The organism is Acidovorax sp. K2F (assembly GCF_025246485.1).
Taxonomy (GTDB): Bacteria; Pseudomonadota; Gammaproteobacteria; order Burkholderiales; family Burkholderiaceae_C; genus Acidovorax; species Acidovorax delafieldii.
This window is the reverse complement of record NZ_JAOBSQ010000050.1, coordinates 1-55,084: the sequence shown is the minus strand read 5'-3', so window position 1 is coordinate 55,084 and position 55,084 is coordinate 1. Positions and strand designations below refer to the sequence as shown.

General features: G+C 66.5%; 53 protein-coding genes, 1 tRNA gene and 1 riboswitch (1 of these 55 cut by a window edge). Of the genes, 20 read left to right on the top strand and 34 right to left on the bottom strand.

Going from position 1 to position 55,084, the window contains the following annotated elements; translation table 11 throughout:
* Positions 1-560 carry the beginning of an aspartate aminotransferase family protein gene (locus N4G42_RS18695; RefSeq protein ID WP_056748311.1) on the bottom strand. It extends 637 nt beyond the left edge of the window, so 560 of the gene's 1,197 nt are visible here — the first part of the coding sequence; its start codon is at positions 558-560; its stop codon lies off the left edge, out of view.
* A gap of 242 nt (positions 561-802) precedes the next feature.
* Here N4G42_RS18695 and N4G42_RS18690 point away from each other — a divergent pair, with 242 nt between their 5' ends.
* A complete protein-coding gene (locus N4G42_RS18690; RefSeq protein ID WP_260668242.1) occupies positions 803-1,129 on the top strand; it encodes a DUF3579 domain-containing protein in 327 nt (108 codons plus the stop codon).
* A 249-nt stretch (positions 1,130-1,378) separates the two neighbouring features.
* Here N4G42_RS18690 and rpsT read toward each other — a convergent pair whose 3' ends face one another.
* The gene (rpsT, locus tag N4G42_RS18685; protein ID WP_056066666.1) at positions 1,379-1,678 is read right to left on the bottom strand and encodes a 30S ribosomal protein S20; all 300 of its coding nucleotides are present in this window, start codon (positions 1,676-1,678) and stop codon (positions 1,379-1,381) included.
* A 275-nt stretch (positions 1,679-1,953) separates the two neighbouring features.
* On the opposite strand from rpsT, the gene murJ reads away from it, so the two are divergent.
* Positions 1,954-3,513, top strand: a complete 1,560-nt coding sequence (gene murJ / locus N4G42_RS18680) for a murein biosynthesis integral membrane protein MurJ (RefSeq protein ID WP_260668241.1) — start codon at positions 1,954-1,956, stop codon at positions 3,511-3,513.
* 91 nt (positions 3,514-3,604) lie between these two features.
* The gene (locus tag N4G42_RS18675; protein WP_056066673.1) at positions 3,605-4,456 is read left to right on the top strand and encodes a SirB1 family protein; all 852 of its coding nucleotides are present in this window, start codon (positions 3,605-3,607) and stop codon (positions 4,454-4,456) included.
* A gap of 27 nt (positions 4,457-4,483) precedes the next feature.
* On the opposite strand, the gene N4G42_RS18670 is transcribed toward N4G42_RS18675, so the two are convergent.
* Entirely contained in the window at positions 4,484-5,329 is an 846-nt protein-coding gene (locus N4G42_RS18670; protein WP_260668239.1) for a plasmid replication/partition related protein, read from the bottom strand.
* Between the two features lie 96 nt (positions 5,330-5,425).
* Positions 5,426-6,466, bottom strand: coding sequence for a transporter (locus N4G42_RS18665; RefSeq protein WP_056067078.1), 1,041 nt, complete (start codon positions 6,464-6,466; stop codon positions 5,426-5,428).
* A gap of 149 nt (positions 6,467-6,615) precedes the next feature.
* On the opposite strand from N4G42_RS18665, the gene ppk2 reads away from it, so the two are divergent.
* A complete protein-coding gene (ppk2, locus tag N4G42_RS18660; RefSeq protein WP_056067080.1) occupies positions 6,616-7,530 on the top strand; it encodes a polyphosphate kinase 2 in 915 nt (304 codons plus the stop codon).
* On the opposite strand, the gene N4G42_RS18655 is transcribed toward ppk2, so the two are convergent.
* The 5 genes from N4G42_RS18655 to N4G42_RS18635 form a co-directional block, all read right to left on the bottom strand.
* Positions 7,524-7,955: a histidine kinase gene (locus N4G42_RS18655; RefSeq protein ID WP_260668238.1), complete on the bottom strand. Its 432-nt coding sequence runs from the start codon at positions 7,953-7,955 to the stop codon at positions 7,524-7,526. The two genes, ppk2 and N4G42_RS18655, sit on opposite strands and share 7 nt — an antisense overlap.
* A complete protein-coding gene (locus N4G42_RS18650; protein WP_260668237.1) occupies positions 7,952-8,458 on the bottom strand; it encodes a GAF domain-containing protein in 507 nt (168 codons plus the stop codon). The genes N4G42_RS18655 and N4G42_RS18650 overlap by 4 nt, the downstream gene beginning before the upstream one ends.
* Positions 8,459-8,550: 92 nt before the next feature.
* Entirely contained in the window at positions 8,551-9,546 is a 996-nt protein-coding gene (locus N4G42_RS18645; RefSeq protein ID WP_056748306.1) for a GlxA family transcriptional regulator, read from the bottom strand.
* A 29-nt stretch (positions 9,547-9,575) separates the two neighbouring features.
* Complete coding sequence (locus N4G42_RS18640; protein WP_260668263.1) at positions 9,576-10,190, bottom strand: DJ-1/PfpI family protein; 615 nt, start codon at positions 10,188-10,190, stop codon at positions 9,576-9,578.
* A 59-nt stretch (positions 10,191-10,249) separates the two neighbouring features.
* Positions 10,250-10,810 (bottom strand): cysteine hydrolase family protein, encoded by a 561-nt coding sequence (locus tag N4G42_RS18635; RefSeq protein ID WP_260668236.1) that lies wholly within the window; start codon positions 10,808-10,810, stop codon positions 10,250-10,252.
* A gap of 324 nt (positions 10,811-11,134) precedes the next feature.
* On the opposite strand from N4G42_RS18635, the gene N4G42_RS18630 reads away from it, so the two are divergent.
* Complete coding sequence (locus N4G42_RS18630) at positions 11,135-12,256, top strand: alpha/beta hydrolase family esterase (protein WP_260668235.1); 1,122 nt, start codon at positions 11,135-11,137, stop codon at positions 12,254-12,256.
* A 114-nt stretch (positions 12,257-12,370) separates the two neighbouring features.
* On the opposite strand, the gene N4G42_RS18625 is transcribed toward N4G42_RS18630, so the two are convergent.
* From N4G42_RS18625 to N4G42_RS18615, 3 genes are all read right to left on the bottom strand, one after another.
* Entirely contained in the window at positions 12,371-13,471 is a 1,101-nt protein-coding gene (locus N4G42_RS18625; RefSeq protein ID WP_056066692.1) for an AI-2E family transporter, read from the bottom strand.
* Positions 13,472-13,504: 33 nt separating this feature from the next.
* Complete coding sequence (gene purM / locus N4G42_RS18620; protein WP_056066695.1) at positions 13,505-14,554, bottom strand: phosphoribosylformylglycinamidine cyclo-ligase; 1,050 nt, start codon at positions 14,552-14,554, stop codon at positions 13,505-13,507.
* A gap of 77 nt (positions 14,555-14,631) precedes the next feature.
* On the bottom strand, positions 14,632-15,849 hold the full coding sequence (locus tag N4G42_RS18615; RefSeq protein WP_260668234.1) for an MFS transporter: 1,218 nt from the start codon (positions 15,847-15,849) through the stop codon (positions 14,632-14,634).
* Between the two features lie 268 nt (positions 15,850-16,117).
* Here N4G42_RS18615 and hda point away from each other — a divergent pair, with 268 nt between their 5' ends.
* From hda to folK, 4 genes are all read left to right on the top strand, one after another.
* The gene (gene hda / locus N4G42_RS18610; RefSeq protein WP_056748298.1) at positions 16,118-16,816 is read left to right on the top strand and encodes a DnaA regulatory inactivator Hda; all 699 of its coding nucleotides are present in this window, start codon (positions 16,118-16,120) and stop codon (positions 16,814-16,816) included.
* Positions 16,817-16,995: 179 nt separating this feature from the next.
* Complete coding sequence (locus N4G42_RS18605; protein WP_260668233.1) at positions 16,996-17,700, top strand: HAD family hydrolase; 705 nt, start codon at positions 16,996-16,998, stop codon at positions 17,698-17,700.
* Between the two features lie 37 nt (positions 17,701-17,737).
* Positions 17,738-19,327 carry a polynucleotide adenylyltransferase PcnB gene (pcnB, locus tag N4G42_RS18600; protein WP_056066705.1) on the top strand — a complete coding sequence of 530 codons (1,590 nt, stop codon included), beginning with the start codon at positions 17,738-17,740 and terminating at the stop codon, positions 19,325-19,327.
* A complete protein-coding gene (gene folK, locus N4G42_RS18595) occupies positions 19,324-19,851 on the top strand; it encodes a 2-amino-4-hydroxy-6-hydroxymethyldihydropteridine diphosphokinase (RefSeq protein ID WP_260668232.1) in 528 nt (175 codons plus the stop codon). Before pcnB ends, folK begins: the two co-directional genes overlap by 4 nt.
* A 277-nt stretch (positions 19,852-20,128) precedes the next feature.
* On the opposite strand, the gene N4G42_RS18590 is transcribed toward folK, so the two are convergent.
* The 4 genes from N4G42_RS18590 to N4G42_RS18575 all read right to left on the bottom strand — a co-directional run bounded on the left by N4G42_RS18590 (position 20,129) and on the right by N4G42_RS18575 (position 25,179).
* Complete coding sequence (locus N4G42_RS18590) at positions 20,129-21,112, bottom strand: Bug family tripartite tricarboxylate transporter substrate binding protein (RefSeq protein ID WP_056748292.1); 984 nt, start codon at positions 21,110-21,112, stop codon at positions 20,129-20,131.
* Positions 21,113-21,184: 72 nt separating this feature from the next.
* On the bottom strand, positions 21,185-21,871 hold the full coding sequence (locus N4G42_RS18585; RefSeq protein WP_260668231.1) for a response regulator transcription factor: 687 nt from the start codon (positions 21,869-21,871) through the stop codon (positions 21,185-21,187).
* A complete protein-coding gene (locus N4G42_RS18580) occupies positions 21,868-24,072 on the bottom strand; it encodes an ATP-binding protein (RefSeq protein ID WP_260668230.1) in 2,205 nt (734 codons plus the stop codon). Before N4G42_RS18580 ends, N4G42_RS18585 begins: the two co-directional genes overlap by 4 nt.
* Before the next feature lie 42 nt (positions 24,073-24,114).
* On the bottom strand, positions 24,115-25,179 hold the full coding sequence (locus tag N4G42_RS18575; RefSeq protein ID WP_260668229.1) for a CDP-6-deoxy-delta-3,4-glucoseen reductase: 1,065 nt from the start codon (positions 25,177-25,179) through the stop codon (positions 24,115-24,117).
* A gap of 48 nt (positions 25,180-25,227) precedes the next feature.
* Between N4G42_RS18575 and N4G42_RS18570 the strand changes: the two genes are divergently transcribed.
* Positions 25,228-26,172: an NAD-dependent epimerase/dehydratase family protein gene (locus tag N4G42_RS18570; RefSeq protein WP_260668228.1), complete on the top strand. Its 945-nt coding sequence runs from the start codon at positions 25,228-25,230 to the stop codon at positions 26,170-26,172.
* A gap of 50 nt (positions 26,173-26,222) precedes the next feature.
* Here N4G42_RS18570 and N4G42_RS18565 read toward each other — a convergent pair whose 3' ends face one another.
* The 7 genes from N4G42_RS18565 to N4G42_RS18535 form a co-directional block, all read right to left on the bottom strand.
* Entirely contained in the window at positions 26,223-26,882 is a 660-nt protein-coding gene (locus tag N4G42_RS18565; RefSeq protein ID WP_056066723.1) for a DUF4124 domain-containing protein, read from the bottom strand.
* Positions 26,883-26,927: 45 nt separating this feature from the next.
* Positions 26,928-27,479, bottom strand: coding sequence for a hypothetical protein (locus tag N4G42_RS18560; RefSeq protein ID WP_056066726.1), 552 nt, complete (start codon positions 27,477-27,479; stop codon positions 26,928-26,930).
* Between the two features lie 339 nt (positions 27,480-27,818).
* A complete protein-coding gene (locus tag N4G42_RS18555) occupies positions 27,819-28,778 on the bottom strand; it encodes a chemotaxis protein (RefSeq protein ID WP_015015359.1) in 960 nt (319 codons plus the stop codon).
* Positions 28,779-28,917: 139 nt separating this feature from the next.
* Positions 28,918-29,220, bottom strand: a complete 303-nt coding sequence (locus tag N4G42_RS18550; protein WP_260668227.1) for an antibiotic biosynthesis monooxygenase family protein — start codon at positions 29,218-29,220, stop codon at positions 28,918-28,920.
* A 32-nt stretch (positions 29,221-29,252) separates the two neighbouring features.
* The gene (locus tag N4G42_RS18545) at positions 29,253-30,131 is read right to left on the bottom strand and encodes a LysR family transcriptional regulator (protein WP_260668225.1); all 879 of its coding nucleotides are present in this window, start codon (positions 30,129-30,131) and stop codon (positions 29,253-29,255) included.
* A gap of 29 nt (positions 30,132-30,160) precedes the next feature.
* Entirely contained in the window at positions 30,161-30,565 is a 405-nt protein-coding gene (locus N4G42_RS18540) for a hypothetical protein (RefSeq protein ID WP_260668224.1), read from the bottom strand.
* A 261-nt stretch (positions 30,566-30,826) separates the two neighbouring features.
* Positions 30,827-31,729: a LysR family transcriptional regulator gene (locus N4G42_RS18535; RefSeq protein WP_056748276.1), complete on the bottom strand. Its 903-nt coding sequence runs from the start codon at positions 31,727-31,729 to the stop codon at positions 30,827-30,829.
* A 113-nt stretch (positions 31,730-31,842) separates the two neighbouring features.
* Here N4G42_RS18535 and N4G42_RS18530 point away from each other — a divergent pair, with 113 nt between their 5' ends.
* Positions 31,843-32,484, top strand: a complete 642-nt coding sequence (locus N4G42_RS18530) for an NAD(P)-dependent oxidoreductase (protein WP_260668223.1) — start codon at positions 31,843-31,845, stop codon at positions 32,482-32,484.
* 92 nt (positions 32,485-32,576) lie between these two features.
* On the opposite strand, the gene N4G42_RS18525 is transcribed toward N4G42_RS18530, so the two are convergent.
* The 5 genes from N4G42_RS18525 to N4G42_RS18505 form a co-directional block, all read right to left on the bottom strand.
* Positions 32,577-33,857, bottom strand: coding sequence for a TRAP transporter large permease subunit (locus tag N4G42_RS18525; RefSeq protein ID WP_260668222.1), 1,281 nt, complete (start codon positions 33,855-33,857; stop codon positions 32,577-32,579).
* 33 nt (positions 33,858-33,890) lie between these two features.
* Entirely contained in the window at positions 33,891-34,460 is a 570-nt protein-coding gene (locus tag N4G42_RS18520; protein ID WP_260668221.1) for a TRAP transporter small permease, read from the bottom strand.
* 26 nt (positions 34,461-34,486) lie between these two features.
* Positions 34,487-35,716 (bottom strand): fumarylacetoacetate hydrolase family protein, encoded by a 1,230-nt coding sequence (locus tag N4G42_RS18515; RefSeq protein ID WP_260668220.1) that lies wholly within the window; start codon positions 35,714-35,716, stop codon positions 34,487-34,489.
* Positions 35,717-35,769: 53 nt separating this feature from the next.
* Positions 35,770-37,551 carry an IlvD/Edd family dehydratase gene (locus tag N4G42_RS18510; protein ID WP_260668219.1) on the bottom strand — a complete coding sequence of 594 codons (1,782 nt, stop codon included), beginning with the start codon at positions 37,549-37,551 and terminating at the stop codon, positions 35,770-35,772.
* Positions 37,552-37,621: 70 nt separating this feature from the next.
* Positions 37,622-38,641: a TRAP transporter substrate-binding protein gene (locus N4G42_RS18505; RefSeq protein ID WP_260668218.1), complete on the bottom strand. Its 1,020-nt coding sequence runs from the start codon at positions 38,639-38,641 to the stop codon at positions 37,622-37,624.
* A 155-nt stretch (positions 38,642-38,796) separates the two neighbouring features.
* Here N4G42_RS18505 and N4G42_RS18500 point away from each other — a divergent pair, with 155 nt between their 5' ends.
* From N4G42_RS18500 to N4G42_RS18490, 3 genes are all read left to right on the top strand, one after another.
* Entirely contained in the window at positions 38,797-39,771 is a 975-nt protein-coding gene (locus tag N4G42_RS18500) for a LysR family transcriptional regulator (protein WP_260668217.1), read from the top strand.
* Between the two features lie 115 nt (positions 39,772-39,886).
* Positions 39,887-40,372, top strand: coding sequence for a hypothetical protein (locus tag N4G42_RS18495; protein ID WP_176888755.1), 486 nt, complete (start codon positions 39,887-39,889; stop codon positions 40,370-40,372).
* Between the two features lie 137 nt (positions 40,373-40,509).
* A riboswitch (FMN riboswitch) is annotated at positions 40,510-40,679 on the top strand.
* Between the two features lie 150 nt (positions 40,680-40,829).
* Positions 40,830-41,378, top strand: coding sequence for a 6,7-dimethyl-8-ribityllumazine synthase (locus tag N4G42_RS18490; RefSeq protein ID WP_260668216.1), 549 nt, complete (start codon positions 40,830-40,832; stop codon positions 41,376-41,378).
* Between the two features lie 89 nt (positions 41,379-41,467).
* Here N4G42_RS18490 and N4G42_RS18485 read toward each other — a convergent pair whose 3' ends face one another.
* From N4G42_RS18485 to N4G42_RS18475, 3 genes are all read right to left on the bottom strand, one after another.
* Positions 41,468-43,069, bottom strand: a complete 1,602-nt coding sequence (locus tag N4G42_RS18485) for a methyl-accepting chemotaxis protein (protein WP_260668215.1) — start codon at positions 43,067-43,069, stop codon at positions 41,468-41,470.
* 335 nt (positions 43,070-43,404) lie between these two features.
* On the bottom strand, positions 43,405-44,679 hold the full coding sequence (locus tag N4G42_RS18480) for a CaiB/BaiF CoA transferase family protein (protein WP_260668214.1): 1,275 nt from the start codon (positions 44,677-44,679) through the stop codon (positions 43,405-43,407).
* A 109-nt stretch (positions 44,680-44,788) separates the two neighbouring features.
* Complete coding sequence (locus N4G42_RS18475) at positions 44,789-45,985, bottom strand: acyl-CoA dehydrogenase (protein ID WP_015015345.1); 1,197 nt, start codon at positions 45,983-45,985, stop codon at positions 44,789-44,791.
* Positions 45,986-46,166: 181 nt separating this feature from the next.
* On the opposite strand from N4G42_RS18475, the gene N4G42_RS18470 reads away from it, so the two are divergent.
* From N4G42_RS18470 to N4G42_RS18460, 3 genes are all read left to right on the top strand, one after another.
* Complete coding sequence (locus N4G42_RS18470; protein ID WP_099730937.1) at positions 46,167-47,111, top strand: LysR family transcriptional regulator; 945 nt, start codon at positions 46,167-46,169, stop codon at positions 47,109-47,111.
* A gap of 87 nt (positions 47,112-47,198) precedes the next feature.
* Complete coding sequence (locus tag N4G42_RS18465) at positions 47,199-47,414, top strand: hypothetical protein (protein WP_015015343.1); 216 nt, start codon at positions 47,199-47,201, stop codon at positions 47,412-47,414.
* Between the two features lie 176 nt (positions 47,415-47,590).
* Positions 47,591-48,469, top strand: a complete 879-nt coding sequence (locus tag N4G42_RS18460) for a DUF6279 family lipoprotein (RefSeq protein ID WP_260668213.1) — start codon at positions 47,591-47,593, stop codon at positions 48,467-48,469.
* A 273-nt stretch (positions 48,470-48,742) separates the two neighbouring features.
* On the opposite strand, the gene N4G42_RS18455 is transcribed toward N4G42_RS18460, so the two are convergent.
* Positions 48,743-48,827, bottom strand: a tRNA-Leu gene (locus N4G42_RS18455).
* Positions 48,828-48,866: 39 nt separating this feature from the next.
* On the opposite strand from N4G42_RS18455, the gene cysM reads away from it, so the two are divergent.
* The 3 genes from cysM to N4G42_RS18440 all read left to right on the top strand — a co-directional run bounded on the left by cysM (position 48,867) and on the right by N4G42_RS18440 (position 50,711).
* A complete protein-coding gene (cysM, locus tag N4G42_RS18450) occupies positions 48,867-49,769 on the top strand; it encodes a cysteine synthase CysM (RefSeq protein WP_108497627.1) in 903 nt (300 codons plus the stop codon).
* Between the two features lie 124 nt (positions 49,770-49,893).
* Positions 49,894-50,478: an NUDIX domain-containing protein gene (locus N4G42_RS18445; RefSeq protein ID WP_056748250.1), complete on the top strand. Its 585-nt coding sequence runs from the start codon at positions 49,894-49,896 to the stop codon at positions 50,476-50,478.
* A gap of 5 nt (positions 50,479-50,483) precedes the next feature.
* On the top strand, positions 50,484-50,711 hold the full coding sequence (locus tag N4G42_RS18440) for a sulfurtransferase TusA family protein (RefSeq protein ID WP_056067086.1): 228 nt from the start codon (positions 50,484-50,486) through the stop codon (positions 50,709-50,711).
* A gap of 83 nt (positions 50,712-50,794) precedes the next feature.
* Here the strand turns inward: N4G42_RS18440 and galU are convergent, their stop codons facing one another.
* Both galU and N4G42_RS18430 read right to left on the bottom strand, forming a co-directional pair.
* A complete protein-coding gene (gene galU / locus N4G42_RS18435) occupies positions 50,795-51,682 on the bottom strand; it encodes a UTP--glucose-1-phosphate uridylyltransferase GalU (RefSeq protein WP_116747721.1) in 888 nt (295 codons plus the stop codon).
* Between the two features lie 133 nt (positions 51,683-51,815).
* Complete coding sequence (locus N4G42_RS18430) at positions 51,816-54,713, bottom strand: valine--tRNA ligase (RefSeq protein WP_260668212.1); 2,898 nt, start codon at positions 54,711-54,713, stop codon at positions 51,816-51,818.
* Positions 54,714-55,084 lie beyond the last annotated feature (371 nt).

Here is a 55,084-nt window from a genome sequence, read left to right as displayed (position 1 = left end):
AACACGGCCACCACATTGGGGTTGCCTTCGGTGGCTTGCTTGATGGCTTCGATGTCGTTGAGCGGCACGCGCACAAAACCCTCGACCAGCGGGCCGAAGCCGCTGTAGATCTTGGGGTTGCCGGTGGCCGACATGGTAGCAATCGAACGGCCGTGGAAGGCCTTTTCGTAAACCACGATCTCGGGCTTGGCGATGCCCTTGTCCACGCCGAACTTGCGGGCAATCTTCAGGGCCGCCTCGTTGGCCTCCAGGCCCGAGTTGCAGAAGAACACGTTGGTCATGCCCGACAGCTCCACCAGCTTGGCGGCCAGCTGCTCCTGCAGGGGCGAGTGGTAGTAGTTGGAGGTGTGGATCAGCTTGGTGATCTGGTCCTGCAGCGCGGGCACCAGCTTGGCATGGTTGTGGCCCAGCGTGTTCACGGCAATGCCGCCCAGGCCGTCCAGGTATTCCTTGCCGTTCACGTCCCACACGCGGCTGCCTTGCCCACGGGCCAGCGCGATGGGTACGCGGCCATAGGTGTTCATCACGTGGGGCGAAGCTGCCGGGATGGAAGCGGTCATGCGGAAATCTCCAGACGGTACGGTGGCGAAAAAGCGAGTCACGATTCTAGGGGGAGCAGGGGTGCGGTCTGTTGACGATTGCGCATCACTGCAATGCCGGGCCCTTACCCTCTTTGGGGTGCCTATGTGTAGCGCGCCGGAGGGATTAGGGAGCTAGCTCTTATATAAGAGTTAGAATGTCGCGTTGCGGTGCAACATGCAGTGATCCTGCGTCTGTGCCCTCACTACCACTCCAATCCCCGATGGTTTCCCCCTCCTCCAAAGAAGTCTTCATCCAGGGCATCACCCATGACGGGAAAACCTTTCGTCCCAGCGACTGGGCCGAGCGGCTGGCCGGGGTGATGAGCAGCTTTCGACCCGGTGGAGCCCGGCCAGGCAGCCATCTGAGCTATTCGCCCTGGTGCATTCCCACCACGCTCAACGGCGTGAAATGTGTGGTCGTACACCGCGACCTGCAGGGGCACGAGCCCATGGCCTGGGACTTCGTGATCAATTTCGCCCGCGACAACAACCTGCAGGTGGCCGAGGCCTGCCTGCTGCCCGACCCGCCTCCTCCCGCCAAGCTCTGACCGGCCACAGCCTGGCTCCCGGCGCTGCCTGCCGTGTCGGGCCCGAGGCGTCACTGCGCAGGGGCATGCCCGCCCGGCAGCCAGCGGGCACTCCCCATCCACCCTTTGATGCGCTTCAGGCTGCCTGGCGCAGTTCTGAACCCCCAACGAAAAAACCGCCCGAAGGCGGTTTGTCCGTTTTTTGCTGGCAGCGCACCCGTTACAAACGGCGAACGGCAGGTGCCGTTCGGGCTGTTTGCCTGAAGTGGGTCAGGCGGCCGTTGCCAGGGCTTTCACCTTGGCAGACAGACGGCTCTTGTCGCGAGCAGCCTTGTTCTTGTGGAAGATGCCCTTGTCAGCCACGGTGTCCACCACGGCTTGCATCTTGGCGAACAGTTCGGTCGCCTTGGTCTTGTCGCCAGCCAGAACAGCCTTTTCGACGTTCTTGACAGCGGTACGGTATTTGGAACGCAGCGAGGTGTTAGCAGCGTTGATCTTGACGTCCTGACGGACGCGCTTGCGGCCCGACGCCAGGCGCGGGTTCTTCTTCTTGGGTTTTGCGGATGCCATTGTTTAGTTCCTTGGGTCTGTGGATGATGCCAGCAAAGCCCGCGATTATAGCCCAGAGCAGTTCCTGTATCCATACCTGTGCCCGAACCGGCGGAACGCCATCGCCACCGCACCGGTGGCACCTGGCGCTGTCAGCGCGACATGTGCATCGCCCTTGACGGCGGAGGGGCACGGCTTCGAGCCCGCCTGCGCAGGCTTGGACGGTCTGAAAAAGCTGCGGCCTGTGGCAGCTGTACCGAGGCGCGAAGCGGCGCAGGGGGAATACACTCCCCGCGGTGTCACTGTTCAAAGCCGCCTCCACCGTCTCCCTCTTGACCCTCGTCTCCCGCATCACCGGGCTGGTGCGCGAGTTGCTCATGGCCTCCGTGTTCGGGGTCAGTGCCATGACCGACGCCTTCAATGTGGCGTTCCGCATTCCCAACCTGTTCCGCCGGGTGCTGGGCGAGGGCGCTTTCAGCCAGGCTTTTGTGCCGGTGCTGGCTGCCACCCGGGCCGAGGACGGCGACGAGGGCGCCCGGGCGCTGATCGACCACGTGGGCACCTTGCTGGCCTGGGCGCTGGTGCTGCTGTGCATCGCGGGCGTGCTGGGTGCGCCCTGGATGGTGTGGGCCATGGCCAGTGGGCTCCAGCCCCAGGGGTTTGACGCCGCAGTCACGATGACCCGCTGGATGTTCCCCTACATCGGCTTCATGTCGCTGGTGGCGCTGGCGGGGGGCATTCTCAACACGTGGAAGAAGTTTGCGGTGCCTGCCGCCTCGCCGGTGCTGCTCAACATTGCGCTCATCCTGTCCATCACGCTGGGCGCGCCCTTGTTTGCGCGCTATGGCATCGAGCCTATCTATGCGCAGGCGGCGGGCGTGATGCTGGGTGGCCTGCTGCAACTGGGCATCCAGGTGCCTGCGCTGCTGCGCCTGGGGCTGCTGCCCCGCATTGGCGTGCGCTGGTCCGCCATCCGCGCTGCGTGGGCGGACCCGACCACCCGCAAGGTGGCGCGCCTGATGCTGCCCGCCTTGCTGGGGGTGAGCGTGGCGCAGGTTTCGCTGCTCATCAATACGCAGATTGCCTCACACCTGGCCACTGGCAGCGTGAGCTGGATCACCTATGCCGACCGCCTGATGGAGCTGCCCACCGCCTTGCTGGGCGTGGCGCTGGGCGTGGTGCTGATGCCGCAGCTGGCCAGTGCCCGCGCCAAGCAGGATGACGAACGCTATTCGGCCATGCTCGACTGGGGGCTGCGGCTGGTGGTGGTGCTGTCGGTGCCCTGCATGGTGGCGCTGCTGGTGTTTGCCAAGCCCCTGGTGGCAGTGCTCTACCACTACGGCGCCTTTGCCGATCGGGACGTGCAGCAGACCACGCTGGCCCTGGCGGGCTACGGGGTTGGCATTGTGGGCATCGTGGCCATCAAAGTGCTGGCGCCGGGCTACTTTGCCAAGCACGACATGCGCACGCCCATGCTGATTGCCGTGGCGGTGCTGGTGCTCACGCAGATGATGAACTTTGTGCTGGTGCCCTATTTGCAGCATGCGGCGCTGACGCTGTCGATTGGCGTGGGGGCGGTCATCAACGCTACCTGGCTGCTGGTAGGGCTGCTGCGGCGCGGCAGCTACCGGCCCTTGCCCGGCTGGGGGCGGTTTGCCTTGCAGGTGGTGGCGGCCAGCGCCTTGCTGGCAGTGCTGCTGGCGTGGGGTGCCCAGCATTTCGACTGGGTGGAGATGAAAGCGCAGCGCCTTCAGCGCATCGGCCTGCTGGCCGCGATGATGGCTGTAGCCGCAGTGCTGTACTTTGGCGCCCTGTGGGCGGCCGGCCTGAAGCTGCGCCAGCTGCTGCGCCGCTGAATATCTGCGGCAGGCCTGGACCCCGAAATACCCCGCAAAGCCCGCTCTTCTGTGGCTTGACGCCATGGCGACGGCCCCGTACAAAGCTGCCATGTCCTTGAGCCTTTCCGTGCCCACCTCGCTGGAGTACTTTGCATCGCTGGTGCAGAGCGACGACCACTTTCCGCTGCTCGAAGCCGCCGCCAGCCTCGCGCAGGATGAATACCCCGAGTTCGACGTGCAGCAACTGCTGGGCGATGTGGACCAGCTGCAGGCCCGTATCAAGCGCCGCCTGCCTGCCGATGCGCCGGCGCTGCAGCGGCTGCGCACGCTCAACCAGTTCTTTTTTGCTGACCTGGGTTTTGGCGGCAACATCAACAACTACTACGACCCAGAGAACAGCTACCTCAACGCCGTGCTGCGCACGCGCCGGGGCATTCCCATCAGCCTGGCTGTGCTGTGGATGGAGCTGGCCCAAGGTCTGGGCTTGCATGCGCGGGGCATTGCGTTCCCGGGGCACTTCATGGTCAAGGTGTTGCTGCCCAAGGGCCAGGTGGTGCTGGACCCGATCTCGGGCCAGTCGCTCAGCCGCGAGGAGCTGGCCGAGCGGCTGGAGCCCTACAAGCGCCGCAATGGTCTGGTGGACGACTACGACGTACCGCTCGGCCTGTATCTGCAGGCCGCCACACCGCGCGACATCATTGCGCGCATGCTGCGCAACCTCAAGGAGGTGCACCGCACCCAGCAGGACTGGCAACGGCTGGTCGCCGTGCTGGACCGGTTGATCGTGTTGTTGCCCGAGGCCTGGGGCGAGCGCCGCGACCGGGGGCTGGCGCACGCCGAGCGTGGCAACACAGCCGAGGCGGTGGCCGACCTGGAGGCCTATCTGGCCCACAGCGAAGACGGGCTGGATCTCGACCTCATCGCCGACCGGCTGAGCGCGCTGCGCAACGCCAACGGCTGATGTCCGGCGCCTGACTCAAAAATAGTTTTAGAACGGCGTGCTGTCTGCAGGCAGCGCTGCCTGCAGCTGCGCCACCTGGCGGCGCAGCTCGGTGTTCTCCGCCGTCAGTTCCGCCACACGGATGCGCAGTGTGTGCAACTCGTCGCTGGCTGGAGCGGAGTCCGTGGGGGTGTCTGCCGGGCTACCTTCTGAAGGAGTCTCCTCGCGCGGCTTGCGCTTGTTGAGTTCGCGCACGCGTTTGGCCGCCTGCTTGAGTTCGTCCTTGCCGGCCACGGCCGCTGCCACCTGTTCCTCGGCGGGCAGGGTGGCGACGGCGGCTGCGGCGTTGATGGAGATGGTGCCGGACTTCACAGCCGCCACCAGCTCGGGGGCCGCCTGTTTCTGGATCTTTTCGATCATCACCACCTGGCTGCTGCTCAGCCGCGCAGCCTTGGCGATGGCCTCGCGGCTGTTCAACGGGTCGGGGGCGGGCAGGGTGGCGGCTGCCTCGGGCACGTCAGCCGTGGGGGTGGCTTCGGCGGTCTCTGTGGAGGTGGCTGCGCGGGCCTTGCGCTCGGCCATGATCTCGCGCTTGCGCAGGGCGAGCACGCCGCGCTGGAAATCCGACACGCTGCGGCGGCCCAGGTGCTGGTCGATCATCCACAGGTGCACGTCTTCCATCGTCTGAAAGCGCGGGTTCTGCACGGTCTGGAACGGCAGGCCATGTTTTTGGCAGATGCCGTAGCGGTTGTGCCCGTCCACCAGCACATCGCCCCACAGCACCAGTGCGTCGCGGCAGCCTTCGGTGAGGATGCTGCGTTCCAGCGCGTCGTGTTCGTCGGGGGTCAGGGGTTCGATGTAGGCTTTGAGTTCTTCGTTGACGACGATGTTCATGGTGGCAGGGGGTCCGGGGAGCTGGGCAAGGGGCGGCATTGTAGTGGGGCTTGCCACCGGGCCTGTCGGGCGATCACACCGGCCGCACGGTCCCACCTACTGATCGCGCGTGCCTCGCAGGGCCAGCCAGCCCGCAACCGCCGTGAAAGCCGCCACCACGGCCACGATGATCCAGAAGCCGTGGCCGTTGTCGGCCAGCGGCACGCCGCCCACATTCATACCAAACAGGCCGGCCAGAATGTTGATGGGCAAGGCCAGCACGGTCACCACCGTCAGCACAAACAGGCTGCGGCTGTTGGCTTCCTGCACGCTGGCGGCGATTTCTTCCTGCAGCAGCTTGATGCGCTCCTGCAGGCCCTGCATGTCGCGCAGCACCACCGAAAACTCCTCGGTCGAATCGCGCAGCTCTTGTGCATCGTCGGCGCCCATCCACGCGGGCGGGTGCTGCAGCAGGCGAAACAGTGCCGCAGGCTCGGGCGCCAGCAGCCGCTGCAGGCGCACCAGCAAGCGTCGCAGCACGCCCAGCCGCGCGCGCTTGTGGTCCAGGCGCCCGGCCAGCAGTGCGTCTTCTACATCGTCGATGCGTTGTGTCACGCCCCGCACGATGTCCACCAGGCCCGAGGCCTGGGTGCGCATCAGCTCGGCCAGCAGCGCCACGCTGGAGCAGGGGGCATTGCCGGTGCGCACGGCAGTGCGCAGCACGTCCACCGACCGCAGCGGGCGCGTGCGGCCGGTCACCATCAGGTGCGGCGCCACGCTGGTCCACAGGGTCGCAATGTCCGAAGGCTCGAACGCAAAATCAAAGTGTGCATCGTTGAGCACGGCAATCAGCGTGTCGTCGTCGCGCTCGATGCGGGTCGATACCGAGCGGTCCTTGAGCGCATCAAAAAAGGCTTCCGGCAGATGGGCATGCCGCTCCATCCAGCGCACCGCCTGCGCGTGGCTCAGGTTGAAGTGCAGCCACAGAAACTGCCCTGACGGCGCGGCGCCTGCCTGCAGGCCGGCCAGCCATTGCGCGGCCTGGGCCGAATCCACCTCCTGCGGCGGGGTGTCGGTACCCAGCAGGTAGCCGCAGATCAGCCCGGCGGCATCTCCGCCGTAGTTCAGGCTGGCGTTGGGGGCGAGGGGATTTGACAAAGCGGCGGGGTGGTCTGCGGGCGGCACGGCCTCGCATGCTGGCCTCTGGGCATGACAGCGTTGTGACAGATCACACCAGTGTCATGGCGCTGTCACTGCAGCGGTCCACCATCGCGCATCTGATTTGCACTACCGCCGGATGCTTGCCCATGTTCTACAACAACGCCCTTGACACGCAGGAGCTGATGCAACGCATCGCCAACGACCTCATCGACAGCTACGACGAAGAGTTGGAACTGGAGATCGAAGACCGCGAGGTCGATGACATCGGCGCCCCCAGCCCTGGCGACAAGCTGGCGCGCCAGCAATACTTCAAGGACCTGTTCCGCCTGCAGGGCGAGCTGGTCAAGCTGCAGGATTGGGTGCAGCACAGCCGCCAGAAGGTGGTGATCCTGTTCGAGGGGCGCGATGCGGCGGGCAAGGGGGGCGTCATCAAGCGCATCACGCAGCGCCTGAACCCCCGTGTGGCCCGTGTGGCGGCACTGCCCGCACCCAACGACCGAGAGCGCACGCAGTGGTACTTTCAGCGCTATGTAGCGCACCTGCCTGCGGCGGGCGAGATGGTGCTGTTTGACCGCAGCTGGTACAACCGCGCGGGCGTTGAGCGGGTGATGGGCTTTTGCACCGACGACGAATACGAAGAGTTCTTCCGCACCGTGCCCGAGTTTGAAAAGATGCTGGTGCGTTCGGGTATCACGCTGGTCAAATACTGGTTCTCCATCACCGATGAAGAGCAGCACCTGCGCTTTCTGGGCCGTATTCACGACCCGCTCAAGCAGTGGAAGCTCAGCCCCATGGACCTGGAAAGCCGCGTGCGCTGGGAGGCCTACACCAAGGCCAAGGAAACGATGCTGGAGCGCACCCACATCCCCGAAGCACCCTGGTGGGTGGTGCAGGCGGTGGACAAGAAAAAGGCGCGCCTGAACTGCATTGCACACCTGCTGTCTCAGCTGCCCTACCAGGAGGTCCCACACCCGCCCGTGGTGCTGCCCGACCGCGTGCGCAACCCTGAGTATTTGCGCCAGCCCGTGCCTGCAAGCATGTACGTGCCGGAGATCTACTGAGACATCTGGCGCGCCCCCTTCGGGGCCGAGGGAGGCTGAGTGTCCTTCAGCAGTGCAATGGTGGCGATCACATCCCGCACCTTGAAGGGCTTGATCAGCACCCGCCGCACCTGCAGGGCCTTCATCTTCACGGCGGTGGAGGCATCGACCTGCGTGGTCGTCACCGCCACCGGCACATTGGCATTGACGGCCAGCGTGTCGTTGCGGACCTGCTCCAGCAGCGCGATAGCCTCTTGTTCTTGCTCGTCAATTGAGACGATCACACCCGCAAAGTCCTGGTGTGTCAGCCGCTGCTGGGCCATGCGCACGCTGTTCACCTGCCGCACGGCGGGCAGGTTCAGTTGACGCGCCGTGGCCACAATGATGCTGCCGGTCAGCGAGCTGGGTTCGATCAGCAGGATGTCCTGGGGGCTGTGGTCACTCATGGGGCCGAGGCTCCCTGCTGGCGCCGGACCAGCTCTTCCACTGCCAGGTCGCGCAGCGAGCCCAGGATGGCCAGATCGATGTCGTCCAGGGTGCGCGGTTTGTTATCGATCAGGCACAGCGTGCCTACGTTCTGCCCGCCCGGCAGCTTGAGCGGGGCGCCGGCATAGAACTGGATGTGGGGCTCGCCGGTGACCAGCGGGTTGCCGATGAAGCGCTCGTCCTGGTTCACATCGGGCACGACCATGATGTCGTCTTGCAGGATGGCGTGGCCGCAGAACGAGATGCCCCGCGAGGTCTCGCACTGGTTCATGCCCAACCGTGACTTGAACCACTGGCGGCCGTCGTCGATGAGTGACAGCAAAACCGTGGGCACATCGAACTCCTGCGCGGCAAAGGCTGTCAGGCGGTCAAACCGCTCCTCGGGGGGCGTATCCAGAATCAGCAGCTGGCGCAGCGCCTGCAGGCGGTCAGGCTCGTTGGCGGGGCGGGGTGGTTCTTGCATGGTGGCGACCCGGCGGGTGGTGCGGCAAAGGGCTTGATTATGGGCGGGTGCCGTGTCGCGTGCATCGCGCGGCATCACACCGGACTGGTCCCTCAGTGGCTGCGCGCACTGCCCTGTGATGGCGTGCCGCCGCGCCCGAACTGGTGCCAGGCCCGGCGCAGCTGCGTGTCGGAGCTGAACCCCGCCATCAGCGCCGCCTGCGTCACGTTCTGGCCGGACCGCAGCGCGGCCTCGGCAGTGGCCAGGCGGATGCGGCGCAGGTATTGCAGCGGTGCGATGCCCGCATGTTCCAGAAACAGCCGCGTCAGATGCCGGGGTGAGGTGTGGGCCACCTCGGCCATCTGCGGCACGCTCCAGTCGGCCTGGGGCTGCTGGCCCACGGCGTCCTGCACGCGGTGCAGGGCCGGGTGCAGGTGGTTGCGGTGGTGCAGAAAGGGCGAGAACTCCGGGTCGTTGGGCCCCCGGCGCAGGGCCACCACCATGGCCTGCGCCACCTGCGCGGCCAGCGCGGGGCCGCAGGTGTCCGAGATGCGGTGCAGCAGCAAGTCGATGCCCGTGGTCACGCCTGCGCTGCTGTACACGGCGCCATCGGCCACAAACACGCGGTTGGCCACCACGTCGCAGCGCGGGTCCACGGCGGCCAGCTCGTCCAGATGCTGGTGGTGGGTGGTGGCGCGGCGCCCCGTCAGCAGGCCGGCATGGGCGGCCAGCACCGAGCCCGCGCACACGGTGATCAGCTCCAGCTGCCCCGCCACGGGCCGCAGCCCGCGCAGCCAGTGCAGCAGCGCGCGGGCTTCGTCACCATCCACCGCGATGTGTTGCCCGGCCAGGCCCACCAGCACCACCCAGGCGGGGCTGGGCAGGGTGGCAGGCAGCGGCTCCAGCTGGGTCAGCACGGCACCTACTGACGAGACAGACTCGGGCGTGGGGCTCACAAAGTGCTGCACAAACCGCTCGGGCTGGCCTTGCTTGGCCAGGGTCTGGTTGGCGATGCGCAGCGCTTCGGCCGGGCCCGCCCAGTCCAGCACCAGGCTGCCCGGCAGCAGGGCGAAATAGACGTGGATGGGGGAGGAGGCCGGGTTCTGCATCGATGGCTTTGGGTGAGGCTAAAAGCGTGTCATGGCTGGGGGTTCCAGGGCGTGTCCATCTGGCGGGCCGTGCGCTCGGACAGCGCCGCGCCCAGCAGCCGGGTGACCAGGTGCAGGCTCATGTCGATGCCAGCGCTGATGCCAGCGGATGTGACCAGCGCGCCCCGGTCCACCCAGCGCACATTCTCCTGCACGTCAAGCGTGGGGTACTGCGTGCGCAGGTCGGCGGTGTCCTCCCAGTGGGTGGTGGCCGGGCCTTCGGTCAGCACACCGGCTGCGGCCAGGATGAAGGCCCCTGTGCACACCGAGGCCGTGATCTGCGCACGGCCTGCCGCCTGGGCGATCCAGGCGCGGGTGGCAGGGCAGGCCGCAGCGGCATCGACCACGCCGCCGGGCACGATCAGCACATCGGGCGCGGTGGCGCTGGCAAAGTCCGCATCGGGCAACACGCGCAAACCCGCCCGGGCGCGCACCGGGTCCAGGCTGCGGGCCACGCACTGCACCACAAACGGTGCAGGCGCGCCGGGATGTTGCCGCTGGTGCATGCGGCTGGCGGTGGTGAAGACCTCATAGGGCCCGCCCAGGTCCAGGGCCTCCACGTCGTCGAACACCAGGATGGCGACCTGCAATGGCTGGGCGCTCACTGTTGTACCTTCGGCTTCGCCTGCGGTGCGAGCTTGCTTGGGGCGGCCCGGCGCGGCGCTCATGCGGCCGCCCGGTCCAGCGCCTGTTGCACGGTGCACAGGGTCGCAAAGCGGCCTTGCAGCACGGTGGCGGTGCGGGTCTTGATGTCGGCCGCCGCCAGCACCTGGCCGTCGGGCTGCAGCATGTCCCAGGTCAGCGTGGCATCGGTCACGTAGTCCACGTCCCAGCCCAGGTCGGACGCGTGGCGGGTGGTGGTTTCGCAGCATTGTTCGGTGCGGATGCCGCTCACGATCAGGCGCTGGATGCCATGGCGTGTCAGCCACACATCAAGGCCCGTGCCCACCAGCGCGCTGTGGCGCGACTTGGTGAAGGTGGCTGCTGCGTCGAAGGTGGCCAATCCTTGCAGCGGCCGCACCTGGCCCGAGGCCTGCGAAAACGGGTTCTCGGCGACTTCGGGGCCGTCGCTGTGGAACACGCGCACCACCGGGATACCCTGGGCGACACACCCGTCGATCAGCGCGTTCTGCGCTTGCAGGTAGGCAGGCAGGTCGCGCTCGGTGAAAAAGGGGCGGTGGCGGAACGATTCCTGGACATCAATCACTATCAGACAGGTTTTCATGGTGTGCTCACAGAGGCAGTGGTTTGGATGTGCTTATGTTCGCTGCCCGGTGGCCGACGGTCCGAACTGACGGAGACAGGATTCGATCAATTTCAGCCATCATTCTGTGGCGAATGACGGGCCTGGCTGGCGCCCCAGCCCATTTCAGGTGCCGCGCTGGCCCTGTGAAGCGGGTTTTGGAGTCATATCAGCGTTGTGCGCCGGTACATATTGCCTTTCAAGCTATCAAAGACATAGCGCTATCCGAGCTATGCGGGAAGCTGTTAAGGTGGCTAGGGTTTCCCCTGATCTTTGAACATCGACCGCCAGACCAACTGCCCGCCTATGCCCCGCCGCTCCCGCCTGTTCTCGCTGCCGTCCCTGACGCGGGCCTACCAGCGCAACCTCAAGGCCTTCGCGCGGGCTGCGCGGGCCAGCACCCGGCCGGTGCGGGCCAAGGCAGCGTCCAAACTGCGGACAGCGCCGCGCAAGGCGGCGGTTGCCAAGATGCCCTCCACGGCCCGCACATCGCGCCCCGCAGGCAAGCAGGTGCCGTCACGGGGCGAGTGGATGTCTGGCGTGGCCCCCGGCCCGGCGGGGGCGCGGCGGTTTCATGCCTATGTGCCTGCCGGGCTGGCCCTGCGCCCGGGCGAAAAGCTGCCGCTGCTGGTCATGCTGCACGGCTGCGGCCAGACGGGGCGGGACATTGCCGCCGTGTCGCGCATGAACCGGCTGGCGGCGCGCCATCGGTTTGTGGTGCTGTACCCCGAGCAGGAGCGCATGGCCAACGCCCACGGCTGCTGGAACTGGTTTGAACGCCGCAATGGCCGGGCCGAGGCCGAAGCCGCCACGCTGCTGGCTGCCGTGGACAAGGTGGCGCGCCGCCTGCCGGTGGACCTGGCGCGGGTGGCGGTGGCTGGGTTGTCGGCAGGCGCCAGCATGGCGGTGCTGATGGCGGCGCTTTACCCCCACCGGTTCTGCGCGGTGGCCATGCATTCCGGTGTGGCGCCCGGCACGGCCGAATCCGCCGCCACGGCCCTGGCGGCCATGCATGGCCGTCGCGAGGCCCATCTGCCGGACCCTCCTGCGGTTGCCGCTGCGGTCACACCGACAGACGCTACCGTGCTGCCCGTCAGCGCCGCTGCGGCCTTGCCCCCGCTGCTGATCGTGCATGGCGATGCCGATGGTGTGGTGTCGGTGCGCAACGCGGCCGCGACCGCCTTGTTGTGGGCCGGTGCGTTGGGGGCGCGGGCGGGTGCCATCCGCACCTTGCAGAGGGGCCAGCGATACCCCATGCGGGTGACCGAGTTCAAGGCCCGGGGCCGTACCGTGGTGGCGCTGCGCGAGGTGGTCGGGCTGGCCCATGCCTGGAGCGGCGGCGCCGCGCAGTTGCCCTACAGCGACCCGTCCGGGCCCGATGCGTCGGCGCTCATCTGGGCCTTTGTGGCCCGTCAATTCGCAAAATGATCGAGAAAATGGCCGCAAGCGCTAGTGCTAGTGCTGATTGTGCTTGCTGCTATCAAAAAGTGACTATCCGTGCGGGTGGCTCCGGGGGGGCCGCAGGCCACTGCCCGGCTGCGGTCACACCAGCCGAGCGGCCACCAGTTCCTTCTTGAGGTAGGCGTAGAACAGCGGCGCCGCCACCAGCCCCGCAGGGCCAAACACGGCCTCGGCCACGAACATCACGCTCAGAAGCTCCCACACGCCCATCTGGGTGCGGCGGCCCACCACCTTGGCGTTGATCACATATTCGGCCTTGTGGATCAGGATCAAAAACCCCAGGCAGGCGGCGGCCGCCAGCGGCGACACCGACAGCCCCACGATGGTGATCACCACGTTGCACACCAGGTTGCCCACGATGGGCACCAGCCCGGCCACGAAGGTGAAGGTGATCAGCACCGGCGTGTAAGGCAGCTGCAGCCCCCACACCGGCAGCACGAACAGCAGGAACAGGGCGGTGAGCAGGGTGTTGAACGCCGCGATCCAGAACTGCGCCGCCACGATCTGGCGGAACGCCTCGCCAAACAGCGTGATGCGCAGCTTGAGCTGCTGGGCCAGCGGGCCGCGCGCCAGCACCGGCGGGCGCACGGCGGCGAGCGCGCCGATGAGCAGGCCCACATAGGCAAACAGCACACCGGCGAGCCAGGCCCGCCCCGCCATGGCCAGCGCACCGGCCTTGGCGCCCAGATAGCTGGCAATGATGCGCTGGATGTCGGCCACGCCCTCGGGCAGGTGGGAGGCCATGTCGGCGGGCAGCTTCAGGCGCAGCTCCAGCACCGTGCGGGCCATGTAGGTGAGCAGTTCCTGGTACTGCTGCGGTGCGCTGACCAGGTAGCCACGCGAATGGGTCAGGCCCAGCGCCAGCAGCGCCAGGGGCAGCAGCATCACCAGACCAGCGGCCGTGACCTGGGCCACGCGCAGGCTGGTGGGGGATGGGGCGGCTTGGCGCTGGATCCGGCCCAGCCCCGCTGCAAACCAGCCCGTGAGCGCCCGGGTGAGCAAAAAGCCCAGGCACACACACAGCAGGCCGGGCAGCAGGCCACGCCACATCACCAGCAGCAGCGCAGCGGCCACCAGCAGATAGCTGGCCACCACAATGCCCTGGTTCAGGGCGCGCGGGGGCAGGGTGGTGGGCGTGGGCTCAGGTTGCGCTGAGGGGGGTGGAGCGGGGCGCTGCGCCATGCGCGGTGAGGGGGCGGTGTTGCTGGCCGGGTATCAGGCCACCACCACGGCGGCGCCTTCGCCACGCGCTGCGATCGTGCCAATCGCGTAGACCTGCTCGCCCGCCGCGCGCAGCGTGGCGGCCGTGGCTTCGGCGTTGGCCGCATCCACCACCACCACCATGCCGATGCCGTTGTTGAAGGTGCGGTTCATCTCGATGTCGTCGATGCCCGCCGTCTTCTGCAGCCAGGCGAACAGCTCGGTCTGGGGCCAGCTGCCCTTCTTCAGGTGCGCGGCGGTGCCGTCGGGCAGCACGCGGGGGATGTTCTCCAGCAAACCACCGCCCGTGATGTGGGCCAGGGCCTTGATGGGGTGAGCGGCCAGCGCGGCCAGCACGTTCTTCACGTACAGGCGGGTGGGCTCCATGATGGCCTGCTTGAAGGGCTTGCCGTCCAGCGTGGCGGGCACGGTGCCCTGGCTTTCAGCGCGGTCAATGCACTTGCGCACCAGCGAGAAGCCATTGGAGTGCACGCCGTGGCTGGCCAGGCCCAGCACCACGTCGCCAGGGGCCACGTCCTTGCCGGTCAGGATCTTGGATTTTTCGACCGCGCCCACGGCAAAGCCGGCCAGGTCGTATTCGCCCGCCGGGTACATGCCGGGCATTTCGGCCGTTTCGCCGCCGATCAGCGCACAACCGGAGAGTTCGCAGCCCTTGGCGATGCCGCCGACCACGGCCGCAGCCGTGTCCACGTCGAGCTTGCCGCAGGCAAAGTAGTCCAGGAAGAACAGGGGCTCGGCGCCCTGCACCAGCACGTCGTTCACGCTCATGGCCACCAGGTCGATGCCCACGGTGTCGTGCATGTTCCATTCAAAAGCCAGCTTGAGCTTGGTGCCCACGCCATCGGTGCCAGAGACCAGCACGGGCTCCTTGTAGCGCTTGGGCACTTCAAACAGCGCGCCAAAGCCGCCGATGCCCGCCAGCACGCCTTCGCGCATGGTCTTCTTGGCCAGCGGCTTGATGCGCTCGACCAGGGCGTCGCCCGCGTCGATGTCAACGCCGGCGTCTTTGTAGGAGATAGGGGTGGAGGGGGCAGAAGAGCTCATGGGTGGTGTGGTGCTGGTAGGCCCGCCGGGCGGGCTGGAATCCGGGGATTTTAAGGGGCACGCCCTGACGCACTTTCTCAGCCCTGTGTGGCAGGGGGCTTTGGGGCGCGGCCGTGCCGGGCAGATTGCACCAGCACACCCGCCAGCGCGAGCGTGGCAAACAGGATTCCGGCGCCAAACGTGGCGCTGGCGCCCAGCCGGTCCCACAGCAGGCCTGCCAGGCCGCTGGCCACCAGCAGCGCCACGCCGCTGACCAGGTTGAACATGCCAAACGCCGTGCCCCGCAGGTCGGCCGGTGCGGTGTCGGCCACCATGGTGGCCAGCAGCCCTTGCGTCATGGCCATGTGCAGGCCCCACAGCGCAATCCCCAGCCAGGCGGCGGCGCCCCGGTCGCTGAGGGCCAGCAGCGCATCGGCAGCGATCAGCGCCACCAGCCCCCAGGCCAGCAGCGTGGTGTGGCGGGTGCTGTCTGCCAGTTTGCCCAGCGGGTAGGCGCCCAGTGCAAACACCACGTTCATCAGCACCAGCACCAGGGGCGTCCAGGCCAGCGGCAGGCCTCCCTGTTGCACGCGCAGCACCAGAAATGCCTCGCTGAAGCGTGCCAGCGTGAACACGGCGCCCAGCGCCACCACCCACCAGTAGGCGCCGCCCAGGCGGCGCAGGTTCTCGCGGCGGATGGGGTTGGTGCGCACGGCGCTGGCGGCGCGCTCGGGCTCGCGCACGCCCACCAGGAGCAGTGCCACGCACAGGGCGGCCGGAATCACGGCCACCCAGAACACGGCGCGGAAGTCATTGGCCCACAGCAGCATCAGCCCCATGGCCAGCAGTGGGCCCAAAAATGCGCCCACGGTGTCCAGGGACTGCCGCAGCCCGAATGCTGCGCCCCGCATGCCGGGCGGCGCAAGGTCGGCTACCAGCGCGTCGCGCGGCGCGCCGCGTATGCCCTTGCCCACCCGGTCGAGCAGGCGCGCCGTGACCACCAGGCCCACGGTGGGAGCGATGGCAAACAGGGGTTTGGACAGTGCACCGAGCCCATAGCCCAGCACCGCCAGCGGCTTGCGCCGCCCCCACCAGTCGCTCAACACCCCCGAAAACACCTTGAGCATCAAAGCCGTGGCCTCGGCTGCCCCTTCAATGAGGCCCACCGTGAGCATGCTCACGCCCAGCGTGGTGACCAGGAACACCGGCAGCAGGCTGTGGATCATCTCGGACGACACGTCCATCAGCAGGCTGACGAAGCCCAGCGCCCAGATGCTGGCGGGCAGGCGCTTTGCAGGGGAGGTGGGAGGTGTCATGGTGCAAGGCAGGGTACGGTGGTGCCGGGCGGCGGCCCAGGGGGCTGGCAGCAGACTAAAATCGCGGCCATTGTCGCCCAGCCCCTGCGAGGGAGCCGGTCGGTGACCACGCGCCGTATGCCACTTTGTCGCCGCGCCTGGCCGCAGTCATCGACGGCCCGGTGCCTTCCCACCCACTTGTGATGCCGCTGCTGACCCTCTTCCTGACCGCCGCTTCCGCACCTTCCGCCACGGTTCAGCCTGTACTGTGCGGGCGCCGCGCATGACGATGAAGCAACTGGCGCTGGACATCGGCCTGGCCACCGGGCCCACCCTCGACCGTTTTTTTGCCGGGCCCAACGAGGCCGCGCTGCAGCACCTGCGCCTGGCCGCCGGGGCGGGCAGCAGTGAAGCCACCCGCTCCCCGGTGCCCACCTACCTCTGGGGCGAACCGGGCAGCGGCAAGACCCATTTGCTCCAGGCCGTGCGCCAGGCCCTGCGCGAGCAGGGCTCCAGCGTGGGCTGGCTCGACCCCTCGGTGGGCGAGCCGCCGGATTTTGATGAACGCTGGGCCGCCGTGGTCATGGACGACGTGCACCTGTACAGCACCGCCCAGCAGGCCACGGCCTTCAACTGGTTCGTCAATGCCATCAGCCCCGCCAGCGGTAGCCAGCGCTGGGTGCTGGCGGCTGGCGATCTGCCCCCCGCCGACTTGCCGCTGCGCGACGACCTGCGCAGCCGTCTGGGCTGGGGCCATGTGTTCCAGCTGCAACTGCTGGGCGAGGCCGAGCGCCGCGCCGTGCTGCGCCAGGAGGCCGATGCGCGCGGCGTGTTCCTGGGCGACGAAGTCATGGACTACATGCTCAACCGCTTTTCGCGCGACCTGGGCAGCCTGATGCAGCTGCTGGACCAGCTCGACGCCTTTGCCTTGCGCACCCAGCGTGCCATCACGATTCCGCTGCTCAAGACAATGCTCGAGTCGGAATAAAAAATGAGGGACAACCCCCTGAGCGGCTGCGCCGCTTCCCCCTTCTCTCGCTGTGCTGAGCACCGCGGGAAGGAGGACGCCGCCAGCGCGGCGGGGCGGCCCTTGCGCGGCGGCCGCTGGGTTTGGGCAGCGACAGTTTTTGCAACCGCTCGCGCAGCGTAACTTATTGAATGATTGAAATGCAAAGAAGCCGCCTTCGCTTGGCGCTGTTTGACCTGGACCACACGCTGCTGCCGCTCGACTCTGACTACGAGTGGGGCGAGTTCACCATCCGCATCGGCTGGAACGACCCGGTGGAGTTCGCGCGCCGCAACGACGAGTTCTATGCCCACTACCAGGCGGGAACGCTCGATGTACACGACTACGTGCGTTTTGCGACCGAGGCCGTGCGCCTGCGCGGGCCCGAGGCCGCAGCGGCGGCGCACCAGCAGTTCATGCGCGAGGTCATCACCCCCGCCATCCAGCCCCAGGCGCTCGACCTGATCCGCCAGCACCAGGCGGCGGGCGACGAGGTGGTGATCGTCACTGCCACCAACGAGTTCGTGACCACCCCCATCGCCCAGGCGCTGGGGGTGCCGCAACTGCTGGCCGTGCAGCTGGTGCGCGACGCCAGCGGCTGGTACACCGGCGAGATTGACGGTATCCCGACCATGCGCGAAGGCAAGGTGCGCCGCATGGAACAATGGCTGGCCGAGCGGCAGCTCAGCTGGGCCGACGTGGAGAGCACCTTCTACAGCGACTCCATGAACGACGTGCCCCTGCTGGATAGGGTGAACCACCCGGTCGCCACCAACCCCGACCCGCGCCTGCGCGCCCTGGCCCAGGAGCGCGGCTGGCGCATACTGGACCTGTTTGCCGAGCCTGCCAGCCAGACGGCCTCCTGACCCCCTGCGCTCGCAGTCCCCTGATACCTCCCTACCCATGATCAAGAAGTTCATCGATAAACTGCTGGGCAAATCGACGCCCGGGACCTCCGGCGGCAAGCCCCATTTCGGCAAGCGCGAAGAGGTGCCCGCCAGCGTGCACGGCATCAACCCCGAGCTGGTGGACCGCCGCGCCGCCGAGGTGGTGCAGACGCTCAAAGACGCCGGCTTCGAGGCCTACATCGTGGGTGGCGCTGTGCGCGACCTGCTGCTGGGCCTGCGCCCCAAGGACTTCGATGTGGCCACCAACGCCACGCCTGAACAGGTCAAGGGCCTGTTTCGCCGCGCCTTCATCATCGGCAAGCGCTTTCGCATCGTGCATGTGGTGCACGGCCGGGGCCGCGAGCACGAGGTGATCGAGGTCTCCACCTTCCGGGCCTACCTCGACAATGCCGCAGCGGGTCAGGTGGCTGGCAACGAAAAGACCAGCAAGGCGCAGCTGTCGGGCATGCAGCATGCCGTGGACGCCAGCGGCCGCGTGCTGCGCGACAACGTCTGGGGCCCGCAGGACGAAGACGCGACGCGCCGCGATTTCACCGTGAACGCCATGTACTACGACCCGGTCAGCCAGATCGTGGTGGACTACCACAAGGGTTTGCAGGACGCGAAGAAGAAGACGCTGCGCATGATTGGCGACCCCGCCACGCGCTACCGCGAAGACCCGGTGCGCATCATCCGCGCCGTGCGTTTTGCGGCCAAGCTCAGCCCGCTGGGCTTCAGCATCGATGCCAAGTCGGCCGCGCCGCTGGTGCAGTCGCAGGCCCTGCTGGCCGAGGTCCCCCAAAGCCGCATGTTTGACGAAATGCTCAAGCTGCTGCAGACCGGGCACGCCATCGCCACCATCGAGCAGCTGCGCAAGCTGGGCATGTCCAAGGGCATCTACCCGCTGCTGGACGTGGCTGTGGAGCGCGCCGACACACCGTTTGTCAAAGCGGCCCTGGTGGACACCGACCGCCGCGTGAACGAAGGCAAGCCCGTGGCCCCCAGCTTCTTGCTGGCCTGCGTGCTGTGGGAAGACGTGCGCAATGGCTGGCAGGAGCGCCTGAACCAGCGCCAACACCCGCTGCCCGCGCTGCAAGAGGCCATCGACGAGGTGTTCGACAAACGCATTGGCGACGTGTCGGGCCGCGGCAAGCTGGCCGCCGACATGCGTGAGATCTGGGTGATGCAGCCGCGGTTTGAAAAGCGCGTGGGCAACACGCCGTTCGGTATGGTCATGCAGCCGCGCTTTCGCGCCGGGTTCGACTTCATGCGCCTGCGCGCCGATGTGGGCGAAGTCGAGGAAGCCCTGGCCGAGTGGTGGCAGGACTTCCAGGCGGCGGACGATGAGCGCCGCGACGACCTGATGGACCAGGCCAAGGAAGAGCAGAAGGCCCGCCAGAAAGCGCAGCCTGTGGTCAAGCGTGTGCCTCGCAGTGCACCTGCTGCGGCACCACGTGCCCCTGGCACCGTCCAAGACACTGACCATGCGGGCGGCGAGACCGAATGGGCCGCCGAAAGCGGCGCGCCCAAGAAGCGCCGCCGTCGTCGCCGCAAGCCCGGTGGTGGTGGCGGCGAAGGTGCAGCACCTGCTGCGGCTGGCGAGTGAGTTGGCCGGACGTGGGGGAGCAGGCTGAGCGGCCCTCTCGGGTCTATGTGGGCCTGGGGGCCAATCTCGGAGAGCGGCAAGCTGCCTTGCGCAAGGCTTTGGCGGCCATGGGTCAATTGCCCGGCACGCGGGTCCTGCGCGTGTCGCCGCTCTATGGCAGCGCACCGGTCGATGCCGGTGGCCCGGACTACCTCAACGCCGTGGCCGAGCTGACAACGACCCTGGCACCTGAGGCCCTGCTGGGTGCCCTGCAAGCCATCGAGCTATCTGCCGGCCGCGAGCGCCCCTACCGCAACGCGCCGCGCACGCTGGACCTCGACATTCTGTGGTTTGGCGACCAGGTGATCGACACCCCCACACTCACCGTGCCCCACCCCCGCATGGCGGAGCGCGCGTTCGTGCTGCGTCCCCTGGCCGATCTGGTGCCTGGGCGGGTGGATGCGTCGGCGTTGCAGGCCGTAGCGTCTCAGGACATCCACCAGCTGGAAGGCCCGGCTTGGGTGGGCACTTTGTCGGGTGAGTAATTTGCTCCTAAATTGGGAGCTTTTTGCGCTTTATAGATAAGCGCTAGGGCCTGAAAAGGCTTAAAAATAATCCCGTCTGCATTGGCTGTGTGTGCGACAGATGAAACGGACGCGGTCCAACGCCAGTGCCGCCGTGGAACCGGCTCCGCCGGGCCTCGGGTGGCGTCTCTCTCGGGGGCTGGGAGGCCGCAGCCGCAAGCCTGCCCGCGCAGGCGTGGACGGCATCGAAGAGGTGCCGCCTCAGGCGGCAGCACCGAGCGGATTGCGTCTCAGAGAGTCAATCGACTTTTGCCCCGGACGCCTTCACCACCTGCTGGTACTTGGCACGCTCGCTGGCCATGAAGCTGTCGAACTGCTGCGGCGTGGTGGCCACGGGCTCCGCCAGCAATGCGGCAAAGCGGGTCTTCGTTTCGGGCGCGTTCAGTGCCGCCACAAAAGCCTTGTTCAGCTTGTCGATGATGGGCTTGGGCGTGGCGGCCGGCGCCACCAGGCCCCACCAGGTGTCGATGGAAAAACCCTTGAAAGTCGCGGACAGCGGTGGCACGCCTGGCAGCGAGGCCGAGGCGTCGAGCGAGGTCACGGCCAGCGCCTTGAGCTTGCCCGCGCGGATGTTGGGCGCTGCGGCGGCCAGATTGTCGATGTTGAAGTCCACCTCGCCCGCCAGCAGTGCCAGCTGGGCCGGGTTGGCGCCCCGGTAGGGGATGTGCAGCGCGTAGATGCCGGCGCGCTGCTTGAACATCTCGCCCGCCAGGTGGCCCGCGCTGCCGTTGCCGCCACTGCCGTAGTTGAGCTTGGCGGGGTTGGCCTTGGCGTAGGCGATGAGGTCGGTCACGGTGTGGATCTTGAGCTGCTCGGCCTTGGCGGCGTTCATGACCAGCACATTGGGCACGCGCACCATCTGCGTGATGCCGGCAAAGTCCTTGCCTGCGTCATAGGGCATGCGGGCATACAGCCAGGGGTTGACTGCGTGGGTGGCGGTGGCCGCGATGCCAATGGTCAGGCCATCGGGTGCTGCCTTGGCAATAGCGTCGGCGCCAATGTTGCCGCCCGCGCCGCCCTTGTTGTCGATGATGACGGTGCCCAGCGATTCGCGCACGCGCTCGGCCAGTGCGCGGGCCGTGACGTCGATGGGGCCGCCCGGGGCATATGGCACGATCAGGCGGATGGGCTGGCCGGCATCCTGAGCCCAGACGGCGGGGGACGAAAAAGCCGTTGCGGTGGCAGCGGCGGTGGCGAGGAGGATGAGGTTTCTGCGGTTCATGGGCGCCATTGTGCAAAAAAATCGTAAGAAAGCTTATGAAGCCCTGAGGGGGTGATGGTCAGGCGGGGACGTTCATGCCGTGCGAGGCGCGCTGAGCGCCACGCCCAGGTCTTCCACCAGCATGCCCAGTTCGTGCGACGAGCGGATGTCCAGCTTCAGGAAGATGGCGGACCGGTGCGTGTCCACGGTGCGCGGGTCGATGGGGCGCTCCGGGTCACGCTGCGCCAGCGCACGGGCCACTTCCTTGCTGCTGAGGCCCGTGCCCAGCAGTTGGGCCACCTCTTGCTGGCGTGGGCTCAGGGCGTTCCAGCGCTCGCGCAGCTGGTGCTGCCGTTGTGTCTGCCGTGCCTGCGTTTGCGACAGCGTGGAGGCCTTTTCGACAGCGGCCAGCAAGGTGGCTTCGTTGCACGGTTTTTCGAGCCAATCCACCGCCCCTTGTTTGACGGCTGCCACGGCGGAGGACAGCTCACCGTGGGCCGATAGGAACACGGTCTTGAGCGCGCTGTGGCGCTGGCCGAGTTCGTGGAATACCTGCAGCCCGCTCAAGCCTTCCATGCGCAGGTCCAGCAGCACGCAGCCGGGGTGGTCCAGTGCAGCCTGCGCCAGAAAGGCCTCGCCGCTGTCGAAGGCCCGCACCGAGTACCCGCGTGCCAGCAGCAGTGCGGCCAGCGATTGGCGCACGCCTTCGTCGTCGTCCACGATGTAGACCACAGTGGGGTCCGGCGAGTCAGCGGCGATGGGGGCAGTGTCGTAGGTCATGGCGCGGTGGCATTCTCGGTGGCGGGGGGGCAGGGCAGGCGTATCTCGAAGACCGCGCCGCCGCCTTCTCGATTGCGGGCCTGTAATTGGCCCCCCATGCTTTCAATGATGGAGCGGCAGATGTTGAGACCCAGGCCGAGACCGTCGGAACGTGTGGTGAAAAAAGGTTCGAAAAGGCGCTCGGCGATGCCGGGCGGCAGGCCTGGGCCCCGGTCCAGCACTTGCACCAGCGCTTGGCCATCGTCTGCGGCTATGCGCAGCCGCAATTCGTGCCCGCCGGGCGGGGGCTGGTGGGTCTGCATGGCCTGCAGGGCGTTCAGGCCCAGGTTGATCACCACCTGCTCCAGCAGCACGCGGTCTGCGTTCACCGGCAAAGGGGCGCCGGCCTGTTCCACACGCACAGGGATCCCCTGGCGGCGGGCCTCGGCGCGCAAGAGCAGCTCCAGCGACTGCTCCACGATGGCAGACAGATCGCAAGGCTCGCGGCTTTCAGGGTGCTGGCGCACCCAGCGGCGGATACGACCCACGATGTCGGCGGCCCGCAGCGCCTGGGTCGACAGGGCCTCCAGGCTGTCGCGGAGGGGGCCGGTCTTGCCCTGGGCGGCCAGCGCCCGTGCGGCAGCCGCATAGTTGACCAGGGCGGCCAGCGGCTGGTTCAGCTCGTGGGCCAGGGTGGATGCCATCTCGCCGACAGTGATCACGCGCTGCACCCGCTGCAGCTGGGTCTCGCGCTGCTGCTGCTGCTCTTCGGCCCGCTTCTGCGCGGTGATGTTGACCACCGAGCTCATCCAGCCGATGTGCTGGCCGCTGCCGTCGATCAGGCGTGTGGTGTAGAACATCGTATAAACGTCCGACCCGTCACGGTGCCTCAGCCGGTTCTCCCGCCCCTGCGGAAACGCGTTGCCGGCCAGCACGGTGTCGCTGTCGTTCCAGTGGCGGTCCAGCTCGTCAGGGTGCCAGTACGGGTAGGGCGGCAGCTGGCCGATGAGTTCGTCGGCCCGGTAGCCCACCATATCGCACATGGCCGCGTTGACATAGACGATGCGCCCTTCGAGGTCGCGGGCGCGCATGCCCACCAGCAGCGAGTCCTCCATGGACTGGCGGAACGCCTGGGCCTGCTGCAGCGCGTGGGTACGCTCCTGCACGCGCTGCTCCAGTTCGATGCGGGCCAGCCGGTTTTCGGCGAGGCGCCGCTCGCGCAACTGCCAGTACAGCGCGCCCAGCACCAGCAGGCCCGACGCCAGCGTGGCCAGCGCCCAGGCCTGTTGCCGCGCCAGGGCCACCACGCGGCTGTCGGCAGTGACGGTAAGGGTCCAGCCCAGGTCGGGCAGCTTCTCTTCGAACGCCAGGTAGCTTTTGCCGCCCGTGCCGTCCAGGCGCAGTTCGGCACCGGGCGGGTCGTCTTGGGGGCGCAGGGTCCAGGGCACGGCGCGCGGGGTCCATCCTGTGCCGTACTGTTCGTTGTGCTGCAGCTGCTGCACGAGTGGAGTGGGCAAGGGCTGGCTGGTGCGGTAGAGCCAGCCGGACACGGAGCCGAGAAAGACGATGCCCCGCTCGTCCGTCACGAACACTGGATCGCGCAGCTGGGCCCATGGGTCCGAGATGGGTTCCATGCGCACCTTGACCGCCACCACGCCGATCACGCGGCCCGCATCGACCACGGGGGCCGAGACAAACAGGCCGGGTTCGCCCGTGGTCTTGCCCACGCCATAAAAGCGGCCCGTCTGGCCCGCCAGGGCATCGCGAAAGTACGGCCGGTTGCCGTAGTTCTGGTGCACAAAGCTGTTGGGGGTGTCCCAGTTGCTGGACGCGAGGGTGAGGCCCTGCGGGTCCATCACGTACAGCATGTCGGAGCCCGCATGCTGGTTCACCGCCTGCAGGTACGCGTTGGCTGCGTCGCGTACGGCCTGCGATGAAGGCTCCTGCAATAACTGGCGCACCAGCGGGTGCTGCGCGGTGGTGAAGGGCAGGTAGTTGTAGCGCGTGGCCACGCCACGCAGCGCCAGGGCTTGCACCTCGCCCAGGCGGCGCAGGTTGTCCCACTGGGCGTCGCGTTCGCTCTGTTCTGCCCATTCGCCCGCGCCCCACACCAGCAGGGCCGCCAGGCACAGCAGCGTGGCAATGAAGCCTCCGCGCCGGACTTGATGCCAGCGGCGGGGCGCGCCCTGCGGGGCTGGCGGGGCGGGCGCTGCACGCACCATGGGTCGTGGTCCAGGTGTCTTTATCGGCCTTGCGGGGGCGTGTCAGCCGCCGTGTTTGTCGGCTTCCGACGTGAATGCGTCGGCAAAAAACTCTTCCGGCGGAAGGCCGCGCTGGGCGCTGTAGGCGTCACGGGCGGACTCGACCACGATGGGCGCGCCACACGCATAGACCTGGTGACCTGAGAGATCCGTAAAGTCGTCCAGCACCGCCTGGTGCACAAAGCCTGTGCGGCCAGTCCAGCCGTCCTCGGGCAGTGCGTTGGAAATGACCGGAACGTAGCACAACCACGGCAATTCGGCCACGCGGGCCTGCACCCAGTCGGCCAGGTACAGATCGCCAGGGCGACGGCCGCCCCAGTACAGCACGGTGGGGCGCCTGATGCCCTTGAACTGCAGGTGCTCGATCAGCGCCTTGATGGGGGCAAAGCCGGTGCCGGATGCCAGCAGCACGATGGGCTTGTCGGAGTCTTCGCGCAGGAAAAAACTGCCAAACGGACCTTCGACACGCAGGATTTCCTTCTCTTTCATCGCCCCAAACACATGGTCGGTGAACTTGCCGCCGGCCATGTGTCGAATGTGCAGCTCCACACCCGGTGCCTCTGCCTGGGTGTGCGGCGCATTGGCCATCGAGTAAGCGCGTCGGGCGCCGTCGCGCAGGATGAACTCGATGTACTGGCCCGCGTGGTATCGGAAGGTGTCTGCGGCAGGCAGCTGCAGGCGCACCTGCATCACGTCGTCTGATTTCTTTTCGAGCGAGGCCACGCGCACCGGCATCTTCTTGACGGGGTAGGCGCTTTCGTCGGTGACCTGGCGCGATTCGAGCACCACGTCAGACAGTGGCTGTGCGCAGCAGGTCAGCACCAGGCCTGCGGCCTCTTCGTCGGCCGTGAGGGCCTTGGATTGGTGGGCGCCGTGCTGCACGGTGCCGCTGAGTTTTTTGCACTTGCACGAGCCACAGGCGCCGTCCTTGCAGCCGTAGGGCAGGCCCACGCCACTGCGGATGGCGGCGGCCAGGATGGCTTCGCCCGCATTGGCACTGAAAGCGCGGCCACTGGGCTGCACGGTGATCTGAAACGCTGCGGTGGTGGCAGCCTCGGCGCTTGTCATGTGTGGGTATCCTTGGAGTCGTCTCTAGCTAAGCAAACGGACCCGATTTTGCCCTCAAACCAGAACCCCCTCGGCGCGCTGCCAGCGCGCTTTCGTCGCGAACGCCTGCTCATCGTGGGCTGTGGTGATGTAGGTCAACGGGTGCTGCGCCATCTGCAGACGGGCCCCGGGGCCGGGCGCATGCAGGTGTTGGCACTGACCTCCAGCGCTGGGCGGGTGGCGGAGCTGCGGGCACAAGGGGCCCGGCCTCTGGTGGGCAATCTGGACGATGCAGGCACCTTGCGCAGGCTGTCCGGCCTGGCGACGCGGGTACTGCATCTGGCGCCCCCGCCGGGGGAGGGCGCAGGGGGCGATGCCTGGTGGCGTGACCCCCGTACCGTGGCGCTGACCCGCGCGCTGCGGCTGCGCACCTTGCCAGTGTCGTTGGCCTACGCGTCCACCAGCGGTGTGTATGGCGACTGCCAGGGGGCCCTGGTGCCAGAGACTCGGGCCGTGGCCCCCGGCACACCTCGCGCCCAGCGCCGTGTGAATGCCGAGCGCGCCGTGCGCCACTTGGGCCGTGCCGGCGTGCGGGCCACCGTGTTGCGCATTCCGGGCATCTACGCCCCCGACCGCGAGGGCGGTACGCCTGAGGCCCGCTTGCGCCGGGGCACGCCTGTGCTGGTGGCCGAGGACGATGTGTTCACCAACCACATCCATGCCGAAGACCTGGCGCGCGCCTGCATGGCGGCTGTGTGGAAGGGGCGTCCGCAGCGCGCCTACAACGTGAGCGACTCCACCCACATGAAGATGGGCGACTACTTTGATCTGGCGGCTGATCTGTATGACCTGCCTCGCCCGCCGCGCGTGCCTCGCAGCACGGCGCAAGAGCAGCTGTCGCTGATGCTGCTGAGTTTCATGAGCGAATCGCGCCGGCTGGACAACCAGCGCATGCTGCGCGAGCTGGGTCTGCGGTTGCGCTACCCCAGTGTGGCCGAGGGGTTGCGAGCCTGAGAGGCTGGAGAAATCCGCACTCTCCTCACCTTGCCCACATGGGCGCCAGATCAGCGGGGGTAGCTATTGCCCTGGGCGTCGTAGCAGCGGAACACGTTGCACTGCGTGAATTTTTTGGGGGTGGGCGCCGGCGGCTGAACGGGCGTAGGCCGCACCGGGTAATGTGGTGGGGGCACGACGACTACAGGCGTCGTGGTGCTAGTTGACCGTGGGCGGGACTTCTCCACCTCCGCATAGCCCTGAGGGCCCAGGCAGTCCAGGTCGACCTGCCGCTGCGCCGCCTCCACCCGCAGGTTTTGTTCGTAGCCGCCGCCGGTGACGCTGCTCAACACCACATCCAGGTTGCGCCGTGAACGGGCGCACTCCGGGGAGCGTGCGTAGTCTGTGGTTTTGGCAGGAGCGGTCTGGTCGCGTTGTGTATTGCGCCGTGATTCGGTCTCGGCGGCGGTCGCCTCGGCCTGCAAGCGCTGCTGTTTGCGCGCCAGCGCCTCGGCGGCTTCTTCGCGCTCCTGCTGGATCTCCTGCGGAGTTTTGCGGGCCTCCACCTCACGCACGGTGGTGCCGCTGGCGCATTTGCCGTCGGTGTAGGTGACCTTGCCCGTGGCAGCGTCGGTGCAGCGCACCACCTGCGCCTGGGCACCCAATGGAGGTAGTGCGCCCAGAAAGACCACGCACAGGCCAGCGATGAGGGTATGGGTACGTGGTTTCATGGTGGCTGGAGAGTTGTGGGGGGTAGCGGGGTCAGCGCCAGGCCATCACGGCTTGTCCGGGCTGTTGGACTGCTGACGGGAGCGCCAGTCGTACGGACTCGGGGTGTAGCTGTCGGGTGCCAGGCGGCCGGGGCGGTTTTCGCGGTTGCGGCGGTCTTCGGCAGCGCGGCGATCCCGTTCGGCCTGCTCCCGGCGGGCCTGGTCCTGTTCTCGGGCTCGGCGATCCAGTTCACGGGCCTGCTGGTCGCGGCGTTCGCGTTCGCGTGCTGCCCGGTCGCGCTCAGCGCGGTCACGGTCACGCTCTCTTTCGCGCCAGTCATTGCGGTTGCGGTCGTTGTCCCACCGGTTGTCGTCGCGGTCACGTCCGCCGTAGTAGATGGCGGGCGGTGGCGGCGGGGCCGAATAGATCACGCCAGGCGCACGGTACACAGGCGGCGCCTGGTACACCGGCGGCGGGGCACTGTAGATGTAGCCTGGCTGTTCGTACACCGGGTAGCGCGGAGAGTCGTAATAAGGGTCGCCCGGCACGGTGGCACACCCCGTCACCAGGGCCCCCAGGACCGTGGCGGAAAGAATGCGGGTGATGGTGTAGGTCATGGTGATCAGACTCCGGCCGGGTGGGCGCGTTCCGCCTTGTCCGTAAAGCCCATGAAAAGCGCTCCGGTGGAGCGTTACAAATTTCAGGGGTCTGGCACAGGGGGCCAATCACTTTAGCGCGCGGGGACGGCTTTTGGTTGACTCGGCGCATGCACAGGTGCCGATGGAGGCTGTAACAACCCGTGAATATGGGGCACGCCTGCTGCTTGATATCGTCAAAAATGATAGCTATCAGAGTGCGTTTGACGGACGCAATCAACTGATTCAACCAAAAAAACGGACCCGCAAAAAACAAACGGCCCCGCAAGGCCGTTGTGTTCTAGCGGATAGGGCGCTGGTTTACTTGGGTAGTACGCGGCGGATGGTCTCCGCCAGGTCTTCCGCCACAAACTTGGCTACATAGCCATCGGCCCCGACGCTGCGCACATGGTCTTCGTTGGCCGAGCCCGACAGCGAGGAGTGGATGACCACCGGCAGCCCATGAAAGCGGGCGTCCTGCTTGATGTTGCGCGTCAGCGTGAAACCGTCCATCTCCGGCATTTCCAGGTCGGTCAACACCATGGCCACGCGGTCAAGCACCGTCTTGCCCTCGGCCTCGGCACTTTTGGCGATGGCATTGAGCCGGTCCCAGGCCTCCTTGCCGGATTTCACCATTTCATATGGCGCGTTGAGCACCTTGAGCTCTTGCTCGATGAGCGAGCGGGCCACGAACGAGTCGTCCGCCGCCAGGATGATGCAACCAGGCTTGAGCTTGAGCTTGGCGCCCACCTTTTCCTCTGTGACCTCGTGACCGTCAGAGGGCGAGATCATCTGCAGGATGGCTTCCACGTCCAGTACCTGCGCGAGGCGGGACTCGTCGGTGTTGCCGTCCAGACGGGCAATGCTGGTCACCAGCTTGCCAGCAGCGCCGCTGGTTTCCGCCGACAGCACCTGTTTCCAGTCCAGGCGCACGATGTCTTCCACCGACTCGACCGCAAACGCCTGGGTGGTGCGCGCGTACTCTGTCACCAGCATGATGTTCAGGCCCGTCTGTGGCTTGCAACCCACGATGGAGGGCAGGTCCAGCACCGGAATCACCTGTCCGCGCAGGTTCACCACCCCGAGCGAATGGGCCGTGGTGCCCGCAATCGGCGTGATGCTGGGCATGGCCACGATCTCGCGGATCTTGAAGACATTGATACCGAACAGCTCGGACTTGCCCAAGGCGCTGTCGATGCCCAGGCGAAACAGCAGCAGCTCGAACTTGTTGGTGCTGGTGAGGTTGGTCCGCTCGTCGATGTCCTGCTGGATGGCTTTCATGTTGGATCCTTCGCGCGGTAATGAAGATACGAAGATACGCGCTTTTACAAATTCTAGGACCCAAACGGCACGCGCAGTGCGCTAAATCTTCAGGCAATACCCGAATAGTGCGCTGCAGCATCCGTGCGTGGCGGCGCCGTCACACCCTGTCCGGCGTGACCGGCTCAAAGTGCACAACGGTGGGGAACGGATCGTAAAAATGGTGCAGCAGCCGTTTCCACTCCTGGTACTGGTCGGATTGGCGGAAACCCACCTCGTGGTCGGCCAGGGTGGCCCAGCGCACCAGCAGCACATAGTCCTGCGGTCGCTCCATGCAATGCCCCAGCTCATGGGACAGGTAGCCAGGCATGCAGGCAATGATGCGCTGCGCCTGGGCAAACGCCTGTTCAAACGCGCTGGTCTGGCCGGGGCGGATGGTGAGGTGGGCAATTTCCAGAATCATGGGGGTGGCCAGAGGGGTGGATGGGGCGGGGATCAGACCACATTACTGCGCTGCACGGGCTCGGGCTGGGCTGCGGTGGCCTTCATGCCGTCCGCCAGGCGGTGCAGCAGACCGAGCAGGGGCGCGTCCGACGCGTCGCAGGCCAGGCCAATGTGGCGCGAAAAGGCCAGGGGCCCGTCCAGCGGGCGGGTGAGCGCGCGGCGCGCCTGGGCTGCATGCGACTGCGGCACCACGGCCAAGCCCATGCCCGCGTCCACCATGTGCAGCAGCAGCTCCTCGCGCGCGGCGCTGGCCTGCACCTGCAGCGCAATCCCCCGCTCGGCCAGCAGCCGGATGAAGGACTGGTGCAGCGGGCAATAGGGCCACTCGATGAGGGGCAGGTTTTCAATGTCTGCCAATCCAAAGCGCCTCTTGAAGCGCAGCGGGTGCTGCTCGGGCACCAGCATCACATAGGGCTCGTGCCACAGCGGCACAAAGGTGTCGCCCGGCGGCTTGCAGTGCTCGGCCACCATGCGCAGCCGCGCCTCTTGCGCGCTGGCGGTGAGCCGCACCATGGTGTGGGGCAGCTCCTGCGCGATGTGTGCGAACAGGGGCGTGGCCTGCTGCACCATCAGGTCGTCCTGCAGGAAGATGCCCAGCGTTTCACGTGGTGCATCGCGAAAGTCGCGCACCATAGCGCTGGACTGGGCCAGCAGGCTGCAGGCGCGGGGGTACAGCCGGTGCGCGGCGGGCGTAGGCGCCAGGCCCTGGCGGCTGCGCTCGAACAGGGTGGTTTCGAGCGCATCCTCCAGCCCCTTGACGGCCATGCTGATGGACGGCTGCGCCACAAAGCAGCGGCGCGAGGCGGCCGTGACCGAGCGCTCTTCATAGGCCGCTACAAAGTAGCCCAGGGCGCGCAGGTCAAACAGCATGGTGGCAGGGCCTTTCTTGGATCAGGTTGTCAGACAGGGGTGATGGTGGTGACGGTCTCGCGGAAATAGTCCACCTGGCCGTTCTGCGAATGGCTGGTGATCCAGGTCACGGATTCCACCTCGCGCTGTTGTACCGCATAAAAGAAGCGCTGGTGAAAGTGCGTGAGCACCCAGTCATTGCCCAGCGGCTGGCTGTGGGTGTGCAGGATCTTCGTGCCGCGCGGGAACACCTCCATCCCCAGGCGCTGCACCACGGCCATCGCCTCGGCCTTGTTGCGGGCGATTTGCCAACGGGTATCGGCGTCATCGCGGTAGTGGTCAATGCGGAAGTCCACATCGTCGGCAATCGTGGCCAGCAGTGTGGGCACGTCCTGCTGCTCGAAGGCGGTCAGCACGCGGTCGATGGGGAAGGTCAGTGGCGGGTTGGTCGTCATGTCGGGTCTCCGGTGGGTGGTGGGGGCAATCCATCAAACAAACCCTGGCCAGGGAGCCGCAACTGTAGGCAGAGCGCGGCGCCCACACAACGATGGAATTTGTGGGTCCGTGCGATAAAAAATCGATGGGTGCCGACGAGCAAGGCTCGGAGCGGCTCACAAAACCCAGCGTAGCGGTTCTGGCTAGGCGCTGCGTCGCAGGCAGTGCGAGCAGTACAACAAGACGCGGCAAAGACGCCAGAAGCGTTTTGTTGGCCGCTCTCAGTCCGAAATACCGGGCACCTGCCGCAGGTAGGCATGTAGTGCCGCAATCGACTGGCGCACCTTGGCGGGCTGGGCATCGCGTTGGGGCGTGACGGCCCAGATGTCCAGCGTGCCAAACGACCAGTCGGGCAGCAGGCGCACCAGCCGCCCGGCCTGCAGTGCTTCGTGCGAGTCCATGCTGCCCACCAGCGCCAGGCCCAGCCCGGCCTCGCACATCTGCTGGATCGAGAGCTGGTTGTTGCTGGCAATGCGCGGCTCCACCCGCAGTGCGCGCGGCTCGCCGCTGGGACTGCGCAGGTCGATGAGCAACCCGCCCCCCTCGCGCGCGAAGCCCAGCCAGCTATGGGACAGCAGCGCATCCGGGTGCTGGGGCACGCCGTGTGCGGCCACCCATTCGGGTGATGCGCACAGGTACCAACTCATGCCCCCCAGGCGCCGGGCCGCCCAGGTCGAATCCGCCAGGCGCCCGTAGCGTACGGCCAGGTCGATGCGGGCGTTGATGAGGTCGATGGTGGAGTCGTCCACCAGCAGCCGCAGGCGCAGCGCCGGGTGCGCGGCCAGCAGTTCACCCAGGGCGGGTGCGATGTGCCGCGCAAACCCCACGGTGGCCGACATCCGCAATTCGCCACTGGGCGCATCGCGGGAGGCTGCCAGCTCGGCGCGCGCTTGCTCCGCCGCCGCCCACATGGCAGCGCAGCGCGCGTGGTAACGCTGGCCCGCCTCGGTGAGCGCCAACTTGCGCGTGGAGCGGTGCAGCAGCGTCACGCCGCCGTCGCTTTCGAGCTTGCGCACCTGCTGGCTCACCGCCGAAGTGCTCATGCCCAGTGCGCGCGCGGCGCCGCTCATCGAGCCGTGCTGCACCACCGAGGCAAAAACAGCCATGCGTTTGAGGTCTTCCATGCGTTCGATTGTGAAGCACAGCTTCAAAGATAAGGCAGTTTTAGCCATCTACCGCCTGTTTTGACAAGCTCCTATTCTCACTACATCACAACTTTGACCCCAAGGACATCGATATGAACATCGCCCTGATTGGCGCCACCGGTTTTGTCGGCTCGGCCGTGCTGAACGAACTGCTGCAACGCGGCCACCGTGTGACCGTGCTGGCCCGCAACCCGGGCAAACTCGCTGCCCGCGAGGCGCTGACGGTGGTCGCCGCAGACGCGCAGGACGCCACCCAGGTGGCCCAGGCTGTTGCGGGCCACGACGCGGTGGTGAGCGCCTACAACCCCGGCTGGACGGTGCCAGACATCCACGACCAGTTCCTCAAGGGCACGCGCGCCATCATCGACGGCACCAAGGCCGCCGGTGTGCGCCGACTGCTGGTGGTGGGCGGCGCAGGCAGCCTGTTCGTGGCGCCCGGCGTGCAGCTGGTGGACACGCCCCAGTTCCCGGCCGAATGGAAGCAGGGCGCCCTGGCAGCCCGCGAGGCGCTGAACTGGATCCGTACCGAAAACACGCTGGACTGGACCTTCCTCTCGCCCCCCATCCTGCTGCAGCCCGGCGAGCGCACCGGCCAGTACCGCCTGGGCGACGAGGCCCCGCTGATGAACGGCGATCAGCCTGGCAGCATCAGCGTGGCCGACCTGGCGGTGGCAATGGCCGACGAACTGGAAACACCACGCCACGTGCAAAAGCGTTTCACGGTGGCCAACTGAACAGCGCTTAGGGGTGAGTAACTCCTGATTTGATAGCTGCAAGCGCAATATCCACTGGCGCTTGCGGCACTTTTTGCTTCAAAACCGCTGGTTCATCCCGTAAACCACCGCATCGGCACCAGCACGAGGGACGGGAACAGCACCATCAGGAACATCACCGCGAACTGGGCCACCATGAACGGGATGACGCCCCGCGTCACGTCATCCATGCGCATCTTGCCCACGCCCGCCACCACATTCAGCACGGTACCGACTGGCGGGGTGATGAGCCCGATGGCGTTGTTGATGATGAACAGCACGCCGAAGTAGACCGGGTCGATGCCTGCCGCCTTCACCACGGGCATCAGCACGGGCGTGAGGATGAGGATGGTGGGCGTCATGTCCATGGCCGTGCCCACGGCCATCACCAGCACCATGATGGCGATGAGCAGCAGCGTGGGGTGTTCCATCAAGGGCTTGAGCAGGCTCACCAGCTGGCGCGGGATATCCGCCACGGTGATGAGCCAGGCGCTGACCATGGCGGCCGCCACCAGGAACATGATCACGGCGGTGGTCTTGGCGGCGCTAATGAATACGTCGGTGAGCTGGCGCCAGTGCAGCTCGCGGTAGACCAGAGTGGCCACCAGCAGCGCATAGACCGCCGCCACCGCCGCCGCTTCGGTGGGGGTGAACACGCCCATCTTCAAGCCCACGATCACGATCACCGGCAGGAACAGTGCCCAGGTCGATTCCCTGAGCGCCTGCAGCTTTTCGGCGGTGGAGGCCTTGGGCGGTGGGGTGACGTTTTCGCGCTGCGAGACCCAGTACCAGGTGATGGCAATCGCCAGCCCCATCAGCAGCCCCGGCACGATGCCGGCCAGGAACAGCTTGCTGATCGACACGTTGGCCGCCACGCCAAACACCACGAAGCCGATGGAGGGCGGAATGACCGGTGCGATGATGCCCGCCGAGGCGATGAGTCCGCCCGCTCGTGCCTTGTCGTGCCCGGCCTTCACCATCATGGGCAGCAGCAGGGCGGCCAATGCTGCGGTGTCGGCCACGGCGGAGCCCGACAGCGCCGCCAGCATGCAGGCCGCCAGGATGGCAACGAACCCCAGCCCGCCCCGCTTGTGCCCCACCAGCGTGAGCGCGAGCTTGACGATGCGCTGCGACAGCCCACCCACGTTCATGATCTCGCCCGCCAGCATGAAGAAGGGCACGGCCAGCAGCGGAAAGCTGTCGGCCCCGTTGATCACGTTCTGCGCCAGGATCTGTGCGTCAAACAGGTCCAGGTGCCACATGAGGGCGACGCCGGAGACCAGGAGCGCATAGGCGATCGGCACGCCGATGGCCATGGCGGCCAGCAGGGAGCCAAGGAAGATAAAAACGGTCATGGGAGAGCGCTCCAGGTCATTGTGGTGTGGGGCTCACTGGCGTGAGGCCGTGGGCGCGGGGGCTGTGTGCGGCAACTGGCTGCCCACGGCGGCCAGTTCTTCGGACTCGGAGATCTGCACCAATTCGCTGTCCGGCATCTGCCCCGACACGATGCGCCACAGGTCCAGCGCCAGCAGCAGCCCAGCCGCCACGGCAAACACCACGCCGGATGCGTAGAAGATGGTCATGGACGCCCCCGTGACCGGTGCATCCACATCCCAGTTGATGCGCGCCTGCGCCAGTGCGCCGCTGAACAGCAGCCAGGTGCACCAGATCATCAGCGCGTAGCTCAGGGCCAAGCAAATGCGCTGGCCCAGCGGCGGCAGACGCGCCAGCAGAAAGTCTGTGCCCAGGTGCCCGCGCTCGCGCACCGCCACGATGGCGCCCAGAAAGGTGATCCACACGAACAGCCAGCGCGAGACCTCCTCGCTGATGGCGATGCCGGAGTTGAAGGCGTAGCGCAGCACCACATTGCCGAACACCATGGCCACCATCACGGCCAGCGCCAAGGCGATGAGCAGGTTGATCCAGCGGCAGCAGCGGTCGATGAAGGCATTGAGCATGGGGTTGTCTCCTGTTTTCTTTTGACTCAGAGCGCTGTGCCCTGCAGCAGCCCGCGCTGCGCCAGGTTGGCCATGAAGGCGCGCAGGCCAAAGCGCCAGGGCGGCGCGGCCTCGCTGTGCGCCACGCGGTTGTGCAGTCCGCCCAGCCAGGCGCTCTGGATGGACACCAGATCGCCCAGGTGGTGGGTGAAGCCGCCGCCTGGCTGGCCGCGGTCTTCGATGGGGGCAAACAGCGTGCCCAGGAACAGCATGAACCCGTCCGGGTACTGGTGCGCGGCCAGCGTCTGCGCCACCAGGTCGGTGGGGTCGCGGCTGATGCTGGCCATGGTGTTGATGCCGCGCAGCTCAAAGCCGTCCGCGCCAGCCACACGCAGGTGCACGGTTTCATTGCGCACCTGCTCCAGCCCGAAGCTGCCGTCAAACAGGCGGAGGAACGGGCCCAGGGCGCACGACGCGTTGTTGTCCTTGGCCTTGCCCAGCAGCAGGGCGCTGCGGCCCTCGATGTCACGCAGGTTCACATCGTTGCCCAGCGTGGCGCCCACGATCTGGCCCCGGCTGTTCACGGCCAGTACCACCTCGGGCTCGGGGTTGTTCCAGGCCGAATCGGAGCGGATCCCGATGTCGTCGCCACAGCCCACCGAGGCCAGCACCGGCGCCTTGGTGAACACCTCGGCATCGGGGCCAATGCCCACCTCCAGGTACTGCGACCACAGGCCTTTGTCTTGCAACAGCGCCTTCAGGCGCATGGCCTCGGGCGAGCCCGGGCGAATGTCCGCCAGGTTCTGGCCGATGAGGCCGATGACCTGGCTGCGCAGGCCCTGCGCGCGGGTGGCGTCGCCGCGCGCCTGCTCTTCGATCACGCGCTCGATGAGGCTGGCCGCAAACGTCACGCCCGCCGCCTTCACCACCTGCAGGTCGCACGGGGCCAGCAGCCAGGGGCGGCTGGTGTCACGTGCGCCGGGCAGGCTGTTGGCCAGCAGGTCGTCCACGCTGCACAGGTATTGGCCGCTGGCTGTACGCACTGCCTCGGCGGGCGCCAGTGTGTCGAGCAGCGTGCTCATGGTGGGGTAGTGCGCGCTGAGGTCGTACACACCTTCGGGCCGCAGTGCCACCACGGCCGGGCCGGGCACAGCACCTTGGGGCACCCACGCCCGGCCCACCAGCGTGCCTTGCAGGCCGTCGTCGGGAAGCACTTGCAATGCGGCCTGGGGCGCACAGGCCCGTTCGGCAACTGCCGCTGCCGTCATGTTGTTCATGGAGAGTCCTTCGAAAAAGTCCGGGAAGGCGCCAGTGGCCTACCCGCTCGTTGTCAGTGGTTGTGGCGTGGCGTCTTTTCGGAGATGCGCTGAAATTCCAGCGCAAAGTCCAGCGTGGCGCCATCGGCCAATTGCCCTGTTTTCTCGCGGTACAGCGCCTCCCAGGGCGACTGGCTCGCGGGCACGGGTGGGGCGGGCAGGTCGCGCTGTCGGCGCGCGATTTCCTCGGGGGCGACCAGCGCATCGCAGCGACCGGTGTTCAGGTCGATGCGGATGGTGTCGCCGCTTTGCAGCCAGGACAGGCCCCCGCCCACGGCGCTCTCGGGCGATGCGTTGAGGATGGAAGGGCTGTCTGCCGTGCCCGACTGGCGTCCGTCGCCCAGCGTGGGCAACGTGTTGATGCCACGCCGGATCAGCGCATCGGGCGGCTGCATGTTCACCACTTCGGCCGAGCCCGGCCAGCCGATGGGGCCCGCGCCGCGCATCACCAGGATGCAGCCTTCGTCGATGTTCAGTGCCGGGTCGTTGATGCGGGTGTGGTAGTCGTCCGCACCTTCAAACACCACAGCACGGGCTTCAAAGATGCCTTCAGCGCCCGGCTGGCTGAGGTAGCGCTGGCGAAAGGCTTCGGAGATCACCGAGGTCTTCATGATCCCGAAGTCGAACAGGTTGCCACTGAGCACCATGAACCCCGCCTTGTGCATGAGCGGGTCGCTGAAGGGTCGAATCACCTCGCGGTCGTGGGTCTCGCGGCCTTGCAGGTTCTCGCCCACCGTCTTGCCGGTCACGCTGGCGCAATCGGCGTGCAGCTTTTCGGCCTGCTGCAGCTCCCACATCAGCGCGGGCACGCCGCCTGCGCGGAAGAAGCGCTCACCCAGAAACTGGCCCGCAGGCTGCATGTTCAGCAACAGCGGCAGGTCGTAGGCGTGGTTGGTCCAGTCTTGCGCGTCCAGCTGCACGCCCGCGTGGCGCGCCATGGCCATGATGTGCACCTGCGCGTTGCTGCTGCCGCCCGCCACGCTCACCACTGACAGCGCGTTCAGAAAGCTCTCGCGCGTCAGGATGCGCGATGGGCGCAGGTCTTCGTACGCCATCTCCACGATGCGCCGCCCGGTCTCGTAGGCCATCTGGCCGCGCTCACGGTACGGTGCCGGAATGGCCGCGCAGCCCGGCAGCGACAGGCCCAGCGCCTCGGCCACGGCGTTCATGGTCGATGCCGTGCCCATGGTGTTGCAGTGCCCGGCCGAGGGCGCGCTGTTGCAGGCGCGCTGCAAGAATTCTTCCTCATCAATCTCGCCCGCCGCGAGCTGGCGGCGGCTGCGCCAGATCACGGTGCCTGAGCCCACCAGCTGCCCTTCGTGCCAGCCGTCCAGCATCGGGCCGCCCGAGAGCACGATGGCCGGGATGTCCACCGTGGACGCCGCCATGATGCCCGCGGGCGTTGTCTTGTCGCAGCCCGTGGTCAGCACCACGGCATCGATGGGGTAGCCGTACAGGATCTCCACCAGCCCCAGATAGGCCAGGTTGCGGTCCAGAGCGGCCGTGGGGCGCCGGCAGTTTTCAAAGATGGGGTGCACGGGGAACTCCATCGGAATTCCGCCCGCATCGCGGATGCCGTCGCGCACGCGGCGCGCCAGGTCCAGGTGGATGCGGTTGCAGGGCGACAGGTCACTGCCCGTCTGCGCAATGCCGATGATGGGCCGGCCCGAGCGCAGCTCTTCGGGCGTGAGCCCGTAGTTCATGAACCGCTCCAGGTACAGCGCGGTCATGTCCGAGCGCTCGGGTGCGGCAAACCATTCGCGGGAGCGGAAGGGGCGGCGGGGTGTTTGGGTCATGGGGTCGGGGCGTCGCAAAAGAGGGGCTGGGCGCAGCCAGAAGCTGCGCCCTGGGGAACGAACCAAGCGCTTACTTGCTGCCCCGCGCCTTGGCCAGCTCACCCATCATTTCGCTGGTGGTTTCTTCACCAAACTCCTTGCCGTACTTGGCCAGCACGGGCTGCAGCTTGGTGCGCAGCTTGGCCTGCTCGGCGGCGGGCAGTTCGGTGATCTGCATGCCGGCCTTCTTCAGCTCGCCAAGGGCGGTTTCGCTGAAGGCGCGGATGGTCTTGCGCTCGAACAGCGTGGCCTCGCGGGCGGCCTCCTGCACGATCTTCTTTTCGTCGGCCGAGAGGCCGTCCCAGGTCTTCTTGGAAATGAGCAGCACCCAGGCGCTGTACATGTGGCGCGACAGCACCAGGTGCTTTTGCACTTCATAGAACTTGCTGGCCAGGATGGTGGCGGGCGGGTTCTCCTGGCCGTCCACGGCCTTTTGTTCCATGGCGGTGTACAGCTCGGTGAACGGCATGGGCGTGGCGTTGGTGCCCAGCGCGTTGAAGGTGTCCAGGAACAGGGGGCTCTGGATCACGCGCAGCTTCAGGCCTGCCAAATCATCGGCCGTGTTGATGGGGCGGCGCGAGTTGGTCACGTGGCGAAAGCCGTTTTCCCAAAAGCCCAGGCCGATCAGGCCCTTGTCGGGCAGCATGGCCAGCAGCTTCTGGCCGAAGGGGCCGTCGAGCAAGGCGTCGGCTTCTGCCTCGGTGTTGAAGGTGAGCGGCAGGTTCAGCACGCCAAAGGGCTTGATCAGCGACATCAGCGTGGACGAGTCCGGAATCGTCATCTCCAGCGTGCCGCCGCGCAGGGCTGAGGTCATGCTCACATCGTTGCCCAGGGCGCCGCTGGCGAACAGCTTGGCGTTCATCTTGCCGCCGCTCTTGGCCTGCAGGCGCTCGGCAAAGTGGCGCACGGCCTGGGCCTGCGGGTGGTCGTCGCTCAGGCCAATGCCGACCTTGAAGGTGTGTTCCTTGACTTGGGCCGAGACGGGGGCGGCGAGGGCGGCCAGCAGCGTGGTGGCAAGTGCCAAGGATTTGGCGAGGGAATTGAATTGCATGGTGTCTTGTCTCCGTTGGAATGGCTGACCCCGTTGGCGAGGCCTTTGGCGCCAGCGGCTTTTTGGGGCCAGCCGTCATGAACGCAAGGCGAAGGTTAGGTTTCACGCCCCGGCCGGTCCACTGAATGTTTTGCGACAATCCATTCCAAACGCTTATGAGTCCAGACGAATTTCCGGGTAAACCCTTGTCTTTGGCGCAGGCCTGTGCGCGGCTGCGCTTTCGGCATTTGCAGTTTCTGGACATCCTAGGCCGCACGCGCAACCTGCGGCTGACGGCCGAGCAGATGCATGTCACGCAACCTGCGGCGACCAAGATCCTGATGGACATCGAGGAGATCCTGGAGGCGCGCTTGTTCGACCGCCTTTCGCGTGGCATGCGGCCCAACGAGCTGGGGCTTTTTACGCTGCGCTACGCCAGCGCGGCGCTCGATGGGCAGCGCAAGTTTGTCGACGAGTTCAACGCCCTCAAGCAGGGCGGCCATGGCCATGTGACGGTGGGCGCCATCACCGGCTCGGCCGCGCATGTGCTGGTGGCCTCGGTGGTGGAGATCCAGCGCCTGCGGCCCCTCTTGGTCATCAAGATCCTGGAGCAGAGCAGCGACCAGCTCATCGCCTGGCTGGCCGAGCGCAAGATCGATCTGATGATCGGCCGCTTCACCACCGAGGACCAGCGCAGCCAGTTCCACTACGAGCACCTGTCCGCCGAGCCGCTGCACGTGGTGGGCGGGCAGCACCACCCGCTGCGCGGCGCCACCGACCTGTCGCTGACCGAGCTGGCGCACTGGCCGTGGATTCTGTACCCCGCCTCCACGGCGGTGCGCAAGGTGTCGGACGACTTGTTCGGCGGCGCGGGCCTGGCGCTCACGGCGGGGGTGGTGGAGACGCCGTCCTTCTTGTTTGCGCTGGAGCTGATGAACACCACCCACATGATGTCGCTGCAGCCCGCTGCGCTGATCCAGAAATATGTGGACCGGGGCCTGCTCTCGCGCATCCCCGTCGAGCTGCCCAACCGCATGCCCAGCTATGGCCTCATCACCCGCCTTGGGGAGTCGCCCACACCCTCGGCACAGGCCTTCATCGAGGTGTTGCGCGACACGGCGGGTGTGGCGCCGGACGTTGTGGGGGAGTGACCAGGCCCGCGCTATGCCTAGCCTCCTTCGATAACCAATGGTTATTGGAAATTGGGGCGGCCAGGCCCTGCCGTTATGCTCTGCGCCCTTTCCCGCAACCCAGGCCTTTTTCTCCATGACCGACGCACCCGACACGCCCGACACCATCCAGGAACCCCGCTGCTGGAGCGATGGGCGCTGGACGGCGCAGGTCATCAAGAACGAAGACGACGATGGCTGGGCCGTGTCCATGACGCTGAAGGGCGAGGCCGAACCCGCACTGGTGGGCCCCTGGACCATGGGCCGCGACAAGAAGAACCCCAAGCCGCTCGATGTGTCGGCCTTCCACACCCTGGTCAAGACCGCGAGCGAGGTAGTGCGCCGCCATGAGCAGCAACTGCATGCGCAGCTGAACAAGAGCGTGCACATCACCACCGCAGACGGCCAGCGCCTGCGCGTGGCGCTGGCCATCGTGCCCGATGAGGAAGGCGCCACGGCCACGCTGAGCGCGCAGGACGAGCTGGGTGAAGAGGTTGCCCGTGCGTCCGCGCCGCCCACCTTCAAGCTCACGCCCGCCAGCGCAGCGGCCTGGGCCGAAGGCGGGTTTCAGCGCGTGCGCTGAGCAGACTTCGGCGTTCAATACAGCCCACAGCCGCAGAAACCGGCACTGCCAGTGCAGGCAATCGCCTGCGCGACGGCGTACTGCGTGCCCGCCGCCTAAAATCCCACCCGTCGGCCCCGGATGACCTTCGGGGCCGACAGCGTTCTCAGGGCGGGGCGGAATTCCCCACCGGCGGTATTTGTTGGCTGAAAAGTCGGCAACAGCCCGCGAGCGCCTGCGGTTCCGTTCTTCGGATCGGCCTGCAGGGTCAGCAGATCTGGTGCGATGCCAGAGCCGACGGTCACAGTCCGGATGAAAGAGATCGCGAAACCCACAGCTCCCGCCATGGGTGGCTGGGCCCTCGGCGTTTGCCTGCGTGCTTTGTTGCGCGCTGGCATGGCGCAGGGCCTGCGCCGCCCTGTGCAGGTGCCGTGCTCGCGCGCGCCCTGATTCTGGCCAACCCTGTTCTGAGGAACCCATGAATCAGTCTTCTTCACCTTCCGTTTCCCCCCTGGCTCCCGTCGCCGCCCACCGTGGCGCCCGCGTGGCCATCATCAGTGCCAGCTGGCACCAGGACATCGTGCACCAGGCCCGCGACGCGGCCCTGGCCGAGTTTGACCGCCACGGCCTGCCCCCCGCGCAGGTGGCGCTGTTCGACGTGCCCGGTGCGTTCGAGATTCCGCTGCTGGCACGCAAGCTCGCGCGCAGCGGGCGCTACGACGCCATCGTGGCCTGTGCGCTGGTGGTCAACGGCGGCATCTACCGCCACGAGTTCGTCACCACCGCCGTCATTGACGGCCTGATGCGCGTGCAGCTCGACACCGAGGTGCCCGTGATGTCGGTCGTGCTCACGCCGCGCGACTTCCACGACCACGAGGACCACGTGCGCTTCTTCCGCGAGCATTTTGTGAAGAAGGGCACCGAGGTGGCCCAGGCCTGCCTGCAGACCATGGCCTACCTGCGCAAGCTGGCCTCGCCCACGCTGGCCACCGTGCAGCAGGCAACCCCTGCGCTGGCTGAAGCCTGAGAAGGCGCCATTTGCTACTATTTATGTAGCTGTTGGCACATGATGCACTAGCGCTTCAAGCCGATTAGGCTTGAAATGGCTGCTCCGCTTCAGCCTGCGGCCAACCGGGGCTGGTGGTGGCCCGGTGCGGGCATGCTGGCCTGCCTGGGGGTGTTGGCGTCGGTGTCTGCCAGCCGGAACACCGCCACTGCCTGCACCAGCTGCTGCGCCTGCACCTTGAGGCTGTCGGCGGCGGCGGCGCTCTGTTCGACCAGCGCGGCGTTCTGCTGCGTGGCCTGGTCCATTTCGGTGATGACGTCCCCTACCTGGGCGACACCTGCGCTTTGCTCGCTGCTCGCGGCGCTGATCTCGCCCACGATGTCGGTCACGCGGCGGATGGCGCTCACCACCTGGTTCATCGTGGCGCCTGCCTTGTCCACCAGCGTGGTGCCCAGTTCCACGCGCTCCACGCTGGCGTGGATCAGGGTCTTGATCTCCTTGGCGGCCTCGGCACTGCGCTGCGCGAGGCTACGCACCTCGCCCGCCACCACGGCAAAGCCCCGGCCTTGTTCGCCGGCGCGGGCGGCTTCCACAGCCGCGTTCAGCGCCAGGATGTTGGTCTGGAAGGCGATCCCATCGATCACGCTGATGATGTCGGCGATCTTGCGGCTGCTGTCGTTGATGCCCTTCATGGTCGTCACCACCTCGGCCACCACATCACCGCCCTGCACGGCCACGGTGCTGGCGCTCACAGCCAACTGGTTGGCGGTGCGCGCGTTCTCGGCGTTGGCCTGCACGGTGGAGCTGAGTTCTTCCATCGATGCCGATGTTTGCTCCAGCGCGCTGGCCTGCTGTTCGGTGCGGGCGCTCAGGTCGTTGTTGCCCTGCGCGATCTCGGTGCTGGCGGCGGCCACGCTGTCGGCGTTGTTGCGCACATTGCTTACCACCTGCGACAGGCTGATCTGCATGTCGTGCAAGGCATTGAGCAGCAGTGCGATCTCGTCCTTGCCCTGCACGTGCCGCGCCACCGTCAGGTCGCCGCTGGCCACGGCCTGCGACACGCGCACCGCGTTGTCCAGCGGGTTCACCACGGTGCGGCTGAAGGCAATGGCGCCTGCGATGCCCAGCGCGCACACCGCCAGCATCACCACCAGGCTGATGGTGGTGGCCCGCTGCGCAGTGGCGGCGGCACGTTCGGCCACGGCGCTGCTGGCCTTGGCGATCAGGTCGCCCGCCTGGTCCAGCAGCTGCGAGGGCTCGCGGTCCATGCCCGCCACGGCCTTGTCGCCCGCTTGCGGGTCGTGGTCGGCCGCCTTGAAGGCTTCAAACCCCTTGCGGTAGGCGGTGCCCATGCGTTCGTGGGCCTGAGCAAACTGCAACACGCGTTCGCGACCCTCCCCCGGGGGCAGTGCGGCTACGAGCTTTTGCGCCTCGTCCTTGATGGCCTGTTCCTGCTTTTCAAACGCGGCCCAGTAGCGCGTGAGCTGGGCCGGGTCCTTGCCGCGCAGCAGCACGTTTTTCCACTCCTGCACCTGCACCTTGAAGTTGTTGAGCATGCCCGCCGCCATGCGCTCGTGCTCGAAGCTTTGGGCCACGGTGGTCTGATAGGTGTAGAGCGCCTGGTTCAGGCGGCTGATGCCAAACAGGGCCGCTGCAAACAGCAATAGCAGCGACACGGTGAATGCCAGGGGGAGCTTGAGGCTGAGCTTCATGAGGAACTCCTTGAGGGTCCAGAAACGCCGCAGTGCTGGGCCATGGGCCCAGCACCCTGGTCCAGCGGCGCGCCGTGCGCGGGGCCGCAGACAGGATGTCTTTGGGATTATGGAGACGGATGTAATTTTTTGTACATGTCTTTTTTGCCGTGGGGCCGAGGCGAGCGGCTCCTTCAGTCCCTCGCTTTGTCATCCGATGGATAGCGGATAGCGCAAGCCAGATAAGCGCCAGGGGCCGATGCAATGCAGACAGCACAAACAAAACGGCCTTGCCGGTGAGGGCAAGGCCGTGCAGTGGTCAGGGCATGGCGCAGGCCGATGCCGCGAGGGTCTGGCTACAAAACCCCGCTGGCCCGCAGTGCCGCGATGCGCGCTGGGTCCAGCCCCATCTCGCGCAGCACCTCGTCGGTGTGCTGGCCCAGTGCCGGCGGCGCATTGCGCAGCACGGGTGGGGTGGCCGACAGGCGCAGCGGGCTGGCCACACCGGTGATCTGCTGCACGTTGTCGGTGGCGGCCTCGCTGTCCTTCCAGCGCGGCAGCGTCACGGCCAGGCCACGGGCCTGCACCTGCGCGTCGTCAAACGCCTGGGCGATGGTGTTGATGGGGCCGCAGGGTACGGCTTTGTCTTCCAGCAGCGCGATCCAGTCGGCCGTGGTGCGCGTGCGGGTCACGGCCTCCATGGCGGGGATCAGCGCGGTGCGGTTTTGCACGCGCAGGGTGTTGGTGGCAAAGCGCGGGTCGCTGGCCCACTGGGGCTGTTCGGCCGCGGCGCAAAAGCGCTGGAACTGGCCGTCGTTGCCAATGGCCAGCAGCATGTTGCCGTCCTGCGTGGGGAAGTCCTGGTAGGGCGCGAGGCTGGGGTGGCTGTTGCCCATGCGGCCGGGCGCCTTGCCGGTGGCGAGGAACCCCGAGGCCTGGTTGGCCAGCACGGCCATGCCCACGTCCAGCAGCGCCATGTCGATGTGCTGGCCCTGGCCGGTGCCATTGGTGGCGTTGTCGCGCACGTGCAGCGCGGCCAGGATGGCGTTGCTGGCATACAGGCCGGTGAACAGGTCGATCACGGCCACGCCCACGCGCATCGGGCCGCCGCCGGGCTGGCTGTCGGCCTGGCCGGTGATGCTCATCAGGCCCGTCATGGCCTGCACCATGAGGTCGTAGCCCGCACGCTCAGCGTAGGGTCCGTCCTGCCCGAAGCCGGTGACGGAGCAGTAGATGAGGCGGGGGTTGAGCGCGCGCAGGCTCTCGTGGTCCAGGCCGTATTGCTTGAGGCCACCAACCTTGAAGTTTTCCACCACGATGTCCGCCTCTTGCGCCATCTGCTTGATGAGCGCCTGGCCCTCGGGCGAGGCCATGTCGATGGTGACGGAGCGCTTGTTGCGGTTGCAGGCGGTGTAGTAGCTGGCCTGGTTGGTGTCGTTGCCCTCGGCGTCTTTCAAGAAGGGCGGGCCCCACTGGCGCGTGTCGTCGCCCACGCCGGGGCGCTCCACTTTCACCACGTCCGCGCCCAGGTCGGCCAGAACCTGCGTGCACCACGGCCCGGCCAGCACGCGGGAGAGGTCGAGCACCTTGATGCCTGCGAGGGCGCCGGGAGAGTTAGGGGGGGTGGTCATGGTGTGGTGTACTATGAAATTGATAGCTGTCAGCGCATGATTGACTAGCGCTACAAGGCAAAAACACCGCAAAGGCGGTGTTTTTGCCGGTTTTCGGAGCGCAGGCCGATCAGTTGGCGAACGCGGCGATGCCCGTCTGGGCGCGGCCCAGAATCAGCGCGTGCACATCGTGCGTGCCTTCGTAGGTGTTCACCACTTCCAGGTTCACCAGGTGGCGGGCCACGCCAAACTCGTCGCTGATGCCGTTGCCGCCCATCATGTCGCGCGCCAGGCGGGCAATGTCCAGCGCCTTGCCGCAGCTGTTGCGCTTGATGATGGAGGTGCCTTCCACGCTGGCCGTGCCCGCGTCCTTCATGCGGCCAAACTGCAGGCAGGCCTGCAGGCCGATGGCGATTTCGGTCTGCATGTCGGCCAGCTTCTTCTGGATGAGCTGGTTGGCGGCCAGGGGGCGGCCAAACTGCTTGCGGTCCAGCGTGTACTGGCGCGCGGTGTGCCAGCAGAACTCGGCCGCACCCAGGGCGCCCCAGGCGATGCCGTAGCGCGCGCTGTTCAGGCAGGTGAAGGGGCCCTTGAGGCCTTGCACTTCAGGGAAGGCGTTTTCTTCGGGCACGAACACGTCGTCCATCACGATCTCGCCGGTGATGGAGGCGCGCAGGCCCACCTTGCCGTGGATGGCGGGGGCTGTCAGGCCCTTCATGCCCTTTTCCAGCACAAAGCCGCGGATGGGGCCCACGGCGCCGCCTTCGGACACTTCCTTGGCCCAGACCACGAACACGTCGGCCACGGGGCTGTTGGTGATCCACATCTTGCTGCCCTTGAGCTTGTAGCCGCCATCGACCTTGTAGGCGCGCGTGGCCATGCTGCCAGGGTCAGAGCCGTGGTCGGGCTCGGTCAGGCCAAAGCAGCCGATCCACTCGCCGCTGGCGAGCTTGGGCAGGTACTTCTGGCGCTGGGCTTCGCTGCCGAATTCATAAATGGGCACCATCACCAGCGACGACTGCACGCTGGCCATCGAGCGGTAGCCCGAATCCACGCGTTCCACCTCGCGGGCGATCAGGCCGTAGGCCACATAGCTCAGGCCGGGGCCTCCGTATTGCTCGGGGATGGTGGGGCCCAAGAGGCCCACTTCGCCCATCTCGCGGAAGATGCTCACGTCCATCTTTTCGTGGCGGAAGGCGTCCAGCACGCGGGGTGCCAGCTTGTCCTGGCAATACGCGGCGGCGGCGTCGCGGATGGCGCGCTCGTCGTCGGTCAGTTGCTGGCTCAGGAGGAAAGGATCATCCCATTGAAAAGCGGCGTGGGCCATGTGTGTCTCCAGGTCGGAAAGGGGGGGGAAGAAAAAAACGAATCTGGAACGCATCGTAGGCCTTGGGGTGGTGGCCTGCAAGCGAGTTCTTTTCATCCAGACATGCGTTTATGGAATGTATGGAATACTGGCGGCCAGCTAAGCCAAGGCGTGGCTGGTCACTTAAAAATTCCTCTTCATCATGCGCCGCAACATTCCATCGACCCAGGCCCTGGCCTGTTTTGAAGTGGCCGCCCGCCACGAGAGCTACACCCGCGCCGCGCAGGAGTTGTCGCTCACCCAAAGCGCCGTCTCGCGCCAGATCCAGGCGCTGGAAGAATTTTTGGGCGTGGCACTGTTTCGCCGCACGCGCCACGGCGTGGTGCTGACGCCTGCGGGCGCGCACTATGGCCGCCAGGTGGCGCGCTGGCTGCAGGGGCTGGAGCGCGATACGCTGGACGTGATGGCCCACCAGGGCGAGGGCGGCACCCTTACGCTGGCCGCGGTGCCCACCTTTGCCACGCGCTGGCTCATCCCCCGCCTGCCGCAGCTGGCGCAGGCGCATCCCGATATCGTGGTGCACATCGACACACAGACGCGGCCCTTCTTGTTTGCCGACACCACCTTCGATGCCGCCTTGTATGCCGGCACGCCCGAGCAGGTCGCCAACTGGCCCGGCGTACAGGCGCAACTGCTGATGCACGAAGACGTGGTGCCCGTGTGCAGCCCGCGCCTGCTCGAATCGGCCGCGCCCCGGGGCCGGGGCCGCGCCCACCAGCCCGTGGCCGCCGAGGCGCTGGCCGAGCTGCCGCTGCTGCAGCAAAGCACACGCCCGTACGGCTGGCGCCAGTGGTTCGATGCCATGGGGGTGGAGGCACCGCACGCGCTGGATGGCCCGCGCTACGAGCTGTTCTCCATGCTGGCCGTGGCCGCCACGCATGGCATGGGCGTGGCGCTGATCCCGCCGCTGCTCATCGAGGCCGAGCTCGCCAGCGGCGAGCTGGTGGTGGCCTGCAACCGCCCGCTGCGCGGCGAGCGGGCGTACTACCTCATCAGCCCCGCACAGGCCCAGCCCCCGGTGCTGGCCACGTTTGCGCGCTGGCTCCAGCACATGGCCGAGGTGGGGAGCCCGCCGGTTGCGGGATGACGCGCTTGCGCCCACGGGGGCTGTGAACTAATCTGGCCGCGCGGAAGTCTGTCTTTCATTCAGCAACCTTGTTGGAGAGCGACCACCATGACCACTTACCACGCTCCGCATTTCGACCCCACCGTGGACGAGATCGAGACCCTCAAGCAACTGGAGATGGGCGAAGTCATCACGCTGCCCCACGCGCTCAAGGACCATGTGTCGGGGCGACTGCTCGAATGGGGCTTCATCACCAAGGGGACGGGGGGTGAGTTGGCCATCACCGCCAGTGGCCGCCAGTTGATCCGGCGACAGGACAACTGAGCCCGCGCGTCAGCCGGCCCCTTGTGCGCATCCGTCGCGCGGTGTGGCGTGGGACCTCCGTGCGGGTTGGGAGCCTTTGGCTAAATCCTGGTGCGCGGGCTGGGGTATCTGGGCCCTGTGCCCGCCGTGTGCAGCGTTGGGCCTATCCTGTGCAATTCCCTTTGTCTGGAGCCGCCGTGCCCGCTTTGTCCCGTCTGCGCACCACCCTGTGCATTGCCGCCCTGGCCCTGGCCGGTGCGTTGCTGGCGGGCTGCAGCACGGTGCGGCTGGCGTACAACCAGGTGCCCCACCTGGCGTACTGGCAACTGAACCGTTACCTTGACCTGTCGGACGCGCAGACGGAGCGCGTGCGGGGCGACCTGGGCGACCTGCACCGCTGGCACCGCGACACCATGCTGCCCCAGCATGCCGAGCTGTTGCAAAAGGTGCAGCAGCAGTTGCCCGCGACCATCACCCCCGAGCAGGCCTGCCGCATCTATGACGAGGCACGTACACAGCTGGACAAGGTGCTAGCCCAGGCCGAGCCCAAGGTGGTGTGGCTCGCATCGCAGCTGACCGAGGCGCAGATCCGCAATCTAGAGCGCAGGCAGGCCGACAGCAACGCTGACTGGAAATCCGAATGGCTGGACCCATCGCTCGACAAGATGCGCGAGCGCCGCTTCAAGGACCTCTCGTCGCGGCTCGAAACCTTTTATGGCGCGCTGGACGAACCCCAGAAGGCCGTGCTGCGCGCCTTTATCGCCCAGTCGGCTTTTGACCCGCAGCGCACCTACGCCGAGCGCGTGCGCCGGCAAAAAGACCTGGTGCAGGTGCTGCGCAGCATCCAGGCCGACCGTGGCAACACCGCCCAGGCCCGCACGCTGATGCTCGGCTTTCTGGACCGCGTGGTGACGTCACCGGACGGCGCCTACCAGCGCTACGCACAAGCGCTGGTGGCCGAGGGCTGCGAGGGGTTTGCGCGCCTGCACAACGCCATGACGCCTGCGCATCGGCTGCGTGCGGCGCAATCGCTCAAGGGTTATGAGCAGGACTTCCTGTTGCTGGCTGCGCGCTGAGGTGCAGCGCGAGGGTGGGGCGAAGCGCAGAGGCCGCTGCCGCGACGCGAAGGTCAGCAGAACATCATCGCCAGCAGGGCTGCATCCTCGGCCATGTTCTGCAGGGCATAACCCGCCAGCCGGTAGGCCAGCACGGTGGCGTGCGCGATCAGATCCTGGGCGGTCATGGCGGTGGCTGGGTGTGGAGGTGTGCAGAAATCACATGCCGCCGCCACAGCGGCTGGCCCAGCAAAAAGGCCGATAGCTCGTGGAAGCTACCGGCCTTGTTGACTGTGGTGCCCGGGGCCGGAATCGAACCGGCACGCCTTGCGGCGGGGGATTTTGAGTCCCCTGCGTCTACCAATTTCACCACCCGGGCGGAATATGTGAAGCCCTGAATTATGGCACAGTAGGGCGTATGAAATATCCGACGATTGAAGACGCGGTAGGCAACACGCCGCTGGTGGCGCTGCAGCGCATTGGGGCCCAGGACAACGCGGCGCGGGGCAATGTGGTGCTTGGCAAGCTGGAAGGCAACAACCCGGCGGGGTCCGTCAAGGACCGGCCTGCACTGTCGATGATCCGCCGCGCCGAAGAGCGTGGCGACATCCGCCCTGGCGACACGCTGATCGAGGCCACGTCGGGCAATACCGGCATCGCTTTGGCGATGGCCGCGGCCATCAAGGGCTACCGCATGGTGCTGGTGATGCCTGAGGACTTGTCCATCGAACGCGCCCAGACCATGAAGGCCTTTGGCGCAGAATTGGTGCTCACGCCCAAGAGCGGCGGCATGGAGCACGCCCGCGACCTGGCCGAGGCCATGCAAAAGCGTGGTGAGGGCAAGGTGCTGGACCAATTTGGCAACCCCGACAACCCCCGCATTCACTACGAAACCACAGGCCCCGAGATCTGGGAGCAGACCGGCGGGCGCATCACCCACTTTGTGAGCGCGATGGGCACCACGGGCACCATCACGGGCGTGTCGCGGTTTCTCAAGGAGAAGAACCCCGGCATTCAGATCATTGGTGCACAGCCCGAAGAAGGCTCGCGCATCCCGGGCATCCGCAAGTGGCCGCAGGAGTACCTGCCCAAGATTTATGACGCCAGCACGGTCGATGAGCTGGTGTATGTGAGCCAGGACAGCGCCGAAGACATGTGCCGCCGCCTCGCGCGCGAAGAGGGCATTTTTGCCGGCATCTCGGCTGCAGGCGCGTGCTGGGTGGCGCAGCAGATCGCTGCGCGCGACAGCAATGCCACCATCGTCTTCATCGTGTGCGATCGGGGCGACCGGTATTTGTCGACCGGGGTGTTTCCTGCGTGACCTGTGAAACGGCCTGCGCAGTGGGCTCCAGGGGCATTGCCGGGTGCCTCTTCGCAGGTTTTTGAATCAGAATGGCTGCTTGTGCTAGTTGAACATGCCTCAGCAGCTACATAAAAGATAGCATATGCCCTACGAAGTTCGTTTTTGCCCCCACTGTGCCACCGAGTTGCAGCCCATCACGCTGGCCGAAGACGGCGGCGACAAGGAGCGGCTGCGCTGCCCCGCCTGCGGCTGGACGCACTGGAACAATCCCACGCCCGTGCTGGCTGCCATTGTGGAGATCGACGGCAAGGTGCTGCTGGCGCGCAATGCGGCGTGGCCGGGCAAGATGTTTGCCCTGATCACCGGCTTCATGGAGGCGGGCGAGTCGCCCCAGGAAGGCATTGCGCGCGAGGTCAAGGAAGAGACCAACCTCGATGTGCAGTCCACCACCCTGGTGGGTGCCTACGAGTTTTTGCGCATGAACCAGGTCATCATTGCCTACCACGTGGTGGCCACCGGGCAGGTGCAACTGTCGCCGGAGCTGGTGGACTACCGGTTGTACGATCTGCCAGACCTCAAATGCTGGCCTGCGGGCACGGGCTACGCGCTGGCCGACTGGCTGCGCACGCGGGGCCACGAGCCCGTGTTTTTCACGGCCGAAGAAAATGCAGAACGCCGCCGTGGGCTGGACGAACAAGCCCCGGCCGCGACGCCGCCAAAGGATTGATGACCATGGACATTCACAAAGAAATCGACACCCGGGGCCTGAATTGCCCCTTGCCCATCCTCAAGGCCAAGAAGGCGCTGTCGGACATGGCCAGCGGCCAGCTGCTCAAGGTGGTGGCGACAGACAACGGATCGCTGCGCGACTTTCAGGCGTTTGCCAAGCAGACCGGCAACGAGCTGGTGGAGCAACAGACCGTGGGCGAGGAGTTCATCCACATCCTGCGCCGCCGTTGAACGTAAAAATAGCTGCCAGCGCTTGTCCAATAAGCACAGGCAGCTATCGATTTTGAAGTTTTAGAGGGTTTGGCCGGCTGCGTTTACAGCGCCAGGTTCTTCAGGTAGTCCCGGAAGTGCGTCCCCACCTGCGGGTGTTGCAGGGCCAGTTCCACCGTCGCTTCCAGAAACCCTTCCTTGCTGCCGCAGTCGTAGCGTTTGCCTTCGTACTGGAAGGCGTACACGGCTTCATTGTTCATCAGGCGCGCAATGCCGTCGGTGAGCTGGATCTCGCCGCCCACGCCCCGTGGCTGGTTGCGGATCTCGTCAAATACGCCGGGCGTGAGGATGTAGCGGCCCGCCACGCCCATGCGCGAGGGGGCATCGGCCGCCTTGGGCTTTTCGACAATGCGCTGGATGCGGATCAACGGGCCACCGGCAGGCTCGCCCGCCACGATGCCGTACTTGTGCACCTGGTCCTCGGGCACCTCTTGCACGGCGATCACCGAGCGGCCTTGCTGGCGGAACGCGGTCGCCATCTGCGCCAGCACGGGCTGACCGCCCTGGGGGCCCACCATCAAATCGTCAGCCAGCAGCACGGCAAAGGGCTCCTTGCCCACCAGGGGCTCCGCGCACAACACCGCGTGGCCCAGCCCCAGCGAGCGCGGCTGGCGCACAAAGGCGCAGTCCATGTCGCTGGGCTGGATGGAGCGCACCAGCTCCAGCAGCTCCTTCTTGCCGGCCGCTTCCAGCTCGGCCTCGAGCTCGTAGGCGGTGTCGAAGTGGTCTTCAATGGCGCGCTTGCTGCGGCCAGTCACAAAAATCATGTGGCGGATGCCGGCGGCGTAGGCCTCTTCCACTGCGTACTGGATCAGTGGCTTGTCCACCACGGGCAGCATCTCCTTGGGGCTGGCCTTGGTGGCGGGCAGAAAACGCGTGCCCAGTCCGGCAACGGGGAAAACGGCTTTGCGAACGGTCGTGGCAACAGTCATGGGGCTCCTCTGGACGGATGGGTGACGGTGTGCCCGGGCTGCACTGCAGTCCGTAACCCACACCGGCAAAACATGAAAACGGGGCGGGCAGCCCCTACGGGACGGGCTGCCATGGCGCAGTATGGCCCGGGTTTTAGCCCAGCCTTGTCAGCTGATCGCGCAATCTGCCCAGCGTGGCGCTGAAGTCGGCAATGCGCTTTTTCTCCTGCTCGATCACCGCCGCAGGGGCCTTGGCCACAAAGGCTTCGTTGGACAGCTTGTTGTTCGCCTTGGTGATCTCGCCGTCGATGCGGGCGATTTCCTTGGACAGGCGCGCCTTCTCAGCCGCCACGTCGATCTCCATGTACAGGCACATGCGGGCGTCACCCACCACGGCCACAGGCGCGGCCTGTGCGGCGGCGGCCCAGGCGGACTCGTCGTCAAACACCTTCACCTCGCTGAGCTTGGCCAGCGCCTGCAGCACCGGGCCCACGCCACGCATGAACTCGGTGTCGCCCACCACGTACAGGGGCAGGCGGGTGGAGGGAGACACGTTCATCTCGCCCCGCAGCGCGCGGCATGCGTCCACCAGGCCCTTCACGCGGCCCATGTGGGCAATCGCGGCCTCGTCGATCTTCTCGGGCTGGGCCTGGGGGTAGCGCGCAATGCTGACCGATTCGCCAGGGATGCCGGCCACAGGTGCCACCACCTGCCACAAGGCCTCGGTGATGAATGGGATGATGGGGTGGGCCAGGCGCAGGATGGCTTCCAGCGTGCGGATCAGCGTGCGGCGCGTGGCGCGTTGCTGCGCTTCGGTGCCGTTCTGGATCTGCACCTTGGCGATCTCCAGGTACCAGTCGCAGTACTCGTTCCAGACAAAGTCGTAGATCGTGTTGGCCACGTTGTCCAGGCGGTATTCCTCAAAGCCTTTGGCGACTTCGGCCTCGGTCTTTTGCAGCAGCGAGCTGATCCAGCGGTCGGCCTGGCTGAACTGCATATAGCCGTGGGCCGGGCCGCCGGGCTGGCACTCTTCCTTGGTGTGCTCTTTCAGGCCACAGTCCTGGCCTTCGCAGTTCATCAGCACAAAGCGGCTGGCGTTCCAGAGCTTGTTGCAGAAGTTGCGGTAGCCCTCGCAGCGCTTGCTGTCGAAGTTGATGCTGCGGCCCAGCGATGCCAGTGCGGCAAACGTGAAGCGCAGCGCATCGGCGCCATAGGCCGGAATGCCCTCGGGGAATTCCTTTTGCGTGTTCTTGCGCACGGTGGGCGCGGTCTCTGGCTTGCGCAGGCCGGTAGTGCGCTTGTCGAGCAGGGGCTCCAGCGCAATGCCGTCGATCAGGTCCACCGGGTCGAGCACGTTGCCTTCGGACTTGGACATCTTCTTGCCCTGCGCGTCGCGCACCAGGCCGTGGATGTACACATGCTTGAACGGCACGCGGCCCGTGAAGTGCGTGGTCATCATGATCATCCGGGCGACCCAGAAGAAGATGATGTCGTAGCCCGTGACCAGCACGGTGCTGGGCAGGTACAGGTTGAAGTCGTCGGTGGCGCTGTCGCCCTGGTTGGGCCAGCCCATGGTGCTGAAGGGCACGAGGGCGGACGAGTACCAGGTGTCCAGCACATCCTCGTCGCGACGCAGCTTCTTGCCGGGCGCCTTGGCCTGGGCTTCGGCTTCGTCGCGGGCCACGATCACGTTGCCTTCTTCGTCGTACCAGGCCGGAATCTGGTGGCCCCACCACAGCTGGCGGCTGATGCACCAGTCCTGGATGTTGTTCATCCACTGGTTGTAGGTGTTCACCCAGTTCTCGGGCACAAAGGTCACTTCGCCGCTGGCCACCGCGTCGATGGCCTTTTGCGCAATGCTCTTGCCCGTGGGGTCCTGGTCGCTCACCTTGCTCATGGCCACGAACCACTGGTCGGTCAGCATGGGCTCGATCACCTGGCCGGTGCGGGTGCAAATGGGCACCATGAGCTTGTGCTTCTTCACCTCGACCAGCGCGCCGATGGCTTCCAGGTCGGCCACCACGGCCTTGCGGGCCACGAAGCGGTCCATGCCCTGGTACTTGGCGGGGGCGTTCTCGTTGATGGTGGCCTGCAGCGTCAGCACCACGATCATGGGCAGCTTGTGGCGCTGGCCCACGGCGTAGTCGTTCTGGTCGTGCGCGGGGGTGACCTTAACCACCCCGGTTCCGAATTCCTTGTCCACGTACTCGTCGGCGATCACCGGGATCTGGCGGTCGCACAGCGGCAGGTTGACCATCTTGCCGATGAGGTGCGTATAGCGTGCATCCTCGGGGTGCACCATCAGCGCCACGTCGCCCAGCATGGTTTCAGGCCGGGTGGTGGCCACCGTCAGGCTGCCCGATCCATCGGCCAGGGGGTAGGCGATGTACCACAGCGATCCGTCTTTTTCTTCGCTCTCGACTTCCAGGTCGGACACGGCGGACTGCAGCTTCGGGTCCCAGTTCACCAGGCGCTTGCCGCGGTAGATCAGGCCCTGCTCGTAGAGCTTCACGAAGGTGTCGGTGACCACCTTGGAGAGCTTGTCGTCCATGGTGAAGTATTCACGGCTCCAGTCCACGCTGTCGCCCATGCGGCGCATCTGCGTGGTGATGGTGTTTCCGGACTTTTCCTTCCACTCCCACACCTTGCTCACAAAGTTCTTGCGCGCCTCGGGCGGGGTGGGGCCCATGTCGTAGCGGCTGATGCCTTGCTCCTGCAACTGGCGCTCCACCACGATCTGCGTGGCGATGCCCGCGTGGTCGGTGCCCGGCACCCACACCGTGTTGAAGCCGCGCATGCGGTGGTAGCGCGTGAGGCTGTCCATGATCGTCTGGTTGAACGCATGGCCCATGTGCAGCGTGCCCGTCACGTTGGGGGGCGGCAGCTGGATGGAAAAGGCGGGTTCGCCCGCCTGGGGCTGGCCCGTGCCACGGTGGCCTGCGGTGCCATACCCGCGCTTTTCCCATTCGGGGCCCCAATGGGCTTCCAGCGCGGCAGGTTCAAACGACTTGGACAGGCTTTCGAGGCCGGGTTGTGGTTGGGGCGTGCTCATGGGGTGTCGCAGTGGGGGCAGTGGGGCGGAGCGGCCGCAGGGAGCGCTCCGACGAACAAGAGGGTGAACCGCACATTTTAAGGGACCGCCACCCCGGCGCTGGCCCCGCGGGGGCTTGGGCCGTTTGACAATCGCGCGCCGTCTGTCGGCCGATTCTTTCCAATGGTTACCTTGAGCCTGGGTGCGCGGGTGAATGCGTCCTGATAATCCCGCCCCACAGAGCGAGGAGGGCGCGGCAACGCGGACCAGGCTCTGAGAGCGGCTAACAAAACTCCCCTGGCGTCGTTGTCTCGCCTTGTCGTACTGCTTGTACTGCCTGCGGCGAAACGCCTAGCCAGGGCCGCTTCGCTGAGTTTTGTTAGCCGCTCTAA

Excerpts from the sequence above, each read along its gene's own strand:
- rpsT (WP_056066666.1), bottom strand. The coding sequence starts at position 1,678 with ATGGCATCCGCAAAACCCAAGAAGAAGAACCCGCGCCTGGCGTCGGGC.
- N4G42_RS18465 (WP_015015343.1), top strand. The coding sequence starts at position 47,199 with ATGACCACTTACCACGCTCCGCATTTCGACCCCACCGTGGACGAGATC.
- N4G42_RS18690 (WP_260668242.1), top strand. The coding sequence starts at position 803 with ATGGTTTCCCCCTCCTCCAAAGAAGTCTTCATCCAGGGCATCACCCAT.
- N4G42_RS18670 (WP_260668239.1), bottom strand. The coding sequence starts at position 5,329 with ATGAACATCGTCGTCAACGAAGAACTCAAAGCCTACATCGAACCCCTG.
- N4G42_RS18535 (WP_056748276.1), bottom strand. The coding sequence starts at position 31,729 with ATGGAAGACCTCAAACGCATGGCTGTTTTTGCCTCGGTGGTGCAGCAC.
- N4G42_RS18430 (WP_260668212.1), bottom strand. The coding sequence starts at position 54,713 with ATGAGCACGCCCCAACCACAACCCGGCCTCGAAAGCCTGTCCAAGTCG.
- N4G42_RS18555 (WP_015015359.1), bottom strand. The coding sequence starts at position 28,778 with ATGAAAGCCATCCAGCAGGACATCGACGAGCGGACCAACCTCACCAGC.
- N4G42_RS18645 (WP_056748306.1), bottom strand. The coding sequence starts at position 9,546 with ATGCAGAACCCGGCCTCCTCCCCCATCCACGTCTATTTCGCCCTGCTG.
- N4G42_RS18630 (WP_260668235.1), top strand. The coding sequence starts at position 11,135 with ATGCCCCGCCGCTCCCGCCTGTTCTCGCTGCCGTCCCTGACGCGGGCC.
- N4G42_RS18475 (WP_015015345.1), bottom strand. The coding sequence starts at position 45,985 with ATGGCCCACGCCGCTTTTCAATGGGATGATCCTTTCCTCCTGAGCCAG.
- N4G42_RS18480 (WP_260668214.1), bottom strand. The coding sequence starts at position 44,679 with ATGACCACCCCCCCTAACTCTCCCGGCGCCCTCGCAGGCATCAAGGTG.
- N4G42_RS18445 (WP_056748250.1), top strand. The coding sequence starts at position 49,894 with ATGCCCTACGAAGTTCGTTTTTGCCCCCACTGTGCCACCGAGTTGCAG.
- galU (WP_116747721.1), bottom strand. The coding sequence starts at position 51,682 with ATGACTGTTGCCACGACCGTTCGCAAAGCCGTTTTCCCCGTTGCCGGA.
- N4G42_RS18545 (WP_260668225.1), bottom strand. The coding sequence starts at position 30,131 with ATGCTGTTTGACCTGCGCGCCCTGGGCTACTTTGTAGCGGCCTATGAA.
- N4G42_RS18615 (WP_260668234.1), bottom strand. The coding sequence starts at position 15,849 with ATGACACCTCCCACCTCCCCTGCAAAGCGCCTGCCCGCCAGCATCTGG.
- hda (WP_056748298.1), top strand. The coding sequence starts at position 16,118 with ATGAAGCAACTGGCGCTGGACATCGGCCTGGCCACCGGGCCCACCCTC.
- N4G42_RS18485 (WP_260668215.1), bottom strand. The coding sequence starts at position 43,069 with ATGAAGCTCAGCCTCAAGCTCCCCCTGGCATTCACCGTGTCGCTGCTA.
- N4G42_RS18470 (WP_099730937.1), top strand. The coding sequence starts at position 46,167 with ATGCGCCGCAACATTCCATCGACCCAGGCCCTGGCCTGTTTTGAAGTG.
- cysM (WP_108497627.1), top strand. The coding sequence starts at position 48,867 with ATGAAATATCCGACGATTGAAGACGCGGTAGGCAACACGCCGCTGGTG.
- purM (WP_056066695.1), bottom strand. The coding sequence starts at position 14,554 with ATGAGCTCTTCTGCCCCCTCCACCCCTATCTCCTACAAAGACGCCGGC.
- N4G42_RS18590 (WP_056748292.1), bottom strand. The coding sequence starts at position 21,112 with ATGAACCGCAGAAACCTCATCCTCCTCGCCACCGCCGCTGCCACCGCA.
- N4G42_RS18675 (WP_056066673.1), top strand. The coding sequence starts at position 3,605 with ATGTCCTTGAGCCTTTCCGTGCCCACCTCGCTGGAGTACTTTGCATCG.
- N4G42_RS18520 (WP_260668221.1), bottom strand. The coding sequence starts at position 34,460 with ATGCTCAATGCCTTCATCGACCGCTGCTGCCGCTGGATCAACCTGCTC.
- N4G42_RS18540 (WP_260668224.1), bottom strand. The coding sequence starts at position 30,565 with ATGACGACCAACCCGCCACTGACCTTCCCCATCGACCGCGTGCTGACC.
- N4G42_RS18495 (WP_176888755.1), top strand. The coding sequence starts at position 39,887 with ATGACCGACGCACCCGACACGCCCGACACCATCCAGGAACCCCGCTGC.
- ppk2 (WP_056067080.1), top strand. The coding sequence starts at position 6,616 with ATGTTCTACAACAACGCCCTTGACACGCAGGAGCTGATGCAACGCATC.
- N4G42_RS18580 (WP_260668230.1), bottom strand. The coding sequence starts at position 24,072 with ATGGTGCGTGCAGCGCCCGCCCCGCCAGCCCCGCAGGGCGCGCCCCGC.
- N4G42_RS18505 (WP_260668218.1), bottom strand. The coding sequence starts at position 38,641 with ATGCAATTCAATTCCCTCGCCAAATCCTTGGCACTTGCCACCACGCTG.
- N4G42_RS18510 (WP_260668219.1), bottom strand. The coding sequence starts at position 37,551 with ATGACCCAAACACCCCGCCGCCCCTTCCGCTCCCGCGAATGGTTTGCC.
- N4G42_RS18650 (WP_260668237.1), bottom strand. The coding sequence starts at position 8,458 with ATGCAAGAACCACCCCGCCCCGCCAACGAGCCTGACCGCCTGCAGGCG.
- N4G42_RS18575 (WP_260668229.1), bottom strand. The coding sequence starts at position 25,179 with ATGACAAGCGCCGAGGCTGCCACCACCGCAGCGTTTCAGATCACCGTG.
- pcnB (WP_056066705.1), top strand. The coding sequence starts at position 17,738 with ATGATCAAGAAGTTCATCGATAAACTGCTGGGCAAATCGACGCCCGGG.
- N4G42_RS18550 (WP_260668227.1), bottom strand. The coding sequence starts at position 29,220 with ATGATTCTGGAAATTGCCCACCTCACCATCCGCCCCGGCCAGACCAGC.
- N4G42_RS18655 (WP_260668238.1), bottom strand. The coding sequence starts at position 7,955 with ATGAGTGACCACAGCCCCCAGGACATCCTGCTGATCGAACCCAGCTCG.
- N4G42_RS18515 (WP_260668220.1), bottom strand. The coding sequence starts at position 35,716 with ATGAACAACATGACGGCAGCGGCAGTTGCCGAACGGGCCTGTGCGCCC.
- N4G42_RS18440 (WP_056067086.1), top strand. The coding sequence starts at position 50,484 with ATGGACATTCACAAAGAAATCGACACCCGGGGCCTGAATTGCCCCTTG.
- N4G42_RS18605 (WP_260668233.1), top strand. The coding sequence starts at position 16,996 with ATGCAAAGAAGCCGCCTTCGCTTGGCGCTGTTTGACCTGGACCACACG.
- N4G42_RS18525 (WP_260668222.1), bottom strand. The coding sequence starts at position 33,857 with ATGACCGTTTTTATCTTCCTTGGCTCCCTGCTGGCCGCCATGGCCATC.
- N4G42_RS18530 (WP_260668223.1), top strand. The coding sequence starts at position 31,843 with ATGAACATCGCCCTGATTGGCGCCACCGGTTTTGTCGGCTCGGCCGTG.
- N4G42_RS18560 (WP_056066726.1), bottom strand. The coding sequence starts at position 27,479 with ATGACCTACACCATCACCCGCATTCTTTCCGCCACGGTCCTGGGGGCC.
- N4G42_RS18490 (WP_260668216.1), top strand. The coding sequence starts at position 40,830 with ATGAATCAGTCTTCTTCACCTTCCGTTTCCCCCCTGGCTCCCGTCGCC.
- N4G42_RS18585 (WP_260668231.1), bottom strand. The coding sequence starts at position 21,871 with ATGACCTACGACACTGCCCCCATCGCCGCTGACTCGCCGGACCCCACT.
- N4G42_RS18565 (WP_056066723.1), bottom strand. The coding sequence starts at position 26,882 with ATGAAACCACGTACCCATACCCTCATCGCTGGCCTGTGCGTGGTCTTT.
- N4G42_RS18500 (WP_260668217.1), top strand. The coding sequence starts at position 38,797 with ATGAGTCCAGACGAATTTCCGGGTAAACCCTTGTCTTTGGCGCAGGCC.
- N4G42_RS18635 (WP_260668236.1), bottom strand. The coding sequence starts at position 10,810 with ATGAAAACCTGTCTGATAGTGATTGATGTCCAGGAATCGTTCCGCCAC.
- N4G42_RS18625 (WP_056066692.1), bottom strand. The coding sequence starts at position 13,471 with ATGGCGCAGCGCCCCGCTCCACCCCCCTCAGCGCAACCTGAGCCCACG.